Below are 54,401 nucleotides of genomic sequence, written 5' to 3'. Positions count from 1 at the left end.
GCGCGGGGTGCGCTGCAGATAGCCTTGCTGGATCAGGAAGGGTTCGATCACGTCCTCGATGGTGTCGGTGGACTCGCCGATGGCTGCCGCGACGTTGTCCAAGCCCACCGGCCCGCCGGAAAACTTCTCCAAAATGGCTTGCAGCAGCTTGCGGTCCATCACGTCCAGGCCGGCCGGGTCCACGTCCAGCATCGCCAGCGCGGCGTCCGCCACCTGGGAGCTGACCACGCCGTCGGCCCGGACTTCGGCGTAATCACGCACCCGGCGCAGCAGCCGGTTGGCGATGCGCGGCGTGCCGCGGCTGCGGCGCGCCACTTCAAACGCGCCGTCGTCGGCCAGTTTGACGTTCAACAAGCCAGCGGAACGGTTGACGATGCGGGTCAGTTCCTCCGCGTTGTAAAACTCCAGCCGCGCGACGATGCCAAAGCGGTCGCGCAGCGGATTGGTGAGCATGCCGGCACGAGTGGTGGCGCCCACCAGAGTAAACGGCGGCAGATCGATCTTGACTGAACGCGCCGCCGGCCCCTCGCCTATCATGATGTCGATCTGATAATCCTCCAAGGCCGGGTAAAGGATTTCCTCCACCACGGGGCTCAGCCGGTGAATCTCATCGATGAACAGCACATCGTGCGGTTCCAGATTAGTCAGCAGCGCGGCCAAATCCCCGGCCCGCTCCAACACGGGTCCGGAGGTCTGCCGCAGATTGACGCCCATTTCGCGGGCCACGATATGCGCCAAGGTAGTCTTGCCCAGCCCAGGCGGGCCGAACAGCAGCACGTGGTCCAGCGCTTCGCTGCGGCGCTTGGCCGCCTCGATGAAGATTTCCAGCTGTTCGCGCGCCTTTTTCTGGCCAACGTACTCGTCCAACAGTTTGGGCCGTAAAGCGCGCTCCAGCGCCTCCTCCTGGGTGGACAGGCTTTGCTGGGTGACGATGCGGGGCTCGGGCGCGCCGCCGTACAGGTTGTCGGTTTCAATCATGGTGTCAGCCGCCGGCCAAAAAAACGAATGTCCAATCTTACCACCGCGCTATAATCGCCGCTGGCCCGCCCATCGCGGCGAGCCAACGCAACGTCTTCAGGGCGGGGTGCAATTCCCCACCGGCGGTATGATCGCAAGATCGAGCCCGCGAGCGCTTCCGCTTCCCGGCGGAAGGTCAGCAGATCTGGTGACAGGCCAGAGCCGACGGTAATAGTCCGGATGAGAGAAGACGACATAGCCGCCTGCCGCGCTACGCGCGCCCGCGGCGTGTTCGCTGCGCGCCTGCGCGCGCGGGTTGGCTTGCGCCGGCCCTTTCACGCCCTGGAACCTGTTTCTCAAACGACCCGAGGACCGTTTCCATGAGTATCGCCACACATCCCGACACCTTGTCCCAACGCGTCGAAACGGCGCTGAACACCTTGCGCCGCGGCTTGCCGGTCATCGTTCCGGACGACCACGACCGCGAAGACGAAGCCGACCTGATTCTAGCCGCCGATACGCTAAGCGAAACCGAAATGGCGCGTCTGATCCGCGATTGCAGCGGCATCGTCTGTCTGTGCCTGACCGCCGAGCACGCCGCACGGCTGCAATTGCCTCCGATGACCCAACGCAACGGCAGCCGCTACGGCACCGCCTTCACCGTCAGCATCGAAGCCGCGCAGGGCGTATCCACCGGCGTATCCGCCGCCGACCGGGTGCGTACTATTCAGGCAGCCGTCCACCCGCAAGCGCAGGCAGGGGACGTGGTCAGTCCCGGCCATGTCTTTCCGCTGGTGGCTGCAGAAGGCGGCGTGCAGAGCCGCCGCGGCCACACCGAGGCCGCTGTGGAGCTGGCGCGGCTGGCCGGCTTCCAACCCGCCGGCGTGTTGTGCGAGCTGATGAACCCGGACGGCAGCATGATGCGCGGCCCGCAAATCGCGGATTACGCGCGGCGGCACGCGCTGCCCATTTTGAGCGTGGCTGAGCTGGCCGAATGGATTTCCACACAGAACTTAGCCGCCTCCCCGCTGTCTGCTTGATCTTTGCCCTTAGCCGCGGGCTAACGCCCGCGGCGACGCCGCCGACCCCATCATGCTTCGTTTCATTTCTTTCCGCAGCCTGCTGCTGGCCAGCTTTCTGATCGTCGCCGTCGTGCCCTCGGCTGTGCTGATCCAGCTGCGCAACGAGTTGGGACACGCCGCCTCCACGCTGCGCTCGCATCAGGAACAAGCCAAGGAATGGCTGGACGCCAACCGCGTATCGCGCGAACAATCCATTCAATTCGAACGCGCCACCCGCCAGGCCCAGATCCTGAAAGACCGCGCGCTGGCCAAAACCGCCGCCGGCGCCTGGCAGGAGATCGAACTGGCGCAACGCAAGTTGCAACGCGGCGACGACGACGAGTTGACGCTAAGCGCCCGGGCCATTCTGGCGATCCAGCCGCAGCTCCAGGCCCTGCCCGCGCCCGCAGGCGCGCAACGCGACCGTTTGTTCCGCCAGCTGGACCTGCACCTGACGGCGCAGGGCCAGTTGATCAACCGCCAACTGGAACAGAGCCAGCGTCAATGGCAGGATTCGATCACCGAGATGCGCCGCACCGCCGACCGTCTGGCCTGGTTGTCGCTAGCCTCCGCGCTGGCGCTGGCGCTGGCGATGACCTTGTTGATCAGTTGGCCGCTACGCAAGCTGCAAGCCAAGATCGCGCGGATGAGCGATGGCGCGCGGCTGCAGGACTGGCGCCAGTCCGGCCCCGCCGACCTGCAGCGACTGGCCCGCGAGCTGGCCCAACTGGACCGCCGGCTGGCGGCGCTGGAAGAACAGAAAGGCCGTTTCTTCCGTCAGGCCTCTCATGAGCTGAAAACCCCGCTGGCCGCCATCCATGAGGCCGCCGCGCTATTGCGTGAAGAAGTGATAGGACGGCTATCCGCCCAACAGCAGGAAATCGTGGCCATCCTGCAAAACAATGCGCAGACCCTGCGCCAACGCGTGGAAGCCTTATTGCGCTATGATGCCGGCCAATGGCTGTCCGAGACGCTAACCGTGGAAACCTTCGATCTGCCGGCGCTGATTACGGAACGGTTGCAGGTCTGTCGTCCTCTGCTGCAAGCCAAACGTCTCGCCGCCGAAGTCCAGGGCGACGCGGAGCGGGTCAACGGCGACCGCTCTAAAGTAGAGACCATTCTGGACAACCTATTAATCAACGCCATTCGCCACAGCCCCGCCGGCAGCGCCTTGAACATCCGCCACGGCCGCGATGGCGGCGGCGTCTGGCTGGAAATCAGCGATCAAGGCCCCGGCGTGCCGGAAGCCTATCGAGAAAAGATTTTCGAGCCGTTCTGGAGCGGTTCGCCGCCGCCGGACGAATTGCCCGGCACCGGGCTGGGCCTGGCGATGGCGCGCGGTTTCGCCCAATTGATGCGAGGCGAACTAACGCTGGAACCCACGCCCCAGAACGGCGCCTGCTTCCGCCTTCAGTGGCCGGAACCGGAGAACAAGACATGAAGACACTTTGCCTTTTGACCCTCAACACACGACGGCTGCTCTGGCTTTGCAGCCTGCTGGTCCTGAGCGCCTGCGCTCATCAGCGTCAGCCGGCCGCCGCGCCGGCCGCGCCCATCATCCGTTGTCCGGACGCCAATCAAGTCCTGCTGCTGCTGAACCAGACGCGGGAAATCCAGGCCCTGTCCCTGACCGGACGGGAAAGCTGCGGCAGCAGCCGCTTGCTGTCTCTGCTCCAACAAGCGCAAACGGCGGAGAACCGCGCCGATACGCAAAAAATACTGACTCAGTTGGAGAGCCTGCTCGCCAAGGCCGACAACCTGGACCCGGCCAGCCTAGGTCTTGCGCGGCTGCAGCTCCAACAGTTTCAAGAACGGCGCAAGCTGGCGGAAGCGCTGGAGCGGCAACAGGCGCAGAACCGCGACCTGCAGAAACGCTACGACGATCTAAGCGGCAAGCTCAACGCCCTGCGCGAAGTCGAACGCGAACTCCAGCTGAAGCCCAGCAAAACCAAAGGAGGCCAGCCATGAGCGCCATCGCCCGCATCGTCTTGGTCGACGACGATCCCGACCTATTGCGCTTGCTCGGACTGCGGCTCGGCGCCGCCGGCTACGAGGTTGAGGCGCTAAACAGCGCCGAGGCGGCGCTAAACGCGCTAGCGGCTCGCCGCGCCGACTTATTGCTGACGGACTGGCGCCTGCCCGGCATGGACGGCTTGGAGCTATTTGAACAAGTCCGCCAGCGCTACCCTGCGATGCCGGTGATTTTACTGACCGCCCACGGCACGGTGCCGGACGCAGTGGAGGCTGTCAGCCGCGGCGTGTTCGGCTACTTGGTCAAACCCTTCGACGGCAAGGCGCTGCTGGACAAGGTGGCCCAGGGCTTGTCGCTGGCGGGCCCTGGCCGCCCCGTCGACCAAGCCGCGGCCGACTGGCGCTCTGGTCTGGTCAGCCGCAGCCCGGCGATGGAGGAACTGCTGGCCGAGGCCCGCATGGTCGCAGCCACCGGCGCCAGCGTGCTCCTGCGCGGCGAAAGCGGCACCGGCAAGGAAGTGCTGGCCAAAGCCATTCACCTGGCCAGCCCGCGTGCGGGCCAAGCTTTCATCGCGGTCAACTGTGGAGCGATTCCGGACAATCTGCTGGAAAGCGAGCTGTTCGGTCATGAAAAAGGCTCGTTCACCGGCGCCAACGCGCGTCAGACCGGCCTGATCCAACAGGCGGACGGCGGCACCCTATTCCTGGACGAGATCGGCGACATGCCGCCGCCTCTGCAGGTCAAATTGCTGCGCGTGCTGCAGGAACGCGAAGTGCGTCCGGTCGGCGCGACCCGGGCGACCCCGGTGGATATCCGTCTGGTATCGGCCACGCATCGCGAGTTGGAAGCGCTGATCCAGGAAGGCAGCTTCCGAGAGGACTTGTTCTACCGCCTGAACGTGGTGTCGCTGCGCCTGCCGCCACTGGCCGAACGCCGCGAAGACATCCCTCTGCTGGCAGCTCATTTCCTGGAAAAAATCGCCACCCGCTATCAGAAAGCCGTCAGCGGTTTCGCCGCCGACGCGCTGGAATACCTGAGCGCCGCGCCTTGGCCGGGCAATATCCGGCAATTGGCCAATGTGGTAGAACAATGCTGCGTGCTGACCACCGGCTCTCTGGTGACGCTGGCGCAAGTACAGAAAGCCGTCGCCAGCGAAGAAAGCGCGATCCCAACGCTGGCGGAAGCCAAGCGACAATTTGAACGCGACTACCTGGAACGCTTGCTGCGGCTGACCGGAGGCAATGTCAGCGACGCCGCGCGACTGGCTGACCGCAACCGCACCGAGTTTTATCGCTTGCTGCAAAAACACGAACTGACGCCCGCCGCCTTCAAGCTGGAATAAGCGTGGCGACGCGACAGGCGTGATATAAAATGAAGCGCCGCCAACGCCTGTCGCCAATCGGCGACAGGTAAAATCACAGCGAAATCAAAGCCCTACCCTTTTCCCCCTCCACCCTGTCGCCAAACAGCGACAGAATAGCCGCATCCTGCAAGCCAACTCCAGCCACAAAAAACACAAGCCCCTGAAAAATAATAAGAAATCAAAGCTGGCACGCCTTTTGCCATAGGGAGAGCGCAAATGATCGAAGCGCGACAGACTCAAGCGCAAGCGATGTGACTCACTCTCTCAAAAAGGTTAATCCCATGAAGAAATCCACTCTTGCCATTGCTCTGATGACTTCCCTGTTCACCGGCGCCAGCTGGGCGGCTCAAGACGCCAGCGCTCCGGCCGAGCAAGCCCAGCGCGCTACCGCAGCCAAAGGCGACGCCAGCGCCCCGGCCGAGCAAGCCCAACGCGCCACCGCAGCCAAAGGCGACGCCAGCGCTCCGGCCGAGCAAGCCCAACGCGCCACCGCAGCCAAAGGCGACGCCAGCGCTCCGGCCGAGCAAGCACAGCGCGCTACCGCAGCCAAAGGCGACGCCAGCGCCCCGGCCGAGCAAGCCCAACGCGCCACCGCAGCCAAAGGCGACGCCAGCGCCCCGGCCGAGCAAGCCCAGCGCGCCACCGCAGCCAAAGGCGACGCCAGCGCTGCTGAAGCGTTTATCGCCGAAGCTACGCCAAGCGCAGCCACCGGTCTGAACCAGGCGGTTCAGGAAGCCGTCGCCAAAGCCGCGGCTCAGGTTGGCGCCAATATCCAGACCAGTGTGAAAGCAGGCGAAGTCACCCTGAATGGCACCGCGCCTAGCGAAGAAGCGCTGCGCCGCGTAGCTGAAGAAGCCTCCCGCGTGCCGGGCGTGACCTCGGTGCGCACCAACGTCACTCTCAAAGCCGCTGGCTAATTCCGCTTTCATTCATCGGCGCGCAACCCGCCTGGCTCGCTTGCCCTGACCTGTCGCGCCGATACTCGCTTTACCCGGAGTCGTCCCAAGGAACACACGCATGTGTGCCCGCCTCCATTCGCCGCCCTTCTGGGCGGCTTTTTTTATGCGAGGCCAACGCACACCGCGGTCCCTCTTAGAGCCACTAGCAAAACCTCGCAGTCCACCTGAGCCAAGGCGTGCCGACGCAGGCAGTACCAGTCGTACGACAAGGAGGCGCAACGCAGGATCAGGGGTTTTGTTCGCGGGTCTTAAACCTGTTCAAAGTCTGCTGCGCTTCGGCGATACGGCGTTAAAAACAAGCTCAAAATGCTCATGTACCACGTGTACATTCCGCTTTTTCGCTCGTTTTCGCCTTGTCTCGCTCTTGCTCGCAAGATCGTAAACAGGTTCTTAAAACTTCATCAGACTCTTCAAGGCAAGACGCACGCCCTCGCTCACCGTCACGTCAGCCGGCAAGCCCTTGGTGGCGGCGGCAGCCTCCTTCTCGTTGTACCCCAGCGCCAACAAGGCGTTGACGATGTCGCCCTTCTCATCCGGCGTGGCGGCGAAAGCCAGGCCTCCCGGGGCGGTCAGATTGCTGCCGGTGGCCAATTTGCCGCGCAACTCCAGCACCAGGCGTTCCGCGGTTTTCTTGCCGATGCCCGGCACCGCGGACAGGCGTTTGATATCCTCGCTGGCCACCGCCACCGCCAAGTCGTCGGTAGTCATGCCGGAGAGGATCGCCAGGGCGATCTTGGCGCCGATGCCGGTTACCTTCACCAATTGCCGGAAGGTCTGTCTATCCTCCTTGCTGGCGAAGCCGAACAGCAGGTGGGCGTCTTCTCTTACCACCAGGTGGGTGAACAGCGTGGTTTTTTGACCCAGAGCCGGCAGTTGGTAAAAAGTGGTCATCGGCACATCGATTTCATAGCCGACTCCGTTGACGTCCAGCACCACTTGCGGAGGGAGTTTTTCGATGAGGTTGCCGCTCAGGCGTCCAATCATGTTCGGGTTCTTTCTTCAAGCGATTACAGGCACGCCGGCTACACCAGCCGGCCGCCTCGAATTTTCAGGCCGCTTTGCGCCAGCTGGCCTAAGGCTCCGGCGCTGAGGTTGGCGTGCGCCAAGGCCACCGCCAACGCATCGGCGGCATCGGCCTGGGGCGTGCCGGACAAATTCAGCATACGCACCACCATGTGTTGCACCTGCTCCTTGGCGGCCTTGCCGTGACCTGCGACGGACTGCTTGACCTGCAGCGCGGTATATTCCGCCACCGGCAAATCCCTCAACACCAGCGCAGTAATGCAGGCGCCGCGCGCTTGACCCAACATCAGCGTGGCAGCGGGATTAACGTTGACGAACACTTGCTCTACCGCCGCCGCCTGCGGCCGGTAGGTATCGATCACGCCGAACAAGCCGTCGACGATCACGCGTATGCGTTCACTCAAGGGCGCGCCCTGCGGCGTGCGGATGCAGCCGGAGGCCACATAATGGCGCTGCTGCCCCAGCAAATCGATCACCCCGAAGCCGGTAATGCGACTGCCGGGATCGATGCCGAGAATACGACGCGCGCCGGGAAGAGACGAAGCCGACATTTCCTCAGCCCGGACCGGCGCGCAATTGCGCATCCAACTGCTGCAATTGCTGCGGCGTGCCTACATTGTGCCAGACGCCGTTGAAGTACTCGCCGCTGGCCCGCCCCGCCGCGATCGCGGCATCGTAGAACGGGCGCATCGGCGCGAAACGGCCCGCGGGAAGCCCGGCAAACATACGGGTATCGTAAAGACCGATGCTGGAGAAAGTCAGTTTGCGCTCGCCGTCGGCTCGCAAGCCCCCATCCGGTGCCAGCGCGAAATCGCCACCGGCGTGGAAGTCCGGATTATCGGTCATCACCAGGTACATTCCCGGCTCTTCCCGCCGCTCCAGCGCGTCCAGCCGCGGCAGCAGGCAGGCATAGTCATAATCGGTGTAGATGTCCGCCGCCACGCACAGAAAGGCGCGCTCTCTGCCTTCTCGCAATAGGGGCAAGGCTTTGGCGATGCCACCGGCGGTCTCTAATGGCTTGCCCTCGGCGGAGTAAGCGATACGTGCGCCAAAGCGGCCGCCGTCACCCAGTGCCCGTTCAATCTGCGCCCCAAGCCAGGCGTGATTGATCACGATATCGGCGAAACCCGCAGCCACCAGGCGTTCGATCTGCCAAACAATCAAGGGCTTGCCGCCCACGGCCAACAAGGGCTTCGGCGCATGGTCGGTCAGCGGCCGCATTCGCTCGCCGCGGCCGGCGGCCAGAATCATGGCTTTAGGCATGCTCACCCCTTGTAACTCATTACCGGATAGGCCGACTGCAGTTCTTCGTCGGTCTGATCCTTGCCCACCAACTGCAGCAGCAATTGATAGAACGGCGCCAGTTCCTGGTAACGACGAGTGGTGCGTTTCAGATATTTGATGAAACGCGGAATCTCCTCGCGATACTTGTCCTTGCCGTCTCGATGGAACAAACGCGAGAAGATGCCAGCCACTTTCAAGTGGCGCTGCACCCCCATCCACTCGAAATCACGATAGAAAACATCGAACTCCGCCGGCACCGGCAGGCTGGCGGCGCGCGCCTTTTCCCAATAGCGGATCGCGATATCGAGCACAAAAGGCTCTTCCCATTCTATAAAGGCGTCGCGCAACAGGCTGACGATGTCATAGCTCACAGGGCCGTACACCGCGTCTTGGAAATCCAACACCCCGGGCTTCCCTGGGGTCAGCATCAGATTGCGCACAATGAAATCCCGATGCACAAACACCTTGGATTGGGCCAGCAACACCGGCAGCAAGGCCTTGACCCCAGCGTCCCACAACTGACGCTGGGCAACATTCAACGGTCGTCCCAATTCTTTGGCACAGAACCATTCCGGAAACAGATTCAACTCGCACGTCAGCAGCACTTCGTCGTATTCCGGCAACACCCCCGGCTGGCTAGCGGATTGAATCTCCACCAAGGTATCCAGCGCCTCCAGCAGCAGATGGCGCTGCACCTGCTCGCGCCCATCATGCTCCAAGGCCGCCAGATAGGTCACCCGGCCCAAGTCCTCCAGCAATAACAGACCTTGTTCGCGATCACGGGCCAGCAGCTTGGGAACATTAACCATGGCGAAAACATCGCGCACTTGCACATAGGCGTCGGTGCTCATTTTTTCCGGCGGCGCATCCATCACGATGCAACTCGCGCCATCCGGCCAGGTCGCACGAAAGTAGCGCCGGAAGTCGGCATCCGCGGCGGCGAATTCGAGCCCGATGTCCTGCCCCGGGTACAAATCCGCCAGCCATTTTTTGATGAGTTCCTGTCTATGCATGTCGCTTCGTCTTGGTGCTGATAGAATTGGCTGATTTTATACTGCCCCGCCGCCCCTTAGATATGGCTTTGTGCATGCCCAGAATCAAACCCAATCCGCTAGCCTTGGCGCTGGCGGCCGCGTTTTCACTGCAGCCGGCGCTGGCCTTGGCCGATGAAGACGCCCCGATCGCCCTGCCCACCCCGCCCAAGGCCGAAGGCCAGACCCACGTCACCGCAGACGACATGGACGGCGAGATGAATGTGGAGCTGAAGGCCCGCGGCAACGTGGTGGTCACTCGCGACGACCAGAAGCTGGAGTCCGACTGGCTGGACTATTACCAGAACAAGGACCGAGTCAAGGCCGGCGACCGCTTCAAGATGACGCGCGGAGTCGATGTGGTGACCGGCACCACGCTGGATTACAACGTGGCCAACTACAGCGGCACCGGCATGGACCCGGTATTCGCCATGGGGAAACCCGCGCCCGCCGCCAAAGGCGCGCCTGCCAGCGCCCGCCCCATGAGCACGGTGCCAATGCGCGGCGACGGCCAGCAAGTGGACTTCCGCGGCCAGAACCAGTACCGGGTCTACAACAGCCGCATCAATAGCTGCGAACCCGGCGATGACTCCTGGTATTTGAACTCTTCGCTGCTGGACCTGGACTATGTCAACGGCGTCGGCACCGCCCGCAACGCGCGGCTGAATTTCTACGGCGTGCCCATCCTGTACACGCCGTGGATGGATTTTCCGCTCAACGGCAACCGCAAAAGCGGTTTCCTGCCGCCCACCTTCAAGACCGGCAGCAACGGTACTGAAGTGGCGCTGCCTTATTACTGGAATATCGCGCCCAACTACGACGCGACCATCACTCCGCATTTCAACGACAAGCACGGCACCATGCTAGGCGCGGAGTTCCGCTACCTACAGCCCAATTACTCCGGCTCGATCTACACAGAGCAACTGCCCAAGGACAAGGTCACCGATAAAAATCGCTACGCTTGGTATGCGAGCCATAACCAGACCTTGGCCCCGGGTCTGACTTTCGGCTACACCGCCAACTACGTCTCGGACCCCAACTACTTCAAGGATTTTGGCGATCGTCTCAGCATCGCCACCAACGTCAACCTAGTACGAGAAGCCTTGCTCAGCTACGGTTTCGGCTGGCAGGGCGGTTCGGCCAACGCCACCTTGCGCGCGCAGCGCTACCAGACGCTGCTGGAGAACCCCGCCCCCGGCGATATCCCTTACGCGCGGCTGCCGCAACTCATCTTTAACGCCAACCAACAGTTGCCCCAAGGCTTCAGCGCCAACCTGCAGAGCGAGTTGACCCGCTTCTCCCACCCGACATTGCAAAACGGCGACCGCCTGGTCGCCTATCCCAGCCTCACCTGGAGTCTGGACAAGAGCTGGGGCTTTATACGACCCAAGATCGGCATGCATCTGACTGAATACCAGTTGGATGCGCTGCCTGGGCAGCAAAGCCGCTCGGTGTCACGCAGCCTGCCCATCTTTAGCACCGACGCCGGCCTCTACTTCGACCGCGATACCGAGTTCTTGGGACAGGATCACCTGCTGACGCTGGAGCCGCGACTGTTCTACGTCAATATCCCGACGCGCAACCAAAACAATCTGCCCAACTTCGACACCTCGGAGAATGATTTCAACTTTGCGCAGTTGTTCACCGAGAACCGCTTTTCCGGATCTGACCGCATCAATGGCGCCAATCAGCTGACCACGGCGCTAACCAGCCGCCTGATCAACCAGGAAAACGGTATGGAACGGATCCGGCTGACCGTGGGCAAGCGTTACTATTTCAATCAGGACGACATCTCTCTGGCCGGCGTGCCGAGACAGCGCACCGTCAGCGGCTCCAATCTGCTGCTGGGCGCCAGCGGCGATCTGGCCCAGGGCTGGCGGCTGGACAGCTCCTACGAGTGGAATGAGGCGCTGAAAACCACCGAACGCTACAACGCCCAGCTGCGCTACAACCCGGCGCCCGGCAAAGTGCTCAGCGCGCGCTATCGCTATGGCCGCTACGAACAGCTCGACAACACCTCCTTGTACGGTCCCTTGCGCCAAGTCGACATCGGCGCGCAATGGCCGATCGCCAAGAAATGGTATGCGCTGGGCCGCTACAATTACTCGCTGGCCGACCGCAAGCCGCTGGAACAACTGGCCGGATTCGAGTACAACGACGGTTGCTGGTCGGCGCGGCTGGTCGGCCAGCGCTATGTCAGCGACCTGACCACCACCAAGAACGCCATTTATTTCCAGCTGGAATTCAAGGGACTTGGCGGCTTTGGCAACAATCCGCTCAACACGCTGAAGCTGGCGATTCCCGGCTATAGCAAGACTAACGATTTATAAGCGATGATCATGAAACAGACTCTGCTCGCCCTGCTGCTAGCCGGCGCCCTGCAAGGCGCCATCGCCGCTCCCGCAACCCCGGTCAAAGAAGTGGACCGCATCGTTGCAGTGGTCAACAAGAATGTGATCACCTGGCTGGACCTGCAAACCCGCGTCGACGAGGCCATCAAGCAGCTTCAGGCTCAGAAAGTCACGCCGCCAGCGCGCGCCGTGCTGGAAAAGCAAATGCTGGAACAGATGATCACCGAGGAGGTTCAACTGCAGTACGCCGCCAGCGGCGGCCTGCGCATAGACGACGCCGCCGTGGATCAGGCGGTGGCCAATCTGGCCAAGCAGAACAAGATGGACGTTGCCGGCCTGAAAGCCCAATTGGCCAAGGAAGGCCTAGCCTTCGACAAGCTGCGCGCCGAAGTCCGAAAAGAACTGACCATCGCTCGCTTGCGTGACAGCGAGGTCGCCGCCAAGGTCAACGTCAACGAAACCGAAGTCGACCAAGTGCTGAAAAGCGCACAGAGCGGAAACCGCGCCGAATACCATCTGGCCAGCATCCTGGTCAATGTTCCCGAACGCGCCGACGCCAAGCAGATCGACACCCTGTCGAAGAAAGCCGAAAAAGCGCTGGCGGAGCTGGAGGCGGGACAGTCCTTCGCCAAAGTATCGGCCAGCTACTCCGATGCGCCCAATGCGCTGAAGGGCGGGGACATGGGTTGGCGCAGCGCAGTGTCGCTGCCGGTTGAATTCGTGCAGATGCTGGAACAACTGAAAACCGGCCAGCACACCAATGTGATCCGCACCCAGCAAGGCTTCTTCATCTTCCAACTCCAGGACAAGCGCGACAGCGGCGCGCCGATGATGGTGGAGCAATACCATGTGCGCCACATTCTGATCCGCACCAACGAAGCAGTGTCGGCCAGCGACGCCAAAACTCGCATCGAACAAGTGCGTGATCGCATCCAGCGCGGCGCCAAGTTCGCCGACATGGCCAAGCTCTACTCTGAAGACGGTAGCAACGCCAAAGGCGGCGATCTGGGCTGGGTCAATCTGGGCGACTTGGTGCCGGATTTTGAAAGCGCGATGACGCAATTGCCCATCGGCCAACTGTCGCAAGCGGTGCGTACCCCCTTCGGCTGGCATTTGATCCTGGTGGAAGGCAAGCGCAATCAGGACGTATCCGGCGACCGCGAGCGACTGGCGGTCAAACAGCAGATCCGTTCCCGCAAGATCGAACAAGCGTACGCCGACTGGGTGCGCCAGCTGCGCGATTCGGCCTTCGTCGAAGAACGGCTGGACGAGAAGTAAGCATGGACGTCCCCGTATTGGCCGTCACCACCGGCGAACCCGCCGGCGTAGGCCCTGACTTGGCGCTGAGGCTGACGGAAGCCGGAACCGGCTCGCGTTGCGTGTTGATCGGCGACAAGGCCATGCTGGCCGCGCGTGCGCGCCAGCTTGGCCTCTCGCTTACGCTGCATGATTACGCGCCCGGCGCTCCCGCCCCCAAACAGGGACTGGAAGTTTGCGATGTGCCGCTGGCGGCCGCCGCCGTCCCCGGGCGGCTGGACCCGGCCAATGCCGGCTATGTGCTGGCGACGCTGGACCGCGCCATAGACGGCTGCTTGGCCGGAGAATTCGCCGCCATGGTCACCGCGCCGGTGCACAAGGGCGTGATCAACGATGGCGGCGTCGCCTTCTCCGGCCATACCGAATACCTGGCCGAACGCACGCGGACTTCCAAAGTAGTGATGATGCTGGCCGGTAGCGGCATGCGCGTGGCGCTGGCCACGACTCACCTGCCGCTGCGCGATGTCCCTGACGCCATCACGACGGACAATCTGGAGCAAGTCATCCGCATCCTGCTCGCGGACCTGCGCGCCAAGTTCGGCATCGCCGCGCCGCGAGTGCTAGTGGCGGGCCTGAATCCGCACGCGGGCGAAAGCGGCCATCTGGGGCGCGAGGAAATCGAAATCATCGAACCCTTGCTCACGCGGCTGCGCGGCGAGGGCATGGACCTGATCGGGCCCCTGCCCGCCGATACCCTGTTCAATCCGGACAAACTGCGGCATTGCGACGCGGTGCTGGCGATGTATCACGACCAAGGCTTGCCGGTGCTCAAGCACGCCAGCTTCGGAGCCGGCATTAATATCACGCTGGGCCTGCCCATCATCCGCACCTCCGTCGACCACGGTACCGCGCTGGACCTGGCCGGCAGCGGCAGCGCACATCCCGGCAGCTTGTTCGAAGCCGTGCAGCTGGCGACACAGCTCGCCGTCAACGCCGCCAGCTGACTCAGCGGACGATCACCTCGTCCGGCAGCTCGTTGACGCCGGGTCCATGCCGGCGCGGCGCATGCTCGATCAATAAGGCGTGTATGCGCCGCAAGCCTGCTTCCAGGCCGGCCACCCGCTGGCGCTCCGCCATTGCGCGGCTGACTTCGGCGCAAATGTCCTCCCAAGCCTGGGGCGGTACCCGCCGATCAATGCCACGGTCGGCGATGATTTCAATGCGACGCTCCGCCAGCAACACGTACACCAACACGCCGGTGTTTTCCTCGGTGTCCCATACCCGCAACAGACCAAACCACTCCAACGCCCGTTCGCGCGCGCTCATGCCGCGCCAGGCGTCTCGCCAGTCCAGCGCCGACTCCACCACAAAGCGCAGTTGGCCCGCATGCTCGCGCTCCGAAGCCGCGATCCCCTGCTGCAAGCGCGCCAATTCCGAAGCGGGAAACCGCCGCCGCGCCAACCAACCGGTACTGGCCAAGTGACGCAGCGCTCTACTCCATGATTTCCACATCACCAATCTCCCGAAGCGCCGCCGCCGCCAAAACCCCCTCCGCCGCCGGACCAGCCGCCGCCTCCGCGGCTGCCTCCAGATCCGCCTCCCCAACCGCCGTCTCCTCCGCCACCGAACGAGACACCATGGGAACCGATCACCAGGCAAAGCAGCGCCGCCACCGCGCCGGCCAGCAAGGCGAACATGACGCCGGCGCCCAACAGCAAGGCAGCGACAATGCCCAGACAGCCCATGATGAAGCTGCCGATCAGCCGTCCGAACAGACGGCTAACCACGCCGGCGCCGAACAAGACCGCGAACGCCAACGCCGGCCAGCTATCCTCCCAGCCCTGCTGCTGGGTCTGAGCCGGCGGCGACGGCAGCTTCTCCCCGTCTATCAGGCCCTCCAGCTGTGCAATCGCCGCCTGTATGCCCTGGAAGCGCAGCCCCTGTTTAAACAGCGGACGCAGCGTATCCTGCAGGATGCGCTTGGCGTAAATATCCGGAATCGCGCCCTCCAGGCCGCGCCCCACCAGCAGTTGGCTCTTGCGCTGGTCCGCAACGATCAGCAACAACACCCCGTCGTCTATTCCCTTGCGGCCCAGCTTCCAGGCATCCATCACCCGGGTGCCGTAATCAAACGGCGTCTCCGGCTCCACCGACGGCACGATCAACACCGCCAGCTGGCTGCCCTTGCGCTGATGAAACGTCAGCAATTGCTGTTCCAATTGCCCTCGCTCGTCCACCGATAAGAAGCCGGCAAGGTCCACCACGGGAGAACTGGGCGGCGGCACCGCCAGCTCCGCTCGCGCCAACTGCACGCATAGCAGCAACGCGAAGCCCAAGCAACGCCATAGCGCCGTCATCTTATTTGCTCGCCTCCGGCTCGCCGAAGTTGACCTGAGGCGCAGCGGAGATGGCCTTCTCATTCTCCACCGTGAAATTAGGCCGGGTCTTCAGGCTGAACATCATCGCGGTCAAATTATTGGGGAAGGTGCGCACCGTGCTGTTGTACGCCTGCACCGAATCGATATAGCGCTTGCGCGCCAGCGCAATGCGGTTTTCGGTGCCCTCCAGCTGCGCCTGCAGATCGCGGAAGGATTGATCCGCCTTCAGCTGCGGGTAGTTCTCCGATACCACCAGCAAGCGTGACAGCGCCGAACCCAGCTGATTCTGCGCCGCGGCAAAGTCATTGAGCTTTTTTTCGTCCGTCGCCATCGATGGATCCACCTGGATGCTGCCCACCCGCGCCCGAGCGGCGGTCACCTGGGTCAACACGTCTTTTTCATGCTTGGCGTAGCCTTGCACCGTCTTGACCAGATTGGGGATCAGGTCCGCGCGTCGCTGGTATTGATTGATGACTTCGGACCAGGCCGCGTTGGCCGCCTCGTCCTGAGTCTGCATCGCGTTGTAGCCGCAGCCGCTCAGCGACGCCGCTAGCAGCAAGGCCATAGCCCACTTCTTCCACATCATCACATTCTCCATTCCCGTCGTGGCCGCGCCATCCCGATCAGCGCGGCGCGTTCAAGCCTCAGTTTACCCATAAAAAGCATAAAATCAGCAGCTTTCGCCCTGTAAATGGAATAGCGCACACCATTCCGTCCCCAGCGCGGCCAAGCCGCCGAGATGGGCCCGCTCTGTCTTACCCAACAATATACAATCCGCCCCAATATCTTGAAGTAAAGAAGGAAATCCCTAGTGAATGCGGGTTTTTCGCAACGCAACAATTGGGCTACACTGGTGGACGTTTTTCCAATAATGACAGCTGCACGGACAATGACCACCACCACCCAAGCCCGTGTGCGGGAGATCCCGTACAACTACACCTCGTATTCCGACCGCGAGATTTTCATCCGCCTGCTGGGCGCGCCGATGTGGAAACTGCTGGAGGAGCTGCGCGCCGAACGCAAGACTGGCCGCTCCGCCCGCATGCTGTTCGAGGTCTTGGGCGATATCTGGGTGGTGGACCGCAATCCCTATCTGGTCGACGATCTGCTGGACAACCCCAAGCGGCTGGCGGCCTTGGTGGACGCGATGCGCCACCGGCTGGCCGAGGTGGAGAAGCGCCGCGAGGGCAACGACAAGGTGGGCAAAATGCTAACGGCGGCGCGCGCCGCCGTCGAGCGCTTCGCGGAACAGTTCGAAGACACCCGCGAGCTGCGCGCCAAAATTCTCAAGAAGCTGTCCCGGCTCACCCGCCGCGACAACATCCAGTTCGACGGCCTGTCCCGCGTCGCCCACGTCACCGACGCGACGGACTGGCGAGTCGAATATCCATTTGTGGTGCTGAGCCCGGACAGCGAGGCTGAAATCGCACCGCTGGTGCGCGCCTGTATTGAGCTGGGCCTCACCATCATCCCCCGCGGCGGCGGCACCGGTTACACCGGCGGCGCGGTGCCGCTGGACCGCATGAGCGCAGTGATCAATACCGAGAAGCTGGACCGCCACCTCGGCGTCGAACAGATCGAGCTGCCCGGCCTGGACGGCCCCCGCGCCACCATACAGTGCGGCGCCGGCGTGGTCACCGCCCGCGTCGCCGAGGCCGCGGCGGCGGCCGGCCTGGTGTTCGCGGTGGACCCCACCTCGGCGGAGGCCTCCTGTATCGGCGGCAATATCGCAATGAACGCCGGCGGCAAGAAAGCAGTGCTGTGGGGCACCACGCTGGACAACCTCGCCAGTTGGAAAATGGTGGACGCGGACGGCCAATGGCAATTCATTGAACGCCTGGGCCACAACTACGGCAAGATCCACGACGTCGACGTCGCCCGCTTCCGCATCAGCCAGCTCAAGGATGACGGTCGCACCGTCGTATCCAGCCGTCAGCTGGACATTCCCGGCAGCGCCTTCCGCAAAGTGGGCCTGGGCAAAGACGTTACTGACAAATTCCTGGCCGGCCTGCCCGGCGTGCAAAAAGAAGGCTGCGACGGCATCATCACCAGCGCGCGCTTCGTGCTGCACCGCATGCCCAAGCATATTCGCACCGTCTGCCTCGAATTCTTCGGCACCGTGGCCGAAGCCACGCCGGCCATCGTCGAAATCACCGATTTGTTCAAGCCCGGCGGCGCCGCGCTGGCCGCCGGCGTGCAGCTGGCCGGCCTCGAACATCTGGACTGGCGCTATGTGCGCGCGGTGTCCTATGTGACCAAGGCCAAAAGCAAGGGCCGGCCCAAGATGGTGTTGATTGCGGACCTCGTATCGGACCACGAGGATGCGGTGGCGGAAGCCGCCAGCCAAGTGGTGCGGCTGGCCAATGCGCGCCACGGCGAGGGCTTCATCGCCATTACCCCGGAATCGCGCAAGCGCTTCTGGCTGGACCGCAGCCGCACCGCAGCCATCGCCAAGCACACCAACGCCTTCAAGATCAACGAAGACGTGGTGATTCCGCTGCCGCGGCTGGGCGACTACAGCGACGGCATCGAGCGCATCAACATCGAATTGTCGATCCAGAACAAGCTGCGCCTGCTCGATACCCTGACCGAGTATTTCCACGGCCGGCTGCCAGTGGACAAGCTGGACACCAATCTGCCGTCTGAAGAGCTGATCGGCGACCGCCGCGCCTCGGCGCTGTCCCAGCTCGCCATCACTCGCGACCGCTGGCAGTGGCTGTTGGAACACCTTGACCGTCCCTTCCACGAATACCGCGAACGCTGGCCGCACGCGCCGCTGGAGGACGCCGCCGCCGCTCCGGACACCGTATTTCACGCGTTGCGCGATCTGGTCGTGCGCGTCAGCTGGAAGCGCGAAATGCAGGCGGAACTGGAACAACTGTTCTCCGGCAACACCGACGGCCCCATTCTGGCCGCCATCCGCGCCATCCAGCAAAAAGTGCTGCGCAGCCGCGTCTTCGTCGCCCTGCACATGCACGCCGGCGACGGCAACGTCCACACCAACCTGCCGGTCAACTCCGACGACTATGAGATGCTGCAAACCGCGCACAAGGCGGTGGAACGCATCATGGCGCTGGCGCGCGCGCTGGGCGGCGTGATTTCCGGCGAGCACGGCATCGGCATCACCAAGCTGGAATTCCTCAGCGAGGAGGAAATCGCCCCCTTCCGCGCCTACAAACAGCAAGTGGACCCCAACGGCCACTTCAACCGCGGGAAACTGCTGCCCGGCGCCGACCTCGCCATGGCCTATACCCCGTCGTTCTCCTTGCTGGGCGCGGAATCGCTGATTCTGGAACAGTCCGACATCGGCGCCATCAGCGACTCGATCAAGGACTGCCTGCGCTGCGGCAAGTGCAAACCAGTGTGCTCCACCCATGTGCCGCGCGCCAATCTGCTGTATTCACCGCGCAACAAGATACTCGGCGTCGGCCTCCTGACCGAGGCCTTCCTCTACGAGGAACAGACCCGCCGCGGCGTCAGCCTCAAGCACTTCGAGGAACTGTCCGACGTGGCCGACCATTGCACGGTCTGCCATCGTTGCGTCAAACCTTGCCCGGTCAAGATCGACTTCGGCGATGTTTCGGTGGCCATGCGCAACTTCCTGCGCAAGACCGGCAACAAGAGCTTCAACCCCGGCACCGCCGTCGGCATGGCCTTTCTTACCGCCAAGGATCCGGCCACCATCAAAGCGCTGCGCACAGGCTTGGTCGGCATCGCCTACAAAGCCCAACGGCTGGGCAACGCGGTGGGCAAACGCCTGGGGCTGATAGGCTCCCAGACCCGGCAACCTCCGGCCACCGTCGGCAAGGCTCCGGTCAAGGAGCAGGTGATCCACTTCATCAACAAGCCCATGCCCGGCGGCCTGCCCAAGAAAACCGCGCGCGCGCTGCTGGACGTGGAAGACGCCAGCATCGTGCCCATCATCCGCAACCCCAAGCTCTCGGAAGACGCTGAAGCGGTGTTCTACTTCCCCGGCTGCGGTTCGGAGCGCTTGTTCAGCCAGGTCGGCCTCGCCACCCAGGCCATGCTGTGGCATGTCGGCGCGCAGACAGTGCTGCCGCCCGGCTATCTGTGCTGCGGCTATCCTCAGACCAGCGCCGGCTATCAGGACAAGGGCGACGCCATCACCACGGAGAACCGGGTGCTGTTCCACCGCGTGGCCACCACGCTGAATTATCTGGACATCAAAACCGTGGTGGTCAGCTGCGGCACCTGCTACGACCAGTTATCGCAATACCGCTTCGAGGACATCTTCCCCGGCTGCCGCATCATCGACATCCATGAATACCTGATGGAAAAAGGCGTCAAGCTGGACGGCGTCGGCGGTCAGCAGTACCTGTATCACGACCCCTGCCATACACCGATGAAGGCCTATCAGCCGATGAAGGTGGTCAATGAACTGCTGGGCGGCGGCGTGGCCCTTTCGGACCGCTGCTGCGGGGAATCCGGTACCTTCGCCGCCAGCCGGCCGGACATCGCCACCCAGGTGCGCTCGCGCAAGGAAGAGGAAATCAACAAGAATCTGCAAACCCTGACCGGCGGTGCCAAACCGGCCCAACCGGTGAAGATCCTGACCTCCTGCCCGTCCTGCCTGCAAGGTCTGTCGCGCTATAGCCCGGATACTGGCACCGAGGCCGACTATATTGTGGTGGAAATCGCCAAGCATGTGCTGGGCCCGGATTGGTTGAAACAGTACGTGGAGCAAGCGCGCGATGGCGGCATCGAACGCGTGCTGCTGTAAGCGAGGAGGTTGGCCATGGGCAATAAAGCGCTGATCATCATCGATGTTCAGTACGGTCAGATCGAAGGCAGGCCTCGCGCCGGCCGCGCCGACGCCGTGCTGGCCAACCTCAACCGCGCCATCGCGCTGGCGCACCGCCAAGACATGCCGGTGATCTTCATCCAGCATGACAGCGGCCCCGGCAGCGATCTGGCGCGCGACAGCGAGGCCTGGCAGCTGCACCCGGCGCTGGCGCGGCTGGACGACGACGCTGTGGTTCACAAGCGATTCAGCGACAGCTTCCAGCGCACCACTCTGAGCGAGCTGCTGCGCGGCAGCGATGTCGACGAACTCTGGCTGGCCGGCTCCGCCACCGAATTTTGCGTGGACAGCACACTGCGCTCGGCCATGTCGCAGGAGTACACCGTCACGCTGATCGCCGACGCCCACACCTGCAAACCGCGGCCGGGGCTGAGCGCGGAACAGGTCATCGATCACTTCAACTGGGTGTGGTCCAATCTGGACGAAACACCCAAGCCCTTGCGGGTGCGCGAGATCGCCGAACTGGAAAAGAGCGCGGCTTAAACAAAAAACCGCCGGGCATGCCCGGCGGCGTCTCTATGGCGACTGCCGGCTTACTTCAGCGGCGATGCGGCCGAGGTCTTGGCCGCCGCCTTCTTCTTGGCCGCGGCGGCATCCTGACGCACTTCGCTGGTGGTCTTCAGCAAGGTGCCCTGGGCGTCGTCGCCATCCAAGGACCAGCTAAACACCCCGCCCAGCTGTTGCTGACGCACATAGTCAAGCTTGGTGCGGATGGTGGCCGGGTCGTCATAGCTCCAGAACTCGTTGCCATCGTAAGTCCACAGCTGCTTGCTCACCGGATGCACAAACTGCTTGGCGGAGCGGGTTTTCAGCACTTTGTAGTCCTCAATGCCGGCTTCGTAAGTGCCTTTGCCCGCGCCGGTGGCCACCTGGTACAAGCCATCGCCCTTAGGTCCGGCCGCCACGCCGGCCCAGCCGCGTCCATAGAACGGGATGCCCACGTTCAGCTTGGCCTTGGGCACGCCGGCCTTGACCAAGGTCTGGATCGAGTCGTCCACATTGTAGTAAACGCGATCTCCGGTCACTGGAGCGGCCGGATCGCGGAACAAATTGGACTGGAAGTTGGTCGGCCCTTTTGCGTCCCAGCCGCCGTTGAAGTCGTAGGTCATCACATTGATCCAGTCCATGTAGGCCGCGTACTTGGCCGGCTCGGTCTGGCGGATTTTATCGACACCGGAGCCAATGGCCGCGGTCAGGTAGTATCGACGCTTGTTCTGCGAGGTCAAGGCATCCAACTGGCTGCGGAATTCCGCCATCAGCAAGGTGAAGTTCTGCTTGTCGTTGGGGTCCACGCTATTGCTCGGCAGACCGCCGCCACCCGGGTATTCCCAGTCGATATCGATGCCGTCGAACACCCCCTTGGCCGCTCCGGCACCACCGGCGTTCTCGCCCACCGGCAAATTGCCTTTCAGGTACAGGTCGATGCAGGACGCCACCATGGCCTTGCGGCCGGCGTCGGTGGCGGCGAATTTGCCGAAATTCTTAGACCAGGTCCAGCCTCCCAGCGAAATCAGCACTTTCAGCGAGGGGTTGGCCAGCTTCAACTTGCGCAATTGGTTGAAGTTGCCGCGCAACGGGTCGCTCCAGGTGTCGGCCTTGCCGTCCACCGACTCGTTGGCGCCGAAGGACTTCTGGTAATCGGCCCAAGCGTCGCCGCCATCGCCGTTGCCGTTCTCCGCGCGAGTCACCATGCCGCATTTGCCGTCGGCGTAGACATTGCCGAAAGCGTAGTTCAGGAAGGTCAGCTTCTTGTCGCCGCCTGCGTCCACCAGATTGCGCAGCTTGTAATTACGGCCGTAAATGCTCCATTGCGCAAAATAGGAACCAACATGGCGGCCCACCGTCGGCGTCGGCTCGGGCGGCACGCCCGTGCCCGGCCCGGGGCCGGGGTCGCCGCCGCCCGGGGTGCATTCGCTAGCCGGCCTCTCCTCCCACGGTCCCCATTGATCCGCGCCCGGCTGATTGTTCTGCGTCCACCACTTGGCGCGCCAGGTCTTGTTGGCGTACAAGGCGTAATCGCCGCCGTTATAGGTCTGCGCATTGCTCCACGCGCTGCAAGCCGGCGCGGCGAACGCCGCCGCGCTGCTCAACAACAAGCCAGCCCCTCCAAACAGCGCCGACAACGTCAACGAAAGTTTCGACATTCGGACCTCCTCAATTCTGTCAGTGATCACGGCAGCGTCATGCTGTCCCCGCTGCAGCACCGCAAGCCGGCGTTTTAGTTCGGACATGTGGTATTACAGTGGTATCAGATTCGAGCAATCACTCCACGACTGCCAACCCAAATTTCACCAACCTGTCCTTAATAACAGTTAAAACAGGTCAAAATGATTGCCTTACGTTGACACTGATGCGGCGGGTGCACAAAAAGTGACAAAAAATCATAATTTCGTTGATTTGATGGAATTTATCGCAAATAAATCGGAAAAAAGGACGTAAAAAACGCAGTTGGAGAGGGCTGTTTCCTCAGAAAGAAAACAAGCCAAGCGTAGGAGAGTTGCCTGTTGGCAATTGGAGACAAAACTTCACAGAACAAGCAGAGACTTCACAAAGCCATGCCACTACAAAACCATTACATTTTTAATCACACCCTAAACCAGCCAGCCAACAATACAAAAAGGAGGCCGTAGCCTCCTTTCGATACCCTGCCTGTAGCCGCAGAATCAAGCCGCTTTTTTCACATGCGCTTTTTTGTGGTGATGCTTCTTGGCATGCTTCTTGGCTGCTTGGGCTTTTTGCGCGGCCGGAGCGGAAGCCGCTTTCTTGGCGTGCTTCTTGTGATGGTGCTTCTTGGCGTGATGCTTCTTGGCATGCGCCGGAGCGGCAGCCTTGGCGGCCGGAGCGGAAGCGTCGGCGGCGAAGGAGGCAGCGGAAGTCAGGCCGAGTACGGAAGCCAGAATCAGTGCGGCGATTTTTTTCATGGTGTTTCTCCAAATCTGCGACTTAGCGGTTGTCAGGGCACCGTCCTGGTGCATCCTTGTATTCATCATATGCAAGCCGACTCACCGCAGTCTGTGAGGCCTGTGTTAAATCATGTAACCGATCGTACAAAGCTCAAGTTTGCGCCGGCTCCTTGCTGGCCACCCGCGTGACCAGAATCTGATCGATCTTGTGGTTGTCGATGTCCACCACCTCGAACTTGTAACCTGCGTATTGCACGCAATCTGTGCGCCGCGGAATCTTGCGCAGCATATACATCATGAAACCCGCCACCGTCTCGTAGTTCTGATCGTCGGGCAATTCGTCGATCTCCAATACCCGCAGCACATCCTCCACAGGCGTGATGCCATCCACCAGCCAGGAGTTCTCGTCGCGCTTGACGATCTGTTCCTCCTGCCCCTGCCCCACCAAGTCACCCATCACCGTGGACATCACATCGTTAAGGGTAATCAGACCCACCACAAAACCATATTCATTCAGAATGACGGCGAAGTCCTCTCGGGTGCCCTTGAATTGATCCAAGGATTCCGACAAGGTCAGGGAATCCGGAATCATCAGCACCGTTTTCAACAAACCGGGCTCCTTCAAGGAGATGGCGCGCCCGGCCAACACCCGCCTCAGCAAGTCCTTGGAGTCAACGTAGCCCACCACATTGTCGATGCCGTTGTCGCAGACCAGAAACTTGGAATGCGGCTGCTCGGCCACTTTCGACTTAATACTCTCCTCTCCCTCGTCCAGAGTGAAGTAGATGATGCTCTCGCGCGGCGTCATCGACGACGGCACCAGCCGGCTTTCCAGTTCGAATACGTTTTCAATCACTTGATGTTCTTGCCGATGCAGCACGCCGGCTTCAGCGCCGGCGTCCATCATCGCCGAAATATCGTCGCTGGTGATTTCGTCGCGCGGGCTGGTGGGCATGCCTGCCAAACGCAGCAATACGCCGGACATTTCATTGAACAACCACACCAGCGGCTTGAACAGCAGCACCATGAACAGCATCGGCCGCACAATGCGAACCGCCACAGACTCCGCCGCCACCATGCCCACGCGCTTGGGCGTCAAGTCGGCGAAGAGGATGAATAGGCTGGTCACCAGCAGGAAGGAAGCCAGAAAACCCAGGCTCTGCGCCAGTTCGGGGGACAAGAAAAAACCCAGCACCCGGGCGAAGAAAGGCGTGAACGCCGCCTCGCCGACAATACCGCCGAGAATAGCCACCGCATTGACGCCGATCTGCACCACGGTGAAAAAATGGCCTGGATGCTCCTGCAAGGCCAAGACCTTCCCGGCGTTGTCGTTGCCCTCGTCCAACATTTGACGCAAACGGATCTTGCGCGAGGCCGCCAGCGATATCTCCGACACTGAGAAAAAGGCGCTGGCCAGGATCAGCGCCAGAATAATCATCATATCCGTCATCAAGCTCTCCATTTTTGCCCGCCGCAGCGCCTGAACACCGCACAGGCGACGGCATACGGCAGAAGGCATGATAAATAGTTCAAATCATAATTTCCGTAATGATAGCAGCGAACCGGGGTTTAGCCGAAGCTCGCGGCAACCGTTACAATAAGGTTCCCGCATTTCAAAAGGCCGCCATCATGGATTGTGAATTGTGCCGTGGCCCGTCCGGCCAAGTATTGCACGAAGACGACCGCCTAAAAGTCCTACTGGTCGACGAGGAAGGCTATCCCGGCTTCTGCCGGGTGATCTGGAAGGCCCACATCAAGGAAATGACGGACCTGTCCCCTTGCGACCGTTTGCACCTGCTGGACTGGGTCCATAACGTCGAAGCCGCGCTGCGGCGCTGCACGCAAGCCGACAAGATCAATCTGGCCAGCCTGGGCAATATGGTGCCGCACCTTCATTGGCACGTGATTCCCCGCTTCGCCGACGACGCCCATTTCCCCGCCCCGATCTGGGCTGCCGCCCGCCGCCAAGGCCCCCCGCGCGCCTGGCCGCAGCTGGCGGAACAATTACGCCGGCAGCTCGCCTCTTCTCAGAGCCATTGCTGGCTGGACTATCAGATCCAGGTCGATCAGATACCGGACGGGCTCGAAGGCGCCGATTTAGCCTGCTACCGCTTCTTCGCGGAATCCGGCCTGGCTTGGCCTGTCGACGGCATTGACGCCGATGGACGTCACTGGTTAGCCCTGCGCCGCTGCGGCCGGGATGGCGCGGAACAAGTGGACACCTTGCGCCTGGAGCCCGGCAGCTACCGGCAACTGCCCTGTTCTCGCCTTTATCAAGCCGAACTCCTGCGCTGAGAGCGTGTTGACGCTCTCGCGAGTCAAGGCGAAAACGGCTGAAAAAGCGGAGTGTAGACACGGCACACGAGCATTTTGAAGACGCGCCCACCGTGCAACGCTCCACGACACGTAGCAGATCGTAAACAGGTTCTGAGACCCGCTGGCGGTCTTCCGCATCGTAAAAGGCCGGATCAACACGCCCAATGCCGCTAACCAGGCAACGGATTCGACAAGCGCAGGACCAGCAGCCCCACCTCCCCAATCTGAAAGAGGAATGCCATGCACCAAACCTTGATCTCCGCGGAACAACTGGCGGCTCTGCCGGCTGAACGCCTTGTGATTCTGGATTGCCGCTTCCGGCTGGAACAAGCGGATTATGGCTTGACCGTCTATGAAGCCGGCCATCTGCCAAACGCGCATTACCTGAATCTGGAGTACCACCTTTCCGGCAGCAAGACCGGCGAAAACGGCCGTCATCCGCTGCCCGACGGCAGCCGCTTGGCCGTGGACTTCGGAGCAATCGGCATCACGCCGGACACCCAGGTCGTCGCCTACGACGACGCCGCCGGGCAATACGCTGCCCGCGCCTGGTGGTTGCTCCGCTGGCTGGGGCACTCCGCGGTTGCGGTACTGGACGGCGGCATCCAAGCCTGGACCCGGGCCGGCTACGCTCTAGACAAGCAGGCCGCGGAACGCCGCCCCTGCCGTTTCTCGATCAGGCCGGCGCTTGAAGACACCGTCGACGCCTCCGCCGTGCTGGCCAATATCGAGCAAGCGGCTTTCACCGTGGTAGACGCTCGCTCCGCCGAACGTTACCGCGGCGAAGGCGAAACACTGGACCCGGTGGGCGGCCATATCCCCGGCGCGGCCAATCGCTTCTTCATGCACAACGTCGACGCCGACAACCGCTTCAAGCCGGTGGAACAACTACGCGCCGAATGGCTGGCCGTGCTTGGCGACGCCGATCCGACGAGCATCGTTCATCAATGCGGCTCCGGCGTCACCGCCTGCCACAACCTGCTGGCGATGCGTCACGCCGGTTTCGAAGGCGCCCGGCTCTACCCCGGTTCCTGGAGCGAGTGGTGCAGCGATCCGACGCGGCCGGTCGCCCGCTAGACTCAGGCCAGCATCAGTTCCTGCAGCAGATCCTGGCCGAAGCGCCAATGCCCAAGACGCGCGGCGCTGCCTAAATGCCCATTCGCGCCGGCGTCAACCAAGGGACAGCCCCAAACGCGGGCCATCGCCTCCGCCTCCGCCATCTCGCAGAACAAGTCGTCGCGGCTGGCCACCAGCAAGGCGGGGGCGGGCAAGCGCAGCGTGGGCGCACTGAAGCCGGCAAACGTAGGCAAGGGCGCGTCATCCGGCAATTCGCCGCTGGCGCGCGCCCGCGCCTCGCTGATGGGCAAGGCCGGCGGTGCCACCAGCAACAGCCCTTGCAAGCGCTTCTGTTCAGACAGGGACAAGGTGCGCAGCCAGGCCGCCGCCGCATGACAGCCCAGGCTGTGCGCCGCCAGCAGCCAGCGGCCCGGCACCTGCTCCAGCGTGCGCCTGATGCCCTCTACCCAAGCCTCGCATTCCGGGTACAGCCAATCGTCTTGCTCCACTCTGCGCGCCAACGGATAGCAGCGCTCCCAACTGGTCTGCCAGTGTTCGGCGCCGGAGTTGCCCCACCCCGGCACCGTGATCAAGGTGACGTCGTCCTCGTCCAACATCACAGGCTCCGCTCGTAATCGACGATCAGCGGCGCATGATCGGAAAACTTCTCGTCCTTATATACCGAGGCGCTGCGAGCTTGCGCCATCAACGACGGCGTCACAATGTGGTAATCGATGCGCCAACCCACATCCTTGGCGTAAGCCTGGCCGCGGTTGCTCCACCATGTGTAGCCCGGCGTGTCGGGGTACAGGCGGCGCCACACGTCGCACCAGCCCACGCGGTCCAGCAAGTCGGTCATCCAGGCGCGCTCTTCCGGCAGGAAGCCGGAGTTCTTCAGATTGCCCTTCCAGTTTTTCAGATCGATCTCGTTATGAGCGATGTTCCAGTCGCCGCAGATCACGATGTCGCGGCCGGCCGCGCGCAGCGTTTCCAGATGCGGCATGAACACGTCCAGAAAATCGAATTTCACTTGCTGGCGCTCATCGCTGCTGGAGCCTGACGGCAGATACAGTGAAATCACGCTGAGATTGCCGAAGTCCAGTTGCAGAAAACGGCCTTCGGCGTCGATCCAATCAACGCCCAATCCCTCCACCACCGCATCCGGCTGATGACGGGTATACAGGCCCACGCCGCTATAACCTTTCTTTTCCGCATAGTGGAAGTAACCGGTCATCCCGTCCGGCTGTCGCATGCGTTCGGACAAGTCGGCCGCCTGGGCCTTCAGTTCCTGCACGCAGACAAAGTCGGCGTCTATGCCGGCCAACCAGTCAAAGAAACCTTTTTTATCGGCGGAGCGGATGCCGTTCAAATTAGCGGAAACGATTCGAAGCAAGAGACTCTCCCGTGATATGCTTGCCGGCAATTTTTTCAGCCGTTCAAACAGTTAACAGTTAATAAGGAGTAACGATGAGCGATTTCCGTCAGGATTTTATTCGTTTTGCGCTCGACAAGCAGGTTTTGAAGTTTGGCGAGTTCATCACCAAGGCCGGCCGCAAGTCACCCTACTTCTTCAACGCCGGCCTGTTCAACGACGGCCTGTCCACTTTGAACTTGTCCCGCTTCTACGCCAAGTCGATACTGGAAAGCGGCGTGCAATTCGACATGCTCTTCGGTCCGGCCTATAAAGGCATCATCCTGGCAGCCGGCGCGTGCATGGCCATGGCGGAGCAAGGCCGCAATGTGCCCTTCGCCTACAACCGCAAGGAAGCCAAGGACCACGGCGAAGGCGGCACCCTGGTGGGCGCCCCGCTACAAGGCAAGGTTCTGATCATCGACGACGTGATCTCGGCCGGCACCTCGGTGCGCGAATCGGTGCAATTGATCCGCGCCGCCGGCGCCGAACCGGCGGGGGTGGCCATTGCATTGGACCGCATGGAGCGAGGCAGCGGCGAATTATCGGCGGTGCAGGAAGTAGCCCAGCAACATGGCCTGCCGGTCATCGCCATCGCCACGCTGAAAGACCTGCTCGGCTTCCTGGAACATAGTCCGGAACTGGCGGCGCACCTGGACGCAGTGCGCGCCTACCGGGCGCAATACGGAGTCAACGACTGATGAAACCGCTTGCCGGATTCGCGCTGCTGATACTGGGAACCGTCGCCTATGCCGGCGGACTCTACAAGTGGGTGGACGAGTCCGGCAAAGTGCATTACAGCGACTCGCCTCCGCTCCAGAGTCAGCAGCAGGGCGTTGCCGAGCTTTCCAAGCAGGGTTCCGTCACCAAACCGGCGGAAAGCCCCGCCGCGCGCCAAGCGCGAGAGGCCGCCGAAGCGGCGCAAAAACAACGCGACGCCCATCAACTGGAAAATACCCGCCGCGACAACGCGCTGGTGGAAAGCTACGCCAACCTGCAGCAACTGCAAGCCGAGCGGGCCAAACAACAGGCTGTGCTGCAAAGCGCGCTGGACGCGCTACAACAACGCGCCCGCGGCCTGACGCTGCAGATTCAAGGCATTCAGCAGGACATTGCCCATAGCCTGCGCAACAAACAAGCGCCACCGCAAAACAGCCAACGCAATCTGCATGTGCTGCAGTCGGAACAAAGCGAACTGGCCAAGCAGATCTCCATCAAGCAACAGGAGCTGGCCGCATTCCGCCAAAAAACCCAGAACGATCTGAACCGTTACCGGCAATTACGCGGCGAATAGCGCGCCGGTCGCATTACTGTCCGCTGTCCTTGCGCTGCCAAGCCTCGTTCAAGGCCTTGGTGGCCGCCTCGCTGATCTGCGCCGCGGCGGCTTGAGCCGACTTCGCCGCCTCCAATTCCGCGTTGGCCCCGCTCAAGCCCGCCTGCGCTTCCGCCAAACGCTGTTCCGCCTTAACCTTGTCGGACTCGGCCTGCGCCAAACGCGCATCCGCCTTTTGCTGCGTGCCGCGCACTTGCTGGTAGTACATCTGTGCCGCCAACAGCTGTTCATCCGCCGTCTGCGCCAAAACCAGCGCCGGCAACGCCAGTGCGGCCAAGACCGCTACGATTCCGTTTACCTTCATCACACAGCTCCCGTTTTTGGTGTAGATGCGCAAGCTTAACGCGGCGGAAGCGTTTTGGCTAAATCCGGCTGCGGCGCAAAGACCGGCTTCACATGCGAAGGCCGCGACAACAAATAAAGCAAGACGCTCAGCTCAATCGCTCCAACCAGCCACGGGACCCAGTGCGGCGGCCGCGTCAGCAGCAGAGCGGCGAAACCCATGCCCATGCCCAGCGCGGCAAAACACTTGGCCTTGACCGGCACCACGCGCTGCTCGCGCCAGCGGCGCAGCCCCGGTCCGTAACGCGGATGCGCCAATAGCCGCTGCTCCAGCCGCGGGGAGGACTTGCTGAAGCAGGCTAGCGCCAAAATCAGGAAGATCGTAGTGGGCATCACTGGCAACAGCGCGCCGATAATACCCAAGACCAGCATCGCCACGCCGGCGCACAAGTAGAACCAGCGCACCGCGGGGTGCCGCGCGGGATGACTCAAGCGTACACCTGATCCAGATGACGGTTCATGCAGGCAAACGCAGCCACCGCGCCGGCGGTAACGCGCTGCTCGGCCGCCTCGTCCAGTTGCAAGCCGTCCAACACGGCGGTGAAGGCGCGCCAGTGACGAGCGCGGCCATCCGGATGGCCGGCCAGGTGGCGAGCGCCGCAGTTCTCATCCAAGCCCAACTTGCCAGCCAGCTTGTAAAGAATTGCCGCGCCCAGTTTGGAACCCTCTACCACGTAGAGCCAACCCATCGCGCTCGCCACGTCCAGCGTGCTGCTGATCGGCGCTTCGCGCAATTCCGGCAGCGGCCGGTCCAGATCACGCAGATCGGCGGCGATGCTGTCGTAACGACGGCGCTCGGCCAGATCCGGGAACAAGCGCGCCAGCTCAGGATTGTCGTAAAGCGCGTCGGCGTCTCGCAGAAAGCGGTATTGCGCCAGCAAAAAGCGCGCGTAGTTTTCACGAGTGGCGAACGGCTGATTCGCCATGATGCGTTGGTCCAGCGCATCGTGCGTTTCGTGGGTGCGGGCTTTCAGGTCCTGGGTGCGGGTGTTCTCGACAACGGTAGTCATGCTCTGCGTTTCCTATTTGATGCGAAACCGAAGGTCCGCGCTCGACAGCGCGGACGGCGGGATGATGCGGTTAACTCGCCATTATAATGCGAATGATTCTTACAATCATTATCAAATTTACCATAGCAAGGCCATTGACGCACCGAGACCCGTCAAGGCGCAGACAAACATGGGGGAGAGGAAACACAGAACACGGGAGGTAAAGCAAAAACAAAAAGACCAGTTCTCGCGAACTGGCCTGATTGCTATAAATTTGGTGGGTCGTGCGGGATTCGAACCTGCGACCAACGGATTAAAAGTCCGCTGCTCTACCAGCTGAGCTAACGACCCGAGCCTAAGCGCTAAGAGTTTGTCGTGGTGGGTCGTGCGGGATTCGAACCTGCGACCAACGGATTAAAAGTCCGCTGCTCTACCAGCTGAGCTAACGACCCTCGAACAAAACTCTTGGCAATTTCCAGTATCGGAAACTGGTGGGTCGTGCGGGATTCGAACCTGCGACCAACGGATTAAAAGTCCGCTGCTCTACCAGCTGAGCTAACGACCCAAGAGAGAGCGCAACTATAATGAAACAGTTCAGGGTCGTCAACGGGTTTTTGTATTTTTTTTCATGAGAATGACACTGACACGCACGGGAAAGCCGGATTGAAACGGGAACCGAAGCGTCAAGATATCATCTAAGCCCGAACGATAATTTCAAGCCGGCCTTGAAAGCCGCCCAGCCATACCCATGTGTACAACAAGGGATCAGATTGACTCGTCCGTCGTCTTGATCGCGACACCCACTTATCGGATTCAGTTGCCCATGCGCACCTTCCTCATCCTGCTGTTGCTGTACCCCTTCGCAGAAATCGCCGCCCTGGTGGCTTTGGCGGATCGCTTTGGAGGTTTAGCCGTTTTCCTGTTCGTCGTACTGTCTTCCTTGCTGGGCCTGTGGATGCTGCGCAATCAGCAGATCGGCGCCTTGTTCACCTTGGGCAGCGTGATGCGCCAGGGCGACCGGGTATCGCTGTATTCCTTGCTCTGGCCGCTGCGCTACTTGCTGGCGGGCTTGTTGTTTCTGATACCAGGCGTCATCAGCGACCTGGCCGCCGTACTATTGCTGCTGCCTTTCAAAGGCCCCAGCATCGCCGTCAATACCCACTCGGCGCAGGGGCCCGGTCCCGCCGCCGACCCCGACATCATTGATGGAGAATATACTCGGGTGGACAAAACCACTCCGCCCGACCGGCGCCTTCACTGAAGGTCCAGCCGCTGCAGAGCGTCCTCTTCAGAGGCCTCGCACTGAAGCAAAACCACCTTGCGCCGGCTCTTGTCGCCGGACAATAGTTGGACGTCGCGCTTGGCCACGGAGAAGCGTTGCGCCAGCCAGGCCAGCAGGGCCGCATTGGCCTTGCCGTCCACCGGCGGCGCCGCCAAGCGTATTTTCAGGCAGTCTCCATGTTCTCCCCCCGCCTCGGTTTTCTTGGCGCCGGGCTGCACGTGCAGAGTAAGACGGATAGTGCCGTTACGGCAGTCCAGCCAAGGTTTCATGATTTTTTCCCGCAAATCGGGAGAGTGTAGTCCAAAAGACCCAGCGCCGGCGTCAGCCGACGAGGCGTCGGCTCTCCCTTCACTTATGAGGATATCGCGATGGATATTGGAATCAACGAACAAGACCGCCAGGAAATCGCTCATGGCTTGTCCCGCCTGCTGGCCGACACTTACACCTTGTATCTGAAAACCCACAACTTCCACTGGAACGTCACCGGGCCGATGTTCAACACCCTGCACCTGATGTTCGAAACCCAGTACAACGAACTGGCTCTGGCAGTGGACGCCGTGGCCGAGCGCATCCGCGCCCTGGGCCACCACGCGCCGGGCAGCTACGCCGACTACGCCAAACTGACTGCGATCCAGGAAGCCGCCGGCGCCCCGCCCAAAGCCGAGGAAATGATCCGCCAACTGGTGGACGGCCATGAAACCGTATGTCGCACCGCGCGCAGCATTTTCGCCGTGGTTGAGCGCGCTTCGGACGAGCCCAGCGCCGACCTGCTGACCCAGCGCCTTCAGGTTCACGAGAAGACCGCCTGGATGCTGCGCAGCCTGCTGGAAAAATAATATCCGCAGACCCTAAGGCATCCGCCACGCCGCGCTCAGCGCGGCGTTTTTGCTGGCCGCCGTGCTACACTTTCAGCTGCACTCGGTTCCGCCTGCGGCGACAGCCGCGGCGAACTCCGCTTACCCGGTGAAAGCCAACAGCCATCCATGTCCACTAGCCCGTCCTCGTCCACGTCCTCCAGCGCCACCATGCTGCCGCTGTGCTTGACGCTGCTCGCCTCGCTGCTGGTCCATGCGCTGCTGTTCAGCCTGGAGATGCGCCCGCGTTCCAGCCCGCCCCCTCCCGCCTCCGCCCAAATCATCAATGTGCAGTTGAACCAGACACCCAGCCGGCTGACGCCCAAAACCCGCCGGCTGGCGGAACAGAACAACCTGGGCGCGGGCAACAGCGCACAGACGGACAAGCTTGCCAGCCATCGCGCTAAGCCAGTCGCCGCCCCGGCCGATCCCGGCACGCCCGAACCCGCCGACGCCTCCCCGCGGCAACAAACCATCGCCCGCCCCCCGGAGGCAGGCAAAAAGCCTGCACTGCCGCCCTCTCAATCCGGCACGGTCGGACATGTCAGCGCCGGCAGCCTGCTGGCCCAGGTCGGAGAGATGAGCCGGCAATTGGGCGACAGCGGTCTCGCCGACAACGAACAGGAAAGCGGCGGCAAACAGGGCAAGCTGGCCGAAAGCGCCCGCGGCTACCCCTGGGCCCGTTATCAGGAAGACTGGCGACTCAAAGTGGAGCGCATCGGCAACCTCAACTACCCGGAAGCCGCTCGCCGCCAGAACATTCACGGCGCGGTGACGCTGGAAGTGCTGATCGCCGCCGACGGCGGCCTCCGCGAGGTGCGCGTGCTGCGCAGTTCCGGCTTCGGCGTGCTGGATGAGGCCGCGCGTCGCATCGTGGAACTGGCCGCGCCCTACCCGCCGTTCCCGGCGTCGCTCGCGGAACAATACAGCTCGCAACGCATTCGTCAAAAATTCGTTTTCACTCGCGACAACCAACTATCCAGTCGCTGACACATCATCAAGGAATCTCTATGTACGAAGTCAATCGCAGTATCGCCCTGATCCGCCCCCTCGCCCCCTTCCACGCCTGGCTGCAATCATTGCCCGGCGGCTTGGATGAGGAGATCTCGTTGGCGCACCTGGGCCAGGACTGCAACGCCCTGCTGATCCCGGCGGCGGAAGATTACGCCGACGCCCAAGCCTTCGTTTTCGAACGGTATCAACAGCTGTTCCAAGCCGAGCTGGCCGACTGGTGCGAGGATGACGCCCTGTGGCCGGAAGAACTTTCGCTGGAACTGTTCCAACAATGGTTCTCGCTGGAAATCCATTCCATCGTCACCGATCTTGTCGACGAGGCGCTGGAGCGCGAGGCCTTCGTGCCGCTGGAACTGGGCGAATAAGCATACGCGCGCCACGGCGTCGCCGGGCGCCATCACGAGCAAGGGAGAAACACCATCATGCAGCACAATACCAAGATCAAAGTGCGTGGCTACCATCTGGACCTATACGGCCACGTCAACAATGCCCGTTATCTGGAGTTTCTGGAAGAGGCGCGCTGGAACTACTTCGAGAGCCGCGGGGATCTCCCCTGGTTCCTGCAGTCCGGCCTGGCGCTGGTAGTCGTCAACATCAATATCGACTACCGCTACCCTGCCACCATGGGCGACGAGCTCGTGATCGAAACCGGAGTCAAGAGCATAGGCACCCGCAGTGCAGTGATGCATCAGCGCGTGAACCTGGCAGGCAACGGCAAACTGGTGGCCGAGGCCGACGTCACCTTCGCCGTGTTTGACGCCAAACAAGGCAAGGCTGTGGCGCTGGACGGCAAGCTGAAGGAACTACTGGAACAAATGCTGGCCGAACAGGCTTGATCGTCATGGCATGAACCATCCGGGCCGCGCCCGGACTTTACCGCAGGACAAGAAAATGAAGAAAGGTCTGCTCGCGCTGCTGGGCGTCGCGCTGGTCGCCGTTGTCGCCTACATGGCGCTGTTTGCCGGCTCGCCGGCGCCCCAGGTCAATTACACCTCGCTCAACGGCCAGGCCGCCAGCACCGAGTCGCTCAAAGGCAAGGTGGTGCTGGTCAATTTCTGGGCCACCAGCTGCCCTGGCTGCGTAGAGGAAATGCCGGAAATCAAGAAGATGCATCAGGAATTCGCCGGCAAGGGCTATGAAACCATCGCGGTGGCGCTGAGCTACGACCCGCCCAATTACGTGAAAAGCTTCGTGGACAAATACCAGCTGCCCTTCTTCGTGGCGCTGGACAGCAACGGCCAGATCGCCAAGGCTTTCGGCGACATCCAATTAGCGCCAACCACGTTCCTGATCGACAAACAGGGCAAGATCATCAAACGCTATGTCGGCGTGATGGACTTCGAGGAGGTGCGCAAGCTGGTGCAGCAGCACCTGTGAGCCCCCCCCCCCCTCAAAAATAAACGCCCCGGTCCGCGGGGCGTTTCTCATCGCGCGGAGCACACCGTGCAAGCCGGATCCCGCGGCACCTTGATCTGGCGGAACTCTCCGCTCAGCCCGTCATACAGGGTCAACCGCCCCAAATGCGGCGCGATGCCCGCCAAAAGCTTGACCGCTTCCACCGCCTGCAGGCTTCCTATCACCCCAACCAACGGCGACAACACGCCAAAAGTCGCACATGGCCCGTCGCCGGCCTCCCCCTCGTCCGGAAACAGGCAGTGATAGCAAGGCGACGCCGCGTCGCGTGGATCGAACACCGCCAGTTGGCCGGCGAAACGCACCGCCGCGCCCGACACCAGCGGCGTGCCGGCTGCCACACAGGCGCGGTTCACCGCATGTCGGGTGGTGAAATTGTCGCTGCAGTCCAGCACCAGGTCATGACCGGCCGCCAGCTCATCCAAAGCCGCTTGGTCCAGCCGCCGCGCCAGCGGCCGCGCGTCCACCTCGGGATTGATGCGGCGCATCCGCTCGGCGGCGGACTCCGCTTTCAAACGCCCCAGGCTGTCGCTGTCATGAACAATCTGACGCTGCAGATTGGACAGCTCGACCACGTCGTCGTCGGCGATGCTGATCTGTCCTACTCCGGCGCTGGCCAGATAAAGCGCCACCGGCGAGCCCAGACCGCCTGCGCCGACGATAAGCACCCGCGCCCGGCTCAGCCGCTGTTGGCCGACAATGTCGATCTCCGGCAGCAGAATGTGCCGGCTATAGCGCAAAAGCGCCTCATCGTTGAGTTCAATCATGATTGCTAGCCTAATCCGAACAACGCCGTTGCGCCATCGCCCAAAAGCATAAGGCCAGCCGGGATGCGGCTGGCCTTATAAACTGTTTTCGATCTGCTACGCGTCAGCGGAATTGTGTTTGGACTAGAGCAACATTCGAAATGTTCATGTACCACATGCACATTCCGCTTTCTAAGCCTCAACGCCTTGGCTCGCCTTAGCTCGCGAGATCGTAAACACGTTCTTATGCGTCAAACAGCAAAGCGGGCTTATTCTTCCACCGTCTTGCGGGCGAACTTGATGCCCAACTGCTTGAGCTTGCGATACAGATGGGTGCGTTCCAGGCCGACCTTCTGCGCCACCCGGCTCATATTGCCGTTCTCCAGCGAGATATGGTATTCGAAGTAACGGCGCTCCAACTGTTCGCGCAACTCGCGCAGCGGCATGTTGAAATCGAAACCAGACTCCTCCACCGGCTTCTCGTGACGGAACTGAGCCAGCACCTTGTTGACTTCGCCCGCGTCCACTTCATCCGACTCGGAAGTCAGCGCCAGGCTCTTGATGATGCTGCGCAACTGCTCAAGGTTGCCCGGCCAGTCGTACTGGCGCAGCGCGTTGAGCGCGGCCGTGGTCAGCTTGCGCGCCGGCACCTGCTTGGACTCCACCAACTCGGTCAGAATCTGCTCGGCGATGAAGATGATGTCTTCGGAGTGCTCGCGCAGCGGCGGAATCGGCACGATCACGCTGGACAAGGCCGTCAGCAACCGGTTGTCGCACTCGGGATCCACCAGCAATTCCTGCAGCGGACGGCTGCAAGAGCACAGCAGCCTCACATTGAAGCGGTCCAGCTTGGACAGCAGGAACAGCAGGCCTTGCTGCACGCGACGGCCGTACTGGCCAATCTCCGGCAGGAACAGCACGCCGTTATTGGCCTTTTGCAGCAGCTCCAGCGGGGCGTCCGCCAATTGCTCCTGCTTGGCCGGCGTCACCCACGGGGTATTGCCCTGATGGAAGAAGCGCGCCACCAGTTCGAAGCCGGAACCGGGCTCGCCGGTCAGCAACACCGGCGACTTGACCTTGGCCACGCGCTCCAATTGCCGCTTCAGTTCCTGGATCGGCTCGCTGCGGCCCAGCTTGTCCAGGTTCAACGAGGTGTTGGCCTGCATGTCGCCGTACTTCAGCGCTCGCTGTACGGTGGTCAGCAGCTTTTGCAGCGCAATCGGCTTCTCGAGGAAGTCGAAAGCGCCGATGCGAGTCGCCTCCACCGCGGTGTCTATGCTGGCGTGACCGGACATCATCACCACCGGCATGTTCAGCTGACCGGACTTGGCCCATTCCTTGAGCAAAGTCACGCCGTCGCAATCCGGCATCCAAATGTCCAGCAACACCAACGCTGGACGCGTCTGGTTGCGCAACTGTCTGGCTACCTCGGCGTTTTCCGCCAGCGCGACGGTGTACCCCTCATCCTGCAGTATCTCGGAGAGCAATTCACGGATACCGATCTCGTCGTCAACAATCAAAATATCGCTGCTACGCATTAGGCCTCCAGCAATGGCAGGGAGAGAAGGATGCGCGCGCCGTTTGGTTCGAGGTTACCCACTTTGATCTGCCCGTGATGGTCTTCAAGAATCTTTTTGACCACCGCCAGGCCAAGACCGGTACCTTTGGTCTTGCTGGTCACATAGGGTTCGAACACGCGTTGCAGGATCTCCGGAGCAAAGCCCGGACCATTATCCTCCACGCAAACGAGCGCATTGCCTTCTTCTTTTCGGCTGCTAATTTGAATCATCGGGATGTCAACGTCAAGGACCGCATCTTGCGCGTTCTGAATCAGGTTATGTAAAACCTGCCGCAACAATGCCGCATCCGCCATGATCATCAACGGCCTTTCATCAAGCGCCATCTTAACAGCAGAGTTGGATTCGTAAAGAGCCATCACCTCCCGCACCACTTGATTCAGGTCCAATTCGGTCAACTTGGTGCGCGGCGCGCGCGCGTAATCGCGAAACGCGTCCACCATGGCCTTGAGCGCGCCCACCTGTTTGATGATGGTGTCCGTGGAGCGGCGCAGCATGTCGGCGTCGCCTCCCGCCAGCTTGTCCTGCAGCTTCATCGCCAGGCGTTCGGCCGACAGTTGGATCGGCGTCAGCGGGTTGCGGATCTCGTGCGCCAGCCGCTTGGCCACCTCGCCCCAAGCCGCGTCGCGCTGGGCGCGCGCCAGTTCCGTGATGTCGTCGAACACCACCACGTAACCCACCGCGGACGCTTCCGGCAGATGGGCGCCCCGCACCAGCAAGGTGCGCTCGCCCTGGACCGTCAAATAATTGAGCTGAGTTTTCCAGTCGCTGTCGCTGTTCTTGGACGCGTACTCCAGCACACACTCCACCAACGGCGCCACCGCCGGAATCGACGTGGCCCAGTGCGGGAAGTCCTGATCGGATACTTCGGCGAAATCCACGCCCAGAATGCGAGAAGCGCTGGTATTGGCGGCGCGCAGCTGCCAATCGGCGCCGAAGGCGATCACCCCGGCGCTCAGGTTGGCCAGAATGCTTTCCAGATAAAGTTTGCTGCTTTCCAGTTCGCTGCGGCTGAGGTCCGCGGCGAGACGCGCGTCCTCCAGCTGCTGAGTCATCCGGTTGAACAAGGTGGTCAGCATGCCCAGTTCGTCGCGCCGATACACTGGGTGACGTTTGGAAAAGTCGCCCTGCGCCACTGCCCGGGTGCCGGCGGCCAACTCGGACAAGGGAGCGGAAAGTCGCTCGGACAGGAATAGGGCGAAGGCCAGCGCCGCGGTCAGCGCCAACAGCGCGGACAAGGCCAGGGTCAGCATGTAGAAGGTGGTCAGCCCTTCCCGGCCCAACAATAGCTGGCGATATTCCGCCCGCGCGGTCTCGATCTGCTCCGCGTCCTGGGCAATGCGTCCGGGCGCGGATTGCAGGGCTTGCAACACACGCTGCTGGCTGTCCAGATTGCGGTAAATCAGCAGCGACTTCAGCACCAGGCCGCTGCCGCCGTCGTTCTCGAAACTGTCCAGCGTCTGGCGCGGTTTGAGCTTGCCTATGCTCTCGCGCGACAACGAAGGAGGCGCTCGCTCGCTGAGCCCGCCGGCGAAGGCCAGCAACTGACCGCTGCGGGTATAGACAGCAAGTTCGCGCAATCCCAATTGCTCGCGCAAGCGCTCCAACCGCGCCGGCAATAGGCTTTCAGGCAAGGATTCGATATCGTCCTGAACCGAACGCGCGCGGCGGCCTAGATCCTCCTGCACATACTGCAGCGAATTGCGCGCCAGGCCCAGGCTGCGCTCCAGCGCCGACTCGACTCGGACGTCGAACCAGCTTTCGATGCTGCGGGTCAGGAACTGGGCGGAAACGGTGAACACCAGAATGCCCGGCACCAAGGCCACCACCGCGAACATCATCACCAGCTTTTGGGTCAGCTTGGCGCCGAACACCCGTTGCCGCACCCGCTGGCGCAACCGCAGCAACTGGCGGGCCACCACGCCCAGCAGCGTGGCGAGCAAGAGGCCGTTCAGGCCGAACACCCACCAGTAGTATTCGTTGAGTTTGGATGCGTTACCGGTGGCCAAGGCCAGCAGATAAAGCAGGATGGCGCCCAGCGTCGCCAGCGCGACCCCAGCGTAGCGCATCAGCCACCATCCTTTACGTCCAGCTTGATCCAGTCGGACGACAGGGACCAATCCGCCGAGCCCAGCGCGTTCAGTTGGAATGGTTTGGGAAGCTCGCCGATGTCCAGCAATAGCCGCACCTGGCCGGCAACGCGCCCCGGGGCCCGCGGGTCCAAGGTGCCAGAGTTGAGAACTCGCCACCCCTGGATCGCGCCCACCGCGCCCAGCGCCTCGCGCAGGGTGGGATAATAATTGGAGAGGCCGCCGATGGTGACGCGATAGCGATTGGTCAGCGACTGATAGGACAGCTTGAAGCCGAGTTGGGCGTGCGGATCGAACCACTCGCTGAAGTTCAGATAGTAAGCGGTCAGCCGCGGCTTGGTCAGTTGGAACTCCAGCCGAAACGGCAACACCACGCCCTGCTCCAGCGCATCGCTGAGGCTGGGCGTCAGCCGCGTTTGAAAACGGGTGCTGACGGACAGCTGGCCGTCCGTCGTCACCTCTGCTTCAGCGCGACGCGAGCCTATGGTCTCCGCCTGCGCCGCCATGGCGAGGCCGGCCAGCAAGCACAGCAGCAGGCTAACGTTTTTCAAGCAACGCGTAATAAAAGCCGTCATGACGCTCACAAGGAAGCAACTGCTCCTGTCTCAGGCACGCGGCATCCGCATGGCGTTTCAGAAAGGAGTCTAGCTGTTGCTGATTCTCTTCAGGGAAAATGGAGCACGTAGCGTAAAGCATTTTGCCGCCGGAGGCGAGCAAAGGCCACAGCGCATCGGCCATCGCAGCTTGCTGCACGCCCAGCGCGGCGAAATCGCCCGGGCGGCGCAGCCATTTGATGTCCGGATGACGGCGCACCACGCCGCTGGCGGAGCAAGGCACGTCGGCGAGGATGCGGTCGAAGGGCTGGCCGTCCCACCAGCTCGCCGGCTGGCCGGCGTCGGCCACATGCAGCCGCGCGGTGGCGCCAATGCGCTCCAGATTGTCCGCCACGCGCTGCAAGCGCTGCTCGTCGATGTCCAGCGCGGTGACTTCGACATTGGCGCTCTCCAGGATATGGCCAGTCTTGCCGCCGGGCGCCGCGCAGGCGTCCAGCACCCGCTGGCCGGCGTGCAGATCCAGCCAATGCGCCGCCTGCTGCGCGCCCCAGTCCTGCACCGACACCTCGCCGTCGGCGAAGCCGGGCAGCTCGCGTACATTCACCGGCCGCGCCAGCTTGATTGAACCGCCGTCCAGCGCCTCGCCGTCCAGCCCGGCGGCTCGCAGCCGCTCCAGATAGGCCGCGGCGTCGCCATGGCGGCGATTGACGCGCAAAGTCATCGGCGGATGGCCGTTGTCGGCGTCCAGAATGGCTTGCCAGGCATCGGGATAAGCGCGCTGCAAACCCTTGATCCACCACAACGGGTGGTTGAAGCTGGCTTCGATGTCTCTTTCCGCAGCGCGCTCCAAGGCCGCGCGCTGCCGCAGGAAGTTGCGCAGCACGCCGTTGACCAGCCCCTTGAAATTGCCCTTGGCCAGCCGGCTGGCCAGGGTCACCGCCTCGTTCACCACGGCGTACTCAGCGGCGCGGGTGTGCAGCAATTGATAGAAAGCCACGATCAACACCCGCTCCAACACCGGCTCAGGCAAGGGCTTGGCCACCAACTGGCGCAGATAAAAACGCAGTCGCGCCAAATGACGCAGGCTGCCATAGGTCAAATCCTGCAAAGCGCCGCGCTCGGACGGCGTCAACTCCGGCGCCTTGCGTTGAGCTTCGGCCAGCGCCTCGGTCAGGTTGGTTCCGGATTCGACGCGCAACAGAATATTGGCGGCCAACTGCTGAATATGATGCATGGGTGCTTTCTATCAAACCATAACAAACAGGCCAATGCCGGACGGCATTGGCCTTGGGCGATCCAGACGGCGCGGCGGCCGCCCGACGCTCTTCAATTAATATACGCCGCGCGCCATCGCTTGCAGCCGTTCTATGCGGTCCGCGGTTTGCGGATGGGTGCGGAACAGATCCCCCATTCCGCCGCCGCCGGACAGCGGGTTGATGATCATCATCTGCGCCGTTTCCGGATGCGCCTCGGCGGTGGGCATCACGATGCCCTGGGCGTAGTATTCGATCTTCTGCAAGGCGGAAGCCAAAGCCAGCGGATCGCCGGAAATCTCGGCGCCGCCGCGGTCGGCTTCAAATTCGCGCGCGCGGGAAATCGCCATCTGGATCAGGCTGGCGGCCAACGGCGCCAACAGGGCGATGGCCAAACGCGGCAACAAACCCACTGGCTGACCGTTCTCATCGCGGCCGCCAAAGAACATGGCGAAGTTGGCCAGCGCGGAAATCGCGCCGGCCATGGTGGCGGAAATGGTGGAGATCAAGGTGTCGCGGTGCTGGACGTGGGCCAGCTCGTGCGCCATCACCCCGCGCAGCTCGCGATAGTCCAGCATGCGCATGATGCCGCTGGTGGCGGCCACCGCCGCGTGCTCCGGACTGCGGCCGGTGGCGAAGGCGTTGGGCTGCTCTTCATGGATCACATAGACGCGCGGCATAGGCAGGCCGGCGCGCTGCGCCAGTTCCGCCACCATGCCGTAGAATTCCGGCGCGCTCTGGGCGTCCACCTCCTGCGCGTTGTACATGCGCAGCACCATCTGGTCGGAATTCCACCAGGCGAACACATTCATAGCCCCGCCAAACAACAGCGCCAGAATCATGCCGCTCTTGCCGCCTATCATGCCGCCGATCACGGCGAACAAGGCCAGAATCGCCGCCATCAGCAAGGTGGTCTTGAACCAGTTGTCCGTCATCCCCTACCCTTTCATCTCGCTTCAGTCGAACCGATCACACACCCAAACGCGTGCCCGTCAGTTGGCTTCTGCCCGCAACGAAGTCACGCGCGGCCAAGCGCTTGCCGCCAGCCGCCTGCAACACCGTCAGCCGCACCAGGCCGGAACCGCAGCCCACCAACACGCCGTCCGCATCCGCGGCGATGACCAGGCCGGGCTCGGCTTGGCCGGCTTCCGCGACGGCCATCCACAGTTTCAGCGCCTCGCCGGCCAGCAGCGTATGCGCGCCGGGGGCAGGATTGTAGGCGCGGATGGCCCGAGCGACATCTTCCGCCGGCAGGTTCCAGTCCACCAGAGCCTCTGCTTTGCTCAGCTTCTGCGCGTAAGTGACCCCCGCCTCCGGCTGCTTGACCGGCCGAATCGTCTCCAACCCGGCCAGCGTGGACACGATGGCGCGCGCGCCCTCCGCGGCCAGCTTATCGTGCAACGTGGCGGCGGTCTCGTCGGCGGCAATGGCCACCGGATGGATGGACAGCATGTCGCCGGTGTCCAGGCCCACATCCATCTGCATGATGGTAATGCCGGTTTCGGCGTCGCCCGCCAAGATGGCGCGCTGGATGGGCGCCGCGCCGCGCCAGCGCGGCAGCAAGGAGGCGTGGATGTTCAAACAGCCGCGCTCGGGAATGTCCAACACCGCCTGCGGCAGGATCAGCCCGTAAGCGGCCACCACCATCAGGTCGGCGCCGATGCCGCGCAGCATCTGCTGCGCTTCGTCATTGCGCAGGGAAGCCGGCTGCTCCACGCGCAGACCGTGCTCCAGCGCGACTTCCTTGACCGGGCTGGGCTTCAATTTCATGCCGCGGCCCGCCGGACGGTCCGGCTGGGTCAGCACCAGGGCGATTTCATGGCCGGCGGCGATCAACTCGCGCAGCGCGGCGGCGGCAAACTCCGGCGTACCGGCAAAAATCAATTTCATTCAAACCATTCCGGACAGGGCGCCCACGGCGCCGCCGTCACATATTCTGTTTTTCACGCTTTTTCAGCTTGGTCTTGATGCGGGTCTGCTTCATCTGCGACAGGTATTCGACAAACACCTTGCCGTCCAGATGGTCGATCTCGTGCTGGATGCAGATCGCCAGCAGGCCGTCGGCTTCCAGTTCGAACGGTTTGCCGTCGCGGCCCAGCGCGCGCACCTTGACGTGCTCGGCGCGGGTCACTTTGTCGTAAATGCCAGGCACGGACAAGCAGCCCTCTTCATACACCGTCTCGCCGTCCTTGCTCAGGATTTCCGGGTTGATGAACACGCGGCGTTCGTTTCTTTCCTCGGAAATATCCATCACCACCAGACGGTGGTGGAAATCGACCTGAGTCGCGGCCAAGCCGATGCCTTTGGCTTCGTACATGGTCTCGAACATATTGTCGATCTGCGTCTGCAAGGCCTCGTCGAAGACCTCCACCGGCTTGGCCACGGTGTGCAGCCGTTCATCCGGGTAATGCAAAATATTCAACAATGCCATCGGATTTAATGACTCCCCATCGTTTCAATCACTCATCAAGTTGTCGTATCGCAATCGGCACGCCGATAATAGACATGTTCGAAACGCGATTCGTTGCATGCGGGCCACCCCCCGCAGGTGTCCGTCCACCTTCATATTGGGGCATTTCCCATGCGTAAAAGCATTATATCCTTCGCCTTGGCCCTCGGGCTCGCCGTGCCCGGTTTCGCTGCAGACCTGCAACTGAAAGCGGATGCGCCCAGCCGCTACACCGTGAAGCGCGGCGACACGCTGTGGAGCATTTCCGGGCGCTACCTGAACAGCCCCTGGAAATGGCCCCGCCTGTGGCGGATGAACCAAGGCGAAATCAAGAACCCGCACTGGATCTACCCGGGCGACGTATTGGCGCTGGACTATGTGGACGGCCAGCCACGGCTGTCGCTGGCGCGCGGCGCTCAGCGCGAAGTCAAACTGTCGCCGCAGGCCCGTGTCGAGATGCTGGACCAGGCGGTGGCCAGCATTCCCGCCTCGGCCATCGAGCCCTTCCTCAAACGGCCGCTAGTGGTGGACATGGCGCAGTTCCTGCAATCGCCCAAGCTGATTGCCGGACCGGAAGACCATCTCACCCTCGCCACCGGAGACCGGGTTTACGCCACCGGAGTCAACGAGGCCGGCACCTGGCAAGCTTACCGGCTGGGCAAACCCCTGCTGGATCCGGACACCAAGAAAGTGCTGGGCGTAGAGGCGACTTACAGCGGCGACCTGACCGCCGACAAGCCCCAAGGCGAAGTTCAGACTCTGAAAGTCAGAAGCGTCAGCGAAGAAATCCTGGTGGGCGACCACCTGATGCGGGCTCCGCTGCAAAGCTTCAACAACTACGCTCCGCACCCCGCTGACTCTCATCTGAGCGGCAAGGTGGTCTCGGTCTACAACGGTGTGGACGGCGCGGCGCAATACTCCACTATTGTACTCAATCTGGGCCAGTCGCAGGGCGTCGAAAACGGCCACGTGTTCGGTCTGTTCAAAAAAGGACGCCCGCTGGAAATCAAGGACGAGCAGGGCAAGCGCACCGTGACGTTGCCCGCGGAACGATCCGGCAACGCCTTTGTTTACCGCGTATTCGATAAAGTCTCCTACGCGCTGGTGCTGGACAGCCGCGGTCCGATCTACGTGGGCGACGGCGTGGCCAGCCCCGAGCAAGAATGAAAACTCCGCCGCACGACTGGCTGTTGCTGGCGCTGACCCCCGGCATCGGCCCGGCCGGCTTTCTCCGGCTGATCGACGCCTTCGGCGGCGCGGACGCCGCCCTGAATGCGAATAGCCGCCAAACGGAGCCCTTGATCGGCAAAGAAGCGGCCGACGCCCTGCAGCGCCGCGAGGCCGCCGCCTCCGCCGAAGCGGCGCTGGAGTGGGCGCAGACGCCGGGCTGCCAGTTGGTGTCGCTGCTGGACGACGACTACCCGCCGCAACTGGCCGAATCCAACGCGCCGCCGCCGCTGCTGTTTGCCCGCGGGAGGCGCGAACTACTGGCCGAACCCATGCTCGCCATCGTGGGCAGCCGCGCCGCTACCCCGCAGGGCAAGCAGAACGCGGAGAGCTTCTCCCGCGACTTGGCGGAACACGGCTATTGCATCGTCAGCGGCCTGGCCAGCGGCATCGACGCCGCGGCTCATCACGGCGCGCTCGGGCAGCCGTCCGCCACGGTCGCCGTGGTCGGCACCGGCATAGACCGCGTCTATCCAGCCAGCAACCGCCAGTTGGCGCACCGCATCGCCGAAGAAGGATTGATCCTGTCCGAGTTCGCGCTGGGCATGGGGCCGCTGGCCGCTCATTTTCCGCGCCGCAACCGCATCATCGCCGGCCTCAGCCGCGGCTGCCTGGTGGCGGAGGCAAATACCGGATCCGGCTCGCTGATCACCGCGCGGCTGGCGATGGAGAACAATCGAGAGGTGATGGCCATCCCCGGCTCCATCCACAACCCCCAGTCTCGCGGCTGTCACCGGCTGATCAAGGACGGCGCCAAGCTGGTGGAAACCGTGGACGACGTGCTGGACGAAGTCGGCAGGCTGCAACGCAAACACCCCCGCGCCAAACCGGCGGCCCCCGTCGCGGAATCGCCGCTGCTTGAAGCCATGGGATTTGACCCCATCAGTATGGATGCGCTTTCGACCACGCTCGGGTTGACTGTGGGGGAGCTTTACGCGATGCTGCTCGAACTTGAGCTGGCCGGCCTGGTGGCCAGCCATCCCGGCGGGCTTTTTCAGCGCCTGACCCTGGGCTGAACCGCGCTAACCCGCACTTTAAGAAGATAGATTGATGTTTGACGTACTCGCCTTCCTGTTTGAACAATTCCGCGATCCGGACGCTTTTGGCGACCGCGGCGCGCTGATGCGCCAATTGGAGGCCGCCGGTTTCGAGGACGAGGAGATCAACGACGCGCTGGATTGGCTGGATGGCATCAGCGGCTTGGACGACAGCGTTTACGTCGGCGCCAACGAAGCCAGCGGCATGCGCGTTTACGCCGAAGACGAACTGGAACATCTGCCCGCCGACGTGCGCGGCCTGCTTCAGTTTCTTGAGGACCACGGCGCCTTGACTCCCGCACAGCGCGAAATGGTCATCGACCGCCTGATGGAACTGCACGGCGACGACATCAACGTCGGCAGCGCCAAGCTGGTGGCCTTGATGGTGTTGTGGGCGCAACAGGCGGAACTGCCCATTTTGCTGGGCGAGGCGCTGTTGGATGCCGTGCATGGCGAACCCACCATGCAATGACTTGTCAGCCTCATGGAGCGGGCTTAACATGCCGCCCTTGGACGCCGATGCCGGCGTCCAATCCAAGAGCGCTCTTGCGCTCTTGTTTTATTTGACGAATATATTTTCTGTCGGCGCGAAACTTTAGGATGAAGCCTTCATCCCCTTGTCGACGGGAACGCAGCAGCCCACGCACGGGCCAGGCGCCCTTCTGCCGCTCCGCAGAAGCGCCCGGTCCGGACGGACCGGCCGGCACGCCGGCGATTGCACATACGAAAAGATAATATGCCCACCAGTCTCTTGATCGTCGAATCGCCCTCCAAGGCGAAAACGCTAAAGAAATATCTAGGCTCGGACTTTGAAGTCCTGGCCTCCTACGGCCATGTGCGCGACCTGGTGCCCAAGAACGGCGCAGTGGACCCTGAAAAAGGGTTCGCGATGAAATACCAGTTGATCGCGCGCAACAGCAAGCATGTCGACGCCATCGTCAAAGCCGTGGGCGACGCCGAGCACATCTACCTGGCAACTGACCCGGACCGCGAAGGCGAGGCCATTTCCTGGCATCTGGTGCAGATCCTCAACAGCAAGAAGCTGCTGAAAAACAAGACCGCTCAGCGCGTGGTGTTCCACGAAATCACCAAGAACGCGGTACTGGAAGCAATCCAGAATCCGCGCGAGATCGCGCAAAACCTGGTGGACGCGCAGCAAACCCGCCGCGCGCTGGACTACCTGGTGGGCTTCAACCTGTCGCCGCTGCTGTGGAAGAAAATCCGCCGCGGCCTGTCCGCCGGCCGAGTGCAGAGCCCCGCTTTGCGGCTGATCTGCGAGCGCGAGAACGAAATCCGCGCCTTCGTCGAGCAGGAATACTGGTCGGTGCATCTGGACAGCCACAAGGGCCGCACCAAGTTCGGCGCCAAGCTGACCACGATGGCCGGCAAGAAGCTGGAACAGTTCGACATCCCCAACGAAGCCGAACAGGCCAGCATCCTGACGAGGCTGGAGGGCCACCCGGCGGTGGTCAGCAGCATCGAGAAGAAAAAGAAATCGCGCAGCCCGGCCGCGCCGTTCACCACCTCCACGCTGCAACAGGAAGCCGTGCGCAAGCTGGGGATGACCACCGACCGCACCATGCGCACCGCCCAACAGCTGTACGAGGGCATTGATATCGGCCAGGGCACCGTCGGCCTGATCACCTATATGCGTACCGACTCGGTGGCGCTGGCGAACGAGGCGGTGGAGGAAATCCGCGGCTATATCGGCCTTAAATTCGACGGAGATTATCTGCCGAAGAACCCGGTGGCCTATAAGAACAAGTCCAAGAACGCCCAGGAAGCGCACGAGGCAATCCGCCCCACGTCCATACTGCGCACCCCGGACATGGTCAAGCCCTTCCTGACCTCGGATCAGTTCAAGCTGTACGACATGGTATGGAAACGGACGCTGGCCTGCCAGATGGCCCCGGCCAAGTTCGACACCACCAGCATCGACATCGCCGTCGGCGAAGGCGTCTTCCGCGCCACCGGCCAGGTTCAGACCTTCGCCGGCTTCCTCGCCGTGTATGAAGAAGACGTCGACGACGCCGAGGACGAGGACAACGCCAAGCTGCCGCTGCTGGAAGAGGGAGAGACCCTGCCGGTGGACAAGCTGTACGGCACCCAGCACTTCACCCAGCCGCCGCCTCGCTACTCCGAAGCCTCGCTGGTGAAGGCCCTGGAAGAATTCGGCATCGGCCGTCCGTCCACCTACGCCAGCATTATCTCGACGCTGAAGGACCGCGAATACGTGGTGCTGGACAAGAAGCGCTTCCTGCCCACCGATACCGGCGACATCGTCAACAAATTCCTGACCGAGCACTTCGCGCAATACGTGGACTACAACTTCACCGCCAAGCTGGAAAACCAGCTGGATGAAGTGGCCAACGGCCAGCGCGAGTGGGTGCCGGTGATGGACAGCTTCTGGAAAAACTTCTCCAAGCAGATCGCCGAGAAGGAAAGCATTTCCCGCGCCGAAGTCACCACCGAGAGTCTGGACGAAGCCTGTCCAAAATGCAGCAAGCCGCTGTCCATCAAATTCGGCAAACGCGGCCGCTTCATCGCCTGCACCGGCTACCCGGACTGCGATTACACCCGCAATATGGGTGAAACCGCCGAGCAGGCTGCGGAGGAAGCGGAAGCGCCGACGGTGATCGAGGGCCGCAGCTGCCCGGAATGCGGCGGCGAACTGCACATCAAGAAGGGCCGCTACGGCAAGTTCATCGGATGCGCCAACTATCCGAAGTGCAAGCACATCGAACCGCTGGAAAAGCCTCGCGAAACCGGCGTGGAGTGCCCGGAATGCAAGGCTGGCCAGCTGATCGAACGCAAGAGCCGCTACGGCAAGCTCTTCTACAGCTGCAATACCTATCCCAAGTGCAAATACGCCACCTGGAACCCACCGGTGGCCGAGCCCTGCCCGAAATGCAATTGGCCCATCCTGACCATCAAGACCACCAAGCGCCGCGGCACTGAAAAAGTCTGCCCGCAGAAGGAGTGTGGTTACAGCGAGGTGATCGCACCGCCGGAGGGCAAGGAAGCCGAGCCGGCTTAAGGCCTCCACGTACGAAAACAGCCCTGCGCGATACCCCGCGCAGGGCTGTTTTCATTCCGGCTCAAACTGAATATGCGGCGAGATTCCTCTCCTCCCGCAAACGCCGGGTCACACGGCAGGCGGCTCATTCGATCGACGCGCCGCCTCGGTCTCGCGAATCTCCTTGCCCAGGAAATAATTGAGCGCGGTGCGCAGCACAGCGATGGCCCCAAGCTTGCCGATTTGGTCCCAACTGGGCGCCACTGCGGTGGAGAGGATATCGGCCGCCAGTTGCAACTCCAATGCCAACGCCAGGAAACGGGCAAAGCTGAGCCGCACTTGGTTGTAATCATTATGGCTGGAGCTGAAACAGCGGCGGAGGTAACGCAGGCCCAAGGTCAAGATGCCCACGCCTATCACCAAAGCGCCCAGCGCTTCCACACCCAGCTTGAGCCAGAGCACAATGTTCAACACCCATTCCTCGACTCCGGACTCTACAGGCGACATCATCATGACGGCTTCCTCTTGTTTCAGGCTGCCGTCACCTTACCCGCTTCAGGCAAACAACACCAGGCACCACACCGCGGTCAGATTGATCAGGCCCAGCAACTGGGCGGCGCTGCCCATATCCTTGGCGCGCTTGGCTAAGGGATGCCGCTCCAGAGAGGTGTGGTCCACCGCCGCCTCGATCGCGGAGTTCAGCAACTCGATGATCAGGGTCGCCAGCGAACTGGCCACGAGCAAGGCTCGCTCCAGCGGCTGAGCGTGGATGACGAAGGCCAGCGGGATCAGCACTGCCGCCAGCAACACCAGTTGGCGGAAGGCGTCCTCGTGCCGGAACGCCGCTTTGAGGCCGTCCAGCGAATAGCCGAAGGCATTGATCAGGCGGGTAATCCCGGTTTTGCCTTTGAATGGACTTTCTTTCATGGGGGGTCCGTAAGATTGGCGCGGCGGCCGGCGCCTCAGCATGCCAGCTCAAGATGACGCCCATAAAAACAAAACAGCCGGCAAGGCGGCCGGCCGTGACGAAATGTAGAAACCGCGGCGTCAGCGCGGCTGGCAGCGCCGCTCCAGCGCGTCGATGTACAGGCCGGCGACCTTGATCTCGGTCTGGTCCATGATTTCGCGGAAGCAGGTCGGACTGGTGACGTTAACCTCGGTCAGATAATTGCCGATCACGTCCAGGCCCGCCAGCAGGATGCCGCGCTTCTTCAACTCCGGCCCCACCGTCTCGGCAATTTCGCGATCGCGCTCGGTCAGCGGCCGCGCCTCGCCGCGACCGCCCGCGGCCAGATTGCCGCGCGTCTCGCCAGCCGCCGGAATGCGCGCCAGGCACCAGTCCACCGGCACCCCGTCTATCACCAGAATGCGTTTGTCGCCGTCGCGGATTTCCGGAATGTAGCGCTGCGCCATCACCGTGCGCTTGCCACGCAAAGTGATGGTTTCGATAATCACCGACAGGTTGGCGTCGTCCGGACGCACTCGGAAGATGCTGTCCCCGCCCATGCTGTCCAGCGGCTTCAGGATCACATCCTGATGCTGATTGACGAAGGCGCGCAAGCGATGCGATTCCCCGGTGATCAGCGTGGGCGCGGTCAACTCCGGAAACTGCAAGATAGCCAGCTTCTCGTTGAAATCGCGCAGGGCCTGACCGCTGGTGAACACCTTGGCCCCCTGCGCCTCCGCCAGCGTGAACAGCTGCGAGGCGTACAGGTATTCCATGTCGAACGGCGGATCCTTGCGCATCACGGTTGCGCTGAAGGACTGCAAAGGCTGGCGATGCACCTCGCCCAGCTTGAACCAGGCCGGGTGCTCGCCCTCGTACTGGCCAGTCAGGCTCAGATCGCGCGCGTCCACCAACACGCGCCCGCCCTCCACCGACAGTTGATGAGCCTGAGCGAAGCTCAAGGCGTGGCCGCGCGCGGCGGCCTCCTGCATCATCGCAAAGGTGGTGTCCTTGTAAAGCTTGAAGTGATCCAGGGGATCGGCAATGAACAGGATGCGCATGTTTATTGGTCCTCGCTAGGCTTGGCGACGTCGCGCAACATGCGCTCCATGTCGCCGCGCGCTTTTTGCATCATCTCGTCGGCCTGGGCGGCGACGGAAAGAAAGGTTTCTTCGCTGGCCCCATTATAGGAACAGCCCAGGTAGCGCAGCGGCTCTCCCTGCGGCGCGCCCAGCAGCGCCGCCATCGGGTTGGACGGCATCTCATAGGCCGACAGCATCGGGCCATCGCCGCCAACGAAGCGGTAATGCTGCTCCGCCGCTTTCACCGGGGCCCGCTTCAGCTGCAGTTTGGCCGCGGCATCCGCCAGCTTCCAGCCCGCCGGCAAGGGCACCGACACAAACTCCTGATGCAGCGCCAGCTGTTTCGCCTCGACGCCGAACACTCGGATCGGCTGTTGCAGATCGTACACATAAACGCCCAGGCTGCTGGCCTTCTCGTTCTTGCGAATCCAGGCAGGCCCCTTGTCGAACACCACGTCCAGCAAGGCAGGCTGCAAGGCCTGGTAACGCTCGAACGACGCGCACTGCACCAGCTCCGCCAGCGCTTTCGGCGTCAAGGGCTTGTCGGCGACAGCCGGCGCCGCGGCAGCCAACAAGACCAGGCTCAGCCAGGCTTTCATTCGTCGGCGTCCGGATCCGTGGCTTCCAGCTCCAGCGAAGCGGCCAGCAGCGCCAGCCTCGAAATCACGCCGTAGGCGTAGAAGCGGTTGGGCGCGCAGTCCGGCGAGCCCTGTTTGTCCGGCAGGCAGGCGGTTTCGAATGACAGCGGCACGAAGTGCATGCCGGGCGCGTTCAGATTTTCATCGATGCCGCGGCCGGTGTGCACGCGGTAGAAACCGCCGGTCACGTAGCGGTCCATCATGTAGACCACCGGCTCGGCCACCGCGTCCTCCACCGTTTCAAAGGTGTACACCCCCTCTTGCACGATGACCTCGGACACCTCCAAGCCTTCCTTGACGACCGACATCTTGTTGCGCGCCTTGCGGTTCAGGCCCAACACCTCATCCGGGCTCTTCACGCTCATCACGCCCATGCCGTAAGTGCCGGCGTCGGCCTTGACGATGACGAAGGGGTCGTTGTCGATGCCGTATTCGCGGTATTTGACGCGAATCTTGTCGAGCATTCGCGACACCTCGTCCGCCAATTGCTCCTCGCCGGTACGGGCGTGGAAATCCAGGCCGCTGCAACTGGCGAAATAGGGATTGATGGTCCAGGGATCAATGGAAATCAAGCGGGCGAAGTCTTCGCACACCTTGTCGTAGGCGGCGAAGTGGTTGCTCTTGCGGCGCACCGCCCAGCCGGCGTGCAGCGGCGGCAGCAGATTCTGCTCCAGACCCTTGAGCAGGTCCGGAATGCCGCCGGACAAATCGTTGTTGAGCAAAACCACGCAGGGGTTGAAACCATCCGCCAGCACCAGGCGGTTGCCGCGGCGTTCGATGGGCTCCAGCCGCACGGTATCCCCGTTGGCTGACTGCAGCTCGGTCGGTTCGGTGATTTCCGGGTTCAGCGATCCCAGCCGCACCTTGAGGCCGGCCTGTTCGAAAATATGCACCAGCGCGGCGATGTTCTGCAGGTAGAAGGTGTTGCGGGTGTGGTTTTCCGGGATCAGCAGCACGCTGCGCGCTTCCGGACACACTTTTTCCACCGCGCTTTGCGCGGCGTGCACCGCCAGCGGCAGAAAATCGCGGTTCAAGTTATTGTGGCCGCCGGGAAACAGGTTCATGTCCACCGGCGCCAGCTTGAAACCGCTGTTGCGCAGGTCCACCGAACCGTAGAACGGCGCCGCGTGGTTATGCCATTGACTGCGGAACCAGTGTTCGATCTGAGGCTGGGCAGTCAGGATGCGGCTTTCCAGTTCGTAAAGCGGGCCGGTCAGTGCGGTTGCCAGATGCGGAACGGGCGGCATGGAATCCCCTTGGGTTTTCGAATTGAATTCGCTAATGGTGGGGGTGGCGCGGGATGAATTCAAGACTTGTTGTGTTGGGACCGTCAAAAAGCAAAGGACGCTTGCGCGTCCTTGTCGGTTTGGCCCACCGGCCGCCTCGTCACAATGGCCAGGGTTCGCCGTAAGCCTGCTGATACAAGTCCTTCAGCGACTCCCAGTCGAAGAAGTGATTCTGACAACCCGGAGTGGTGACCTTGATTGCGCCGATCACATTGGCCAGCCGGCCGGTAATCTTCCAGTCCAGGCCTCGACTGATGCCGTAGAGCAGGCCGGCGCGGAAGGCGTCGCCGCAGCCCATCGGATCCACCGGCTTGATCGGCATCTGCACGCGCGGGATCAGGTGCACAGTGTCGCCGACGTAGATTTCAGCGCCCTTGGAGCCGCGGGTGACAATCAACGCGTCCACCTTCTTGCGCAGATCCTCCACCGACAAACCGGCGCGTTCGCGCATCAGTTCGCTCTCGTAATCGTTGATGGCCACATAGCTGGCCAGCTCTACAATCTCGTGGATCTCGTCGCGCGACAGCAGCGGCAGTTCCTGACCCGGATCGAAGATGAAGGGAATGCCGGCCGCGGCCAGTTCCTTGGAATGCTGCAGGAAGGCGCGATAGCCTCCGGGCGACAGAATCGCCAGCTCGATCGGGTCCGGGATATCCGATACGTGGTTTTCGATGGCAAAATCCATGGCGCCGGGATGGAAGGCCATCAATTGATTGCCATCCTTGTCGGCGATGCCGAAGCACTGCGAGGTATACTGCTTGCGGATCAAGCGAATGAAGCGGTCGTCCACGCCAGCGCGTTTCAGATGTTGGCGATACGGCTCGAAATCCTCACCCACCACGCCCATGACGATGGGGGTTTCGCCCAACAGACACAGGCTGTAAGCGATATTGCCGGCCATGCCGCCAAATTCGCGGCGCATGGTCGGGGCCAGGAAAGTCGTGGAAATTTTGTGCAGTTGATCCGGCAGGATCTGACTGTCAAAACGGCCATGAAACGAGAACAGGGTATCGTATGCGAGGGCCCCGCAGACGAGGATAGACATGCCCACTCCGCAAAAAGGTCAATCGACCATTTTAACATGAAACATTTGTTTGGTTCACATCGAGAACTTTGACCTTGTCGGATA

At 62.2% G+C, this 54,401-nt stretch carries 55 protein-coding genes, 3 tRNA genes and 1 riboswitch (1 of these 59 running past the window's edge); of the genes, 24 read left to right on the top strand and 34 right to left on the bottom strand.

Features of this window, described 5'->3' with window-relative positions:
• Positions 1 to 978, bottom strand: partial view of a Holliday junction branch migration DNA helicase RuvB gene (gene ruvB / locus ACUXV1_RS17385; RefSeq protein WP_446016010.1) — the 5' portion only. Its footprint begins 57 nt before the window's first position; 978 of the gene's 1,035 nt are visible here — the first part of the coding sequence; its start codon is at positions 976 to 978; its stop codon lies beyond the left edge, outside the window.
• A gap of 88 nt (positions 979 to 1,066) precedes the next feature.
• A riboswitch (FMN riboswitch) is annotated at positions 1,067 to 1,213 on the top strand.
• Between the two features lie 124 nt (positions 1,214 to 1,337).
• Here ruvB and ribB point away from each other — a divergent pair.
• The 5 genes from ribB (at position 1,338) to ACUXV1_RS17360 (ending at position 6,270) form a co-directional block, all read left to right on the top strand.
• Positions 1,338 to 1,997, top strand: coding sequence for a 3,4-dihydroxy-2-butanone-4-phosphate synthase (ribB, locus tag ACUXV1_RS17380; RefSeq protein ID WP_446016011.1), 660 nt, complete (start codon positions 1,338 to 1,340; stop codon positions 1,995 to 1,997).
• A 52-nt stretch (positions 1,998 to 2,049) separates the two neighbouring features.
• A complete protein-coding gene (locus ACUXV1_RS17375; protein WP_114153055.1) occupies positions 2,050 to 3,459 on the top strand; it encodes an ATP-binding protein in 1,410 nt (469 codons plus the stop codon).
• Positions 3,456 to 3,986, top strand: a complete 531-nt coding sequence (locus ACUXV1_RS17370) for a hypothetical protein (RefSeq protein WP_081574317.1) — start codon at positions 3,456 to 3,458, stop codon at positions 3,984 to 3,986. The genes ACUXV1_RS17375 and ACUXV1_RS17370 overlap by 4 nt, the downstream gene beginning before the upstream one ends.
• Positions 3,983 to 5,332 (top strand): sigma 54-interacting transcriptional regulator, encoded by a 1,350-nt coding sequence (locus ACUXV1_RS17365; protein ID WP_279720856.1) that lies wholly within the window; start codon positions 3,983 to 3,985, stop codon positions 5,330 to 5,332. Before ACUXV1_RS17370 ends, ACUXV1_RS17365 begins: the two co-directional genes overlap by 4 nt.
• Positions 5,333 to 5,634: 302 nt before the next feature.
• On the top strand, positions 5,635 to 6,270 hold the full coding sequence (locus ACUXV1_RS17360; protein WP_446016012.1) for a BON domain-containing protein: 636 nt from the start codon (positions 5,635 to 5,637) through the stop codon (positions 6,268 to 6,270).
• Positions 6,271 to 6,702: 432 nt separating this feature from the next.
• On the opposite strand, the gene ruvA is transcribed toward ACUXV1_RS17360, so the two are convergent.
• Genes ruvA through amgK form a run of 4 tightly spaced genes read right to left on the bottom strand, consistent with a single transcriptional unit; the run spans position 6,703 to position 9,632 of the window.
• Positions 6,703 to 7,296: a Holliday junction branch migration protein RuvA gene (ruvA, locus tag ACUXV1_RS17355; RefSeq protein ID WP_019100526.1), complete on the bottom strand. Its 594-nt coding sequence runs from the start codon at positions 7,294 to 7,296 to the stop codon at positions 6,703 to 6,705.
• Between the two features lie 38 nt (positions 7,297 to 7,334).
• The gene (ruvC, locus tag ACUXV1_RS17350) at positions 7,335 to 7,886 is read right to left on the bottom strand and encodes a crossover junction endodeoxyribonuclease RuvC (protein ID WP_019100527.1); all 552 of its coding nucleotides are present in this window, start codon (positions 7,884 to 7,886) and stop codon (positions 7,335 to 7,337) included.
• A gap of 4 nt (positions 7,887 to 7,890) precedes the next feature.
• On the bottom strand, positions 7,891 to 8,598 hold the full coding sequence (gene murU, locus ACUXV1_RS17345; RefSeq protein WP_446016013.1) for an N-acetylmuramate alpha-1-phosphate uridylyltransferase MurU: 708 nt from the start codon (positions 8,596 to 8,598) through the stop codon (positions 7,891 to 7,893).
• A gap of 2 nt (positions 8,599 to 8,600) precedes the next feature.
• Complete coding sequence (gene amgK, locus ACUXV1_RS17340) at positions 8,601 to 9,632, bottom strand: N-acetylmuramate/N-acetylglucosamine kinase AmgK (RefSeq protein ID WP_446016014.1); 1,032 nt, start codon at positions 9,630 to 9,632, stop codon at positions 8,601 to 8,603.
• A 74-nt stretch (positions 9,633 to 9,706) separates the two neighbouring features.
• Between amgK and ACUXV1_RS17335 the strand changes: the two genes are divergently transcribed.
• Genes ACUXV1_RS17335 through pdxA form a run of 3 tightly spaced genes read left to right on the top strand, consistent with a single transcriptional unit; the run spans position 9,707 to position 14,262 of the window.
• Entirely contained in the window at positions 9,707 to 11,980 is a 2,274-nt protein-coding gene (locus tag ACUXV1_RS17335; protein ID WP_446016015.1) for an LPS-assembly protein LptD, read from the top strand.
• A gap of 9 nt (positions 11,981 to 11,989) precedes the next feature.
• Positions 11,990 to 13,279 carry a peptidylprolyl isomerase gene (locus ACUXV1_RS17330; RefSeq protein ID WP_194427100.1) on the top strand — a complete coding sequence of 430 codons (1,290 nt, stop codon included), beginning with the start codon at positions 11,990 to 11,992 and terminating at the stop codon, positions 13,277 to 13,279.
• 2 nt (positions 13,280 to 13,281) lie between these two features.
• Positions 13,282 to 14,262 (top strand): 4-hydroxythreonine-4-phosphate dehydrogenase PdxA, encoded by a 981-nt coding sequence (gene pdxA, locus ACUXV1_RS17325; protein WP_446016016.1) that lies wholly within the window; start codon positions 13,282 to 13,284, stop codon positions 14,260 to 14,262.
• Position 14,263: 1 nt separating this feature from the next.
• On the opposite strand, the gene ACUXV1_RS17320 is transcribed toward pdxA, so the two are convergent.
• Genes ACUXV1_RS17320 through ACUXV1_RS17310 form a run of 3 tightly spaced genes read right to left on the bottom strand, consistent with a single transcriptional unit; the run spans position 14,264 to position 16,219 of the window.
• The gene (locus tag ACUXV1_RS17320; protein WP_081555045.1) at positions 14,264 to 14,770 is read right to left on the bottom strand and encodes a TPM domain-containing protein; all 507 of its coding nucleotides are present in this window, start codon (positions 14,768 to 14,770) and stop codon (positions 14,264 to 14,266) included.
• Entirely contained in the window at positions 14,770 to 15,615 is an 846-nt protein-coding gene (locus ACUXV1_RS17315) for a TPM domain-containing protein (RefSeq protein ID WP_446016017.1), read from the bottom strand. Before ACUXV1_RS17315 ends, ACUXV1_RS17320 begins: the two co-directional genes overlap by 1 nt.
• Before the next feature lies 1 nt (position 15,616).
• Complete coding sequence (locus ACUXV1_RS17310; protein ID WP_085951887.1) at positions 15,617 to 16,219, bottom strand: LemA family protein; 603 nt, start codon at positions 16,217 to 16,219, stop codon at positions 15,617 to 15,619.
• Between the two features lie 306 nt (positions 16,220 to 16,525).
• On the opposite strand from ACUXV1_RS17310, the gene ACUXV1_RS17305 reads away from it, so the two are divergent.
• Both ACUXV1_RS17305 and ACUXV1_RS17300 read left to right on the top strand, forming a co-directional pair.
• A complete protein-coding gene (locus ACUXV1_RS17305) occupies positions 16,526 to 20,377 on the top strand; it encodes a DUF3683 domain-containing protein (protein ID WP_081574325.1) in 3,852 nt (1,283 codons plus the stop codon).
• Positions 20,378 to 20,392: 15 nt separating this feature from the next.
• Positions 20,393 to 20,941 carry a cysteine hydrolase family protein gene (locus ACUXV1_RS17300; protein ID WP_446016018.1) on the top strand — a complete coding sequence of 183 codons (549 nt, stop codon included), beginning with the start codon at positions 20,393 to 20,395 and terminating at the stop codon, positions 20,939 to 20,941.
• Between the two features lie 50 nt (positions 20,942 to 20,991).
• Here ACUXV1_RS17300 and ACUXV1_RS17295 read toward each other — a convergent pair whose 3' ends face one another.
• The 3 genes from ACUXV1_RS17295 to ACUXV1_RS17285 all read right to left on the bottom strand — a co-directional run bounded on the left by ACUXV1_RS17295 (position 20,992) and on the right by ACUXV1_RS17285 (position 24,811).
• Positions 20,992 to 22,602 (bottom strand): glycosyl hydrolase family 18 protein, encoded by a 1,611-nt coding sequence (locus ACUXV1_RS17295; RefSeq protein WP_043592313.1) that lies wholly within the window; start codon positions 22,600 to 22,602, stop codon positions 20,992 to 20,994.
• 519 nt (positions 22,603 to 23,121) lie between these two features.
• Positions 23,122 to 23,379, bottom strand: coding sequence for a hypothetical protein (locus tag ACUXV1_RS17290; protein WP_043592314.1), 258 nt, complete (start codon positions 23,377 to 23,379; stop codon positions 23,122 to 23,124).
• Positions 23,380 to 23,512: 133 nt separating this feature from the next.
• Positions 23,513 to 24,811 carry a hemolysin family protein gene (locus ACUXV1_RS17285; RefSeq protein WP_019100585.1) on the bottom strand — a complete coding sequence of 433 codons (1,299 nt, stop codon included), beginning with the start codon at positions 24,809 to 24,811 and terminating at the stop codon, positions 23,513 to 23,515.
• A 179-nt stretch (positions 24,812 to 24,990) separates the two neighbouring features.
• Between ACUXV1_RS17285 and ACUXV1_RS17280 the strand changes: the two genes are divergently transcribed.
• Together ACUXV1_RS17280 and ACUXV1_RS17275 are read left to right on the top strand one after the other, a co-directional pair.
• Complete coding sequence (locus tag ACUXV1_RS17280) at positions 24,991 to 25,656, top strand: HIT domain-containing protein (RefSeq protein WP_203389522.1); 666 nt, start codon at positions 24,991 to 24,993, stop codon at positions 25,654 to 25,656.
• 261 nt (positions 25,657 to 25,917) lie between these two features.
• Positions 25,918 to 26,754, top strand: a complete 837-nt coding sequence (locus ACUXV1_RS17275) for a sulfurtransferase (RefSeq protein WP_043592315.1) — start codon at positions 25,918 to 25,920, stop codon at positions 26,752 to 26,754.
• 2 nt (positions 26,755 to 26,756) lie between these two features.
• Here ACUXV1_RS17275 and ACUXV1_RS17270 read toward each other — a convergent pair whose 3' ends face one another.
• Both ACUXV1_RS17270 and ACUXV1_RS17265 read right to left on the bottom strand, forming a co-directional pair.
• The gene (locus ACUXV1_RS17270) at positions 26,757 to 27,350 is read right to left on the bottom strand and encodes an RBBP9/YdeN family alpha/beta hydrolase (RefSeq protein ID WP_081555040.1); all 594 of its coding nucleotides are present in this window, start codon (positions 27,348 to 27,350) and stop codon (positions 26,757 to 26,759) included.
• On the bottom strand, positions 27,350 to 28,126 hold the full coding sequence (locus tag ACUXV1_RS17265; protein WP_039753942.1) for an exodeoxyribonuclease III: 777 nt from the start codon (positions 28,124 to 28,126) through the stop codon (positions 27,350 to 27,352). The genes ACUXV1_RS17270 and ACUXV1_RS17265 overlap by 1 nt, the downstream gene beginning before the upstream one ends.
• Before the next feature lie 74 nt (positions 28,127 to 28,200).
• On the opposite strand from ACUXV1_RS17265, the gene pyrE reads away from it, so the two are divergent.
• Both pyrE and ACUXV1_RS17255 read left to right on the top strand, forming a co-directional pair.
• A complete protein-coding gene (gene pyrE / locus ACUXV1_RS17260) occupies positions 28,201 to 28,845 on the top strand; it encodes an orotate phosphoribosyltransferase (RefSeq protein WP_019100590.1) in 645 nt (214 codons plus the stop codon).
• Positions 28,845 to 29,438: a DUF4124 domain-containing protein gene (locus ACUXV1_RS17255; protein WP_019100591.1), complete on the top strand. Its 594-nt coding sequence runs from the start codon at positions 28,845 to 28,847 to the stop codon at positions 29,436 to 29,438. Before pyrE ends, ACUXV1_RS17255 begins: the two co-directional genes overlap by 1 nt.
• Positions 29,439 to 29,451: 13 nt before the next feature.
• Here the strand turns inward: ACUXV1_RS17255 and ACUXV1_RS17250 are convergent, their stop codons facing one another.
• The 6 genes from ACUXV1_RS17250 to ACUXV1_RS17225 all read right to left on the bottom strand — a co-directional run bounded on the left by ACUXV1_RS17250 (position 29,452) and on the right by ACUXV1_RS17225 (position 31,373).
• Positions 29,452 to 29,781 carry a hypothetical protein gene (locus ACUXV1_RS17250; protein ID WP_019100592.1) on the bottom strand — a complete coding sequence of 110 codons (330 nt, stop codon included), beginning with the start codon at positions 29,779 to 29,781 and terminating at the stop codon, positions 29,452 to 29,454.
• Between the two features lie 35 nt (positions 29,782 to 29,816).
• Positions 29,817 to 30,251, bottom strand: a complete 435-nt coding sequence (locus ACUXV1_RS17245; RefSeq protein WP_337883667.1) for a YbaN family protein — start codon at positions 30,249 to 30,251, stop codon at positions 29,817 to 29,819.
• Positions 30,248 to 30,829: a biliverdin-producing heme oxygenase gene (locus ACUXV1_RS17240; RefSeq protein WP_043635651.1), complete on the bottom strand. Its 582-nt coding sequence runs from the start codon at positions 30,827 to 30,829 to the stop codon at positions 30,248 to 30,250. The genes ACUXV1_RS17245 and ACUXV1_RS17240 overlap by 4 nt, the downstream gene beginning before the upstream one ends.
• Before the next feature lie 254 nt (positions 30,830 to 31,083).
• Positions 31,084 to 31,159 (bottom strand) — tRNA-Lys (locus ACUXV1_RS17235).
• Positions 31,160 to 31,184: 25 nt separating this feature from the next.
• Positions 31,185 to 31,260: transfer RNA gene (locus ACUXV1_RS17230), tRNA-Lys, on the bottom strand.
• A gap of 37 nt (positions 31,261 to 31,297) precedes the next feature.
• A tRNA-Lys gene (locus ACUXV1_RS17225) sits at positions 31,298 to 31,373 on the bottom strand.
• A gap of 258 nt (positions 31,374 to 31,631) precedes the next feature.
• Between ACUXV1_RS17225 and ACUXV1_RS17220 the strand changes: the two genes are divergently transcribed.
• Positions 31,632 to 32,069 carry an FxsA family protein gene (locus ACUXV1_RS17220; RefSeq protein WP_203389518.1) on the top strand — a complete coding sequence of 146 codons (438 nt, stop codon included), beginning with the start codon at positions 31,632 to 31,634 and terminating at the stop codon, positions 32,067 to 32,069.
• Here ACUXV1_RS17220 and ACUXV1_RS17215 read toward each other — a convergent pair.
• A complete protein-coding gene (locus tag ACUXV1_RS17215; RefSeq protein WP_446016019.1) occupies positions 32,063 to 32,359 on the bottom strand; it encodes a DUF167 domain-containing protein in 297 nt (98 codons plus the stop codon). The genes ACUXV1_RS17220 and ACUXV1_RS17215 overlap by 7 nt on opposite strands.
• A gap of 99 nt (positions 32,360 to 32,458) precedes the next feature.
• Here ACUXV1_RS17215 and ACUXV1_RS17210 point away from each other — a divergent pair, with 99 nt between their 5' ends.
• The 5 genes from ACUXV1_RS17210 to ACUXV1_RS17190 all read left to right on the top strand — a co-directional run bounded on the left by ACUXV1_RS17210 (position 32,459) and on the right by ACUXV1_RS17190 (position 35,335).
• Positions 32,459 to 32,926, top strand: a complete 468-nt coding sequence (locus tag ACUXV1_RS17210) for a Dps family protein (RefSeq protein WP_019100310.1) — start codon at positions 32,459 to 32,461, stop codon at positions 32,924 to 32,926.
• Positions 32,927 to 33,073: 147 nt separating this feature from the next.
• Positions 33,074 to 33,934 carry an energy transducer TonB gene (locus tag ACUXV1_RS17205; protein WP_081555037.1) on the top strand — a complete coding sequence of 287 codons (861 nt, stop codon included), beginning with the start codon at positions 33,074 to 33,076 and terminating at the stop codon, positions 33,932 to 33,934.
• Positions 33,935 to 33,954: 20 nt separating this feature from the next.
• Positions 33,955 to 34,323, top strand: a complete 369-nt coding sequence (locus ACUXV1_RS17200) for a VacJ (RefSeq protein WP_081555036.1) — start codon at positions 33,955 to 33,957, stop codon at positions 34,321 to 34,323.
• A gap of 57 nt (positions 34,324 to 34,380) precedes the next feature.
• The gene (locus ACUXV1_RS17195) at positions 34,381 to 34,794 is read left to right on the top strand and encodes an acyl-CoA thioesterase (protein ID WP_043635639.1); all 414 of its coding nucleotides are present in this window, start codon (positions 34,381 to 34,383) and stop codon (positions 34,792 to 34,794) included.
• 55 nt (positions 34,795 to 34,849) lie between these two features.
• Positions 34,850 to 35,335 carry a TlpA disulfide reductase family protein gene (locus ACUXV1_RS17190; protein ID WP_446016020.1) on the top strand — a complete coding sequence of 162 codons (486 nt, stop codon included), beginning with the start codon at positions 34,850 to 34,852 and terminating at the stop codon, positions 35,333 to 35,335.
• A gap of 47 nt (positions 35,336 to 35,382) precedes the next feature.
• Here ACUXV1_RS17190 and ACUXV1_RS17185 read toward each other — a convergent pair whose 3' ends face one another.
• The 8 genes from ACUXV1_RS17185 to def all read right to left on the bottom strand — a co-directional run bounded on the left by ACUXV1_RS17185 (position 35,383) and on the right by def (position 44,022).
• On the bottom strand, positions 35,383 to 36,138 hold the full coding sequence (locus tag ACUXV1_RS17185; protein WP_043635634.1) for a HesA/MoeB/ThiF family protein: 756 nt from the start codon (positions 36,136 to 36,138) through the stop codon (positions 35,383 to 35,385).
• Between the two features lie 248 nt (positions 36,139 to 36,386).
• Positions 36,387 to 37,655, bottom strand: coding sequence for a sigma-54-dependent transcriptional regulator (locus tag ACUXV1_RS17180; protein WP_019100015.1), 1,269 nt, complete (start codon positions 37,653 to 37,655; stop codon positions 36,387 to 36,389).
• Positions 37,655 to 39,763: an ATP-binding protein gene (locus ACUXV1_RS17175; RefSeq protein ID WP_446016021.1), complete on the bottom strand. Its 2,109-nt coding sequence runs from the start codon at positions 39,761 to 39,763 to the stop codon at positions 37,655 to 37,657. The genes ACUXV1_RS17180 and ACUXV1_RS17175 overlap by 1 nt, the downstream gene beginning before the upstream one ends.
• Positions 39,763 to 40,359 (bottom strand): DUF4390 domain-containing protein, encoded by a 597-nt coding sequence (locus tag ACUXV1_RS17170; protein WP_043635627.1) that lies wholly within the window; start codon positions 40,357 to 40,359, stop codon positions 39,763 to 39,765. The genes ACUXV1_RS17175 and ACUXV1_RS17170 overlap by 1 nt, the downstream gene beginning before the upstream one ends.
• Positions 40,322 to 41,572: a 16S rRNA (cytosine(967)-C(5))-methyltransferase RsmB gene (gene rsmB, locus ACUXV1_RS17165; RefSeq protein ID WP_446016022.1), complete on the bottom strand. Its 1,251-nt coding sequence runs from the start codon at positions 41,570 to 41,572 to the stop codon at positions 40,322 to 40,324. Before rsmB ends, ACUXV1_RS17170 begins: the two co-directional genes overlap by 38 nt.
• Positions 41,573 to 41,668: 96 nt before the next feature.
• Positions 41,669 to 42,526 (bottom strand): zinc metalloprotease HtpX, encoded by an 858-nt coding sequence (htpX, locus tag ACUXV1_RS17160; protein ID WP_043635619.1) that lies wholly within the window; start codon positions 42,524 to 42,526, stop codon positions 41,669 to 41,671.
• A 34-nt stretch (positions 42,527 to 42,560) separates the two neighbouring features.
• The gene (fmt, locus tag ACUXV1_RS17155; protein WP_446016023.1) at positions 42,561 to 43,481 is read right to left on the bottom strand and encodes a methionyl-tRNA formyltransferase; all 921 of its coding nucleotides are present in this window, start codon (positions 43,479 to 43,481) and stop codon (positions 42,561 to 42,563) included.
• A gap of 37 nt (positions 43,482 to 43,518) precedes the next feature.
• Complete coding sequence (gene def / locus ACUXV1_RS17150) at positions 43,519 to 44,022, bottom strand: peptide deformylase (RefSeq protein WP_203389513.1); 504 nt, start codon at positions 44,020 to 44,022, stop codon at positions 43,519 to 43,521.
• 150 nt (positions 44,023 to 44,172) lie between these two features.
• Between def and ACUXV1_RS17145 the strand changes: the two genes are divergently transcribed.
• The 4 genes from ACUXV1_RS17145 to topA all read left to right on the top strand — a co-directional run bounded on the left by ACUXV1_RS17145 (position 44,173) and on the right by topA (position 49,341).
• Entirely contained in the window at positions 44,173 to 45,207 is a 1,035-nt protein-coding gene (locus ACUXV1_RS17145; RefSeq protein ID WP_081555031.1) for a LysM peptidoglycan-binding domain-containing protein, read from the top strand.
• A complete protein-coding gene (gene dprA / locus ACUXV1_RS17140; protein WP_446016024.1) occupies positions 45,204 to 46,283 on the top strand; it encodes a DNA-processing protein DprA in 1,080 nt (359 codons plus the stop codon). The genes ACUXV1_RS17145 and dprA overlap by 4 nt, the downstream gene beginning before the upstream one ends.
• Positions 46,284 to 46,317: 34 nt before the next feature.
• Positions 46,318 to 46,776 (top strand): DUF494 family protein, encoded by a 459-nt coding sequence (locus ACUXV1_RS17135; RefSeq protein WP_043635604.1) that lies wholly within the window; start codon positions 46,318 to 46,320, stop codon positions 46,774 to 46,776.
• Positions 46,777 to 47,040: 264 nt separating this feature from the next.
• Positions 47,041 to 49,341, top strand: coding sequence for a type I DNA topoisomerase (topA, locus tag ACUXV1_RS17130; protein WP_043635602.1), 2,301 nt, complete (start codon positions 47,041 to 47,043; stop codon positions 49,339 to 49,341).
• Between the two features lie 108 nt (positions 49,342 to 49,449).
• Here the strand turns inward: topA and ACUXV1_RS17125 are convergent, their stop codons facing one another.
• The 6 genes from ACUXV1_RS17125 to ACUXV1_RS17100 form a co-directional block, all read right to left on the bottom strand.
• A complete protein-coding gene (locus ACUXV1_RS17125) occupies positions 49,450 to 49,833 on the bottom strand; it encodes a DUF1622 domain-containing protein (protein ID WP_446016025.1) in 384 nt (127 codons plus the stop codon).
• A gap of 42 nt (positions 49,834 to 49,875) precedes the next feature.
• Complete coding sequence (locus tag ACUXV1_RS17120; RefSeq protein WP_043635597.1) at positions 49,876 to 50,247, bottom strand: diacylglycerol kinase; 372 nt, start codon at positions 50,245 to 50,247, stop codon at positions 49,876 to 49,878.
• 120 nt (positions 50,248 to 50,367) lie between these two features.
• Positions 50,368 to 51,327, bottom strand: a complete 960-nt coding sequence (gene gshB, locus ACUXV1_RS17115; protein WP_081555028.1) for a glutathione synthase — start codon at positions 51,325 to 51,327, stop codon at positions 50,368 to 50,370.
• A gap of 2 nt (positions 51,328 to 51,329) precedes the next feature.
• Entirely contained in the window at positions 51,330 to 51,947 is a 618-nt protein-coding gene (locus ACUXV1_RS17110) for a hypothetical protein (RefSeq protein WP_043635592.1), read from the bottom strand.
• Complete coding sequence (gene gshA / locus ACUXV1_RS17105) at positions 51,944 to 53,233, bottom strand: glutamate--cysteine ligase (RefSeq protein ID WP_043635590.1); 1,290 nt, start codon at positions 53,231 to 53,233, stop codon at positions 51,944 to 51,946. Before gshA ends, ACUXV1_RS17110 begins: the two co-directional genes overlap by 4 nt.
• A gap of 139 nt (positions 53,234 to 53,372) precedes the next feature.
• Positions 53,373 to 54,317, bottom strand: a complete 945-nt coding sequence (locus tag ACUXV1_RS17100) for a carbohydrate kinase family protein (RefSeq protein WP_019103990.1) — start codon at positions 54,315 to 54,317, stop codon at positions 53,373 to 53,375.
• Positions 54,318 to 54,401: the final 84 nt, after the last annotated feature.

Source organism: Chromobacterium sp. W521, assembly GCF_052805975.1.
This window is presented reverse-complemented; position numbering and strand designations above follow the sequence as displayed.

Coding starts and splice junctions, on each gene's coding strand:
- rsmB (WP_446016022.1), bottom strand. CDS start 41,572: ATGCATCATATTCAGCAGTTGGCCGCCAATATTCTGTTGCGCGTCGAA.
- ACUXV1_RS17135 (WP_043635604.1), top strand. CDS start 46,318: ATGTTTGACGTACTCGCCTTCCTGTTTGAACAATTCCGCGATCCGGAC.
- ACUXV1_RS17255 (WP_019100591.1), top strand. CDS start 28,845: ATGAAACCGCTTGCCGGATTCGCGCTGCTGATACTGGGAACCGTCGCC.
- ACUXV1_RS17320 (WP_081555045.1), bottom strand. CDS start 14,770: ATGTGGAAATCATGGAGTAGAGCGCTGCGTCACTTGGCCAGTACCGGT.
- ruvC (WP_019100527.1), bottom strand. CDS start 7,886: ATGTCGGCTTCGTCTCTTCCCGGCGCGCGTCGTATTCTCGGCATCGAT.
- ACUXV1_RS17275 (WP_043592315.1), top strand. CDS start 25,918: ATGCACCAAACCTTGATCTCCGCGGAACAACTGGCGGCTCTGCCGGCT.
- ACUXV1_RS17125 (WP_446016025.1), bottom strand. CDS start 49,833: ATGATGATGTCGCCTGTAGAGTCCGGAGTCGAGGAATGGGTGTTGAAC.
- topA (WP_043635602.1), top strand. CDS start 47,041: ATGCCCACCAGTCTCTTGATCGTCGAATCGCCCTCCAAGGCGAAAACG.
- ribB (WP_446016011.1), top strand. CDS start 1,338: ATGAGTATCGCCACACATCCCGACACCTTGTCCCAACGCGTCGAAACG.
- ACUXV1_RS17215 (WP_446016019.1), bottom strand. CDS start 32,359: ATGAAACCTTGGCTGGACTGCCGTAACGGCACTATCCGTCTTACTCTG.
- ACUXV1_RS17220 (WP_203389518.1), top strand. CDS start 31,632: ATGCGCACCTTCCTCATCCTGCTGTTGCTGTACCCCTTCGCAGAAATC.
- ACUXV1_RS17120 (WP_043635597.1), bottom strand. CDS start 50,247: ATGAAAGAAAGTCCATTCAAAGGCAAAACCGGGATTACCCGCCTGATC.
- ACUXV1_RS17170 (WP_043635627.1), bottom strand. CDS start 40,359: ATGACGGCTTTTATTACGCGTTGCTTGAAAAACGTTAGCCTGCTGCTG.
- ACUXV1_RS17270 (WP_081555040.1), bottom strand. CDS start 27,350: ATGTTGGACGAGGACGACGTCACCTTGATCACGGTGCCGGGGTGGGGC.
- ACUXV1_RS17285 (WP_019100585.1), bottom strand. CDS start 24,811: ATGACGGATATGATGATTATTCTGGCGCTGATCCTGGCCAGCGCCTTT.
- ACUXV1_RS17305 (WP_081574325.1), top strand. CDS start 16,526: ATGACCACCACCACCCAAGCCCGTGTGCGGGAGATCCCGTACAACTAC.
- ACUXV1_RS17300 (WP_446016018.1), top strand. CDS start 20,393: ATGGGCAATAAAGCGCTGATCATCATCGATGTTCAGTACGGTCAGATC.
- murU (WP_446016013.1), bottom strand. CDS start 8,598: ATGCCTAAAGCCATGATTCTGGCCGCCGGCCGCGGCGAGCGAATGCGG.
- def (WP_203389513.1), bottom strand. CDS start 44,022: ATGGCATTGTTGAATATTTTGCATTACCCGGATGAACGGCTGCACACC.
- ACUXV1_RS17240 (WP_043635651.1), bottom strand. CDS start 30,829: ATGACTACCGTTGTCGAGAACACCCGCACCCAGGACCTGAAAGCCCGC.
- ruvA (WP_019100526.1), bottom strand. CDS start 7,296: ATGATTGGACGCCTGAGCGGCAACCTCATCGAAAAACTCCCTCCGCAA.
- fmt (WP_446016023.1), bottom strand. CDS start 43,481: ATGAAATTGATTTTTGCCGGTACGCCGGAGTTTGCCGCCGCCGCGCTG.
- gshB (WP_081555028.1), bottom strand. CDS start 51,327: ATGCGCATCCTGTTCATTGCCGATCCCCTGGATCACTTCAAGCTTTAC.
- ACUXV1_RS17210 (WP_019100310.1), top strand. CDS start 32,459: ATGGATATTGGAATCAACGAACAAGACCGCCAGGAAATCGCTCATGGC.
- ACUXV1_RS17330 (WP_194427100.1), top strand. CDS start 11,990: ATGAAACAGACTCTGCTCGCCCTGCTGCTAGCCGGCGCCCTGCAAGGC.
- ACUXV1_RS17360 (WP_446016012.1), top strand. CDS start 5,635: ATGAAGAAATCCACTCTTGCCATTGCTCTGATGACTTCCCTGTTCACC.
- ACUXV1_RS17190 (WP_446016020.1), top strand. CDS start 34,850: ATGAAGAAAGGTCTGCTCGCGCTGCTGGGCGTCGCGCTGGTCGCCGTT.
- ACUXV1_RS17335 (WP_446016015.1), top strand. CDS start 9,707: ATGCCCAGAATCAAACCCAATCCGCTAGCCTTGGCGCTGGCGGCCGCG.
- ACUXV1_RS17185 (WP_043635634.1), bottom strand. CDS start 36,138: ATGATTGAACTCAACGATGAGGCGCTTTTGCGCTATAGCCGGCACATT.
- ACUXV1_RS17365 (WP_279720856.1), top strand. CDS start 3,983: ATGAGCGCCATCGCCCGCATCGTCTTGGTCGACGACGATCCCGACCTA.
- ACUXV1_RS17205 (WP_081555037.1), top strand. CDS start 33,074: ATGTCCACTAGCCCGTCCTCGTCCACGTCCTCCAGCGCCACCATGCTG.
- ACUXV1_RS17145 (WP_081555031.1), top strand. CDS start 44,173: ATGCGTAAAAGCATTATATCCTTCGCCTTGGCCCTCGGGCTCGCCGTG.
- ACUXV1_RS17250 (WP_019100592.1), bottom strand. CDS start 29,781: ATGAAGGTAAACGGAATCGTAGCGGTCTTGGCCGCACTGGCGTTGCCG.
- ACUXV1_RS17180 (WP_019100015.1), bottom strand. CDS start 37,655: ATGCGTAGCAGCGATATTTTGATTGTTGACGACGAGATCGGTATCCGT.
- ACUXV1_RS17315 (WP_446016017.1), bottom strand. CDS start 15,615: ATGACGGCGCTATGGCGTTGCTTGGGCTTCGCGTTGCTGCTATGCGTG.
- dprA (WP_446016024.1), top strand. CDS start 45,204: ATGAAAACTCCGCCGCACGACTGGCTGTTGCTGGCGCTGACCCCCGGC.
- ACUXV1_RS17370 (WP_081574317.1), top strand. CDS start 3,456: ATGAAGACACTTTGCCTTTTGACCCTCAACACACGACGGCTGCTCTGG.
- ACUXV1_RS17195 (WP_043635639.1), top strand. CDS start 34,381: ATGCAGCACAATACCAAGATCAAAGTGCGTGGCTACCATCTGGACCTA.
- ACUXV1_RS17200 (WP_081555036.1), top strand. CDS start 33,955: ATGTACGAAGTCAATCGCAGTATCGCCCTGATCCGCCCCCTCGCCCCC.
- ACUXV1_RS17110 (WP_043635592.1), bottom strand. CDS start 51,947: ATGAAAGCCTGGCTGAGCCTGGTCTTGTTGGCTGCCGCGGCGCCGGCT.
- htpX (WP_043635619.1), bottom strand. CDS start 42,526: ATGACGGACAACTGGTTCAAGACCACCTTGCTGATGGCGGCGATTCTG.
- ACUXV1_RS17295 (WP_043592313.1), bottom strand. CDS start 22,602: ATGTCGAAACTTTCGTTGACGTTGTCGGCGCTGTTTGGAGGGGCTGGC.
- ACUXV1_RS17375 (WP_114153055.1), top strand. CDS start 2,050: ATGCTTCGTTTCATTTCTTTCCGCAGCCTGCTGCTGGCCAGCTTTCTG.
- ACUXV1_RS17290 (WP_043592314.1), bottom strand. CDS start 23,379: ATGAAAAAAATCGCCGCACTGATTCTGGCTTCCGTACTCGGCCTGACT.
- gshA (WP_043635590.1), bottom strand. CDS start 53,233: ATGCCGCCCGTTCCGCATCTGGCAACCGCACTGACCGGCCCGCTTTAC.
- ACUXV1_RS17175 (WP_446016021.1), bottom strand. CDS start 39,763: ATGCGCTACGCTGGGGTCGCGCTGGCGACGCTGGGCGCCATCCTGCTT.
- ACUXV1_RS17310 (WP_085951887.1), bottom strand. CDS start 16,219: ATGTGGAAGAAGTGGGCTATGGCCTTGCTGCTAGCGGCGTCGCTGAGC.
- pdxA (WP_446016016.1), top strand. CDS start 13,282: ATGGACGTCCCCGTATTGGCCGTCACCACCGGCGAACCCGCCGGCGTA.
- ACUXV1_RS17100 (WP_019103990.1), bottom strand. CDS start 54,317: ATGTCTATCCTCGTCTGCGGGGCCCTCGCATACGATACCCTGTTCTCG.
- pyrE (WP_019100590.1), top strand. CDS start 28,201: ATGAGCGATTTCCGTCAGGATTTTATTCGTTTTGCGCTCGACAAGCAG.
- amgK (WP_446016014.1), bottom strand. CDS start 9,632: ATGCATAGACAGGAACTCATCAAAAAATGGCTGGCGGATTTGTACCCG.
- ACUXV1_RS17280 (WP_203389522.1), top strand. CDS start 24,991: ATGGATTGTGAATTGTGCCGTGGCCCGTCCGGCCAAGTATTGCACGAA.